Source organism: Magnetospirillum moscoviense, assembly GCF_001650635.1.
Classification (GTDB): domain Bacteria; phylum Pseudomonadota; class Alphaproteobacteria; order Rhodospirillales; family Magnetospirillaceae; genus Magnetospirillum; species Magnetospirillum moscoviense.
In genome coordinates this window covers 1-57,671 of record NZ_LWQU01000054.1, presented here as the reverse complement: position 1 = coordinate 57,671, position 57,671 = coordinate 1, and the positions used below count along the sequence as shown (strand labels likewise).

The window sequence follows — 57,671 nt, the reverse complement described above, 5'->3', positions numbered from 1 at the left end:
GCGGCGCCGCCATTCCGGGCGGACCGAGCTGGTGCCGGGCCGGGCCATTTCCAATGGCGGGCGAACGTAAACCGAAATCACGTCCAGATACGGCTTGGCCGGGATCAGGCTGGCCGCCACCTGGGCGATCAGGCTGACCGCCGTGACCGGACGGGCGATCGACGCGTCGGCGCCCAAGAGGATCCGCCCCTGCGCGGTGCGGAAACACGGACCCAGCACGTCGTTGGCGGCGCGGATGATCTGCGCCAACCCGGCCCGGGCCTCGGGCGATTCCGCCGAATAGGGCAGCGGCCCGACATCGCCGACCAGCCGCAGACGGCCGCCATGCTCGCCTTCGTCGTAGCGGGCGGCGAAACTGATATTGGCGTAAAGGAAGGTGAACTGGATGACCCCACCAGGATTGATGGGCAGGGATTCGAGGGCCTCGACATCCAGCGGCAGATACATTCCGCCGATCACGACATGCTTGATTTCCGACATGGGCGTCACGGCTGTTTCACGAAGCCACGACAGTAACACGACGGCCGGTCGGAAAAAAACCGCGAACTCGGGCGCGATCCGAGTTAAGGTGCGCGCGCCAGCCTGCTGGCGCGCGCACCATGAAATACGTGACAGGGACGAGGTTCTTCGTGCAACCCAAAACCATATCGATGGCCAGCTACATCCTGGTTCGGATCCACAAGGAGGGTTGGCCCTTCGTCGCCCTGTTCGCCCTGGCCGCGGTGCTGTTGGGCCTGCTGTGGGGACCGCTGGGCTGGCTGGGCGGCGCCGCCACCTTGTGGTGCGCCTATTTCTTCCGTGATCCCGACCGCGTCACCCCCACCCGCCCCGGCCTGGTGATCAGCCCGGCCGACGGCGTGGTCTGCGCCGTCGATCAGGTGCAGGCCCCGCCGGAACTGGAGATGGGCGACGAGCCGCGCACCCGCGTCTGCGTCTTCATGAGCGTGTTCGACGTTCACATCAACCGCTCGCCCGTCGCCGGCCGCGTCGTCAAGCTGGCCTATCACGCCGGCAAGTTCGTCAACGCTGCGCTGGACAAGGCGGCGCTGGAAAACGAGCGCATGGCGCTGCGCGTCGATATGGAGGATGGCCGCCCGGTCGCCTTCGTGCAGATCGCCGGCCTGGTGGCCCGTCGCATCAAGTGCGACGTCTCGGAAGGCTTCACCTTGAAGGCCGGCGAGCGCTTCGGACTGATCCGCTTCGGCTCGCGCGTCGATGTCTATCTGCCGCCGGGCACCCATTCCCTGGTGGCCCCGGGCCAACGCTGCATCGCCGGCGAGACGGTGCTGGCCGACCTCGACTCGGTCGAGCCTGACCGGGCCGGCGAGGTCCGCTGATGTTCGCCTCGCGCCAGCCAGGCCGCCGCAAGCGCGCCCACCGGCTGCGCCCGCCGCGGATTCCCGGCCTGTCGATCAACCGGTTGATCCCCAATATCCTGACCCTGTTGGCGCTGTGCGCCGGCCTGACCTCGATCCGCTTCGGCCTGAACGAGCAATGGCCGCAGGCGGTGACCTCGATCCTTTTGGCGGGCATCCTTGACGGGCTTGACGGCCGCGTCGCCCGCCTGCTGCAGGGAACCTCGAAATTCGGCGCCGAGCTGGATTCCTTGTCGGACTTCGTCAGCTTCGGGGTCGCCCCGGCCATCCTGCTTTATCTGTGGACCATGCAGACCGCCGGCGGCCTGGGCTGGGCCATCGTGTTGCTGTACATCGTCTGCTGCGGCCTGCGCCTGGCCCGCTTCAACACCATGATCGGCCAGGCCGACCTGCCGCCCTATGCCTATAACTTCTTCACCGGCATCCCGGCACCGGCCGCCGCCGGGCTGGTGATGGTGCCGATGGTCGCCAGCTTCGAGTTCGGGCCGGCCCTGTTCGCCGGCCCGTCGGTGGCGACCGTGTTCCTGGCCGGCGTCTCGTTCTTGATGGTCAGCACCATCCCGACCTTCTCGTTCAAGAAGGTCCGCGTTCCCAATGCCTGGGTGCTGCCGATGCTGATCGTGGTCGGCGCGCTGGCGGCCTTCCTGGTCACCGAGCCGTGGCTGACCCTGACGGTGATCGGAATCGGCTATATCGGCCTGATTCCGCTCAGCATCCGCGCCTTCCATCGCCTGAAGCGCGAGGCCGAAAAAGTGGCCGAGGCCGCCGCCGAACCCCCCGATGACCAACCGACATCGAATTCCTAATCGGCGACTCGCAACAGCGTTGCCAAAATGCCACGGTAAGCCGTGAAACAGTCCGCTGGTTCGTTTGCCCGCTTGCTTGCGCTCCTGACCTCAGGTAGAACGCCTGCAATAGTTTTGAATCAGCCCCGTTCTTTTAAAGGAAGGCTATAGTCCATGCGCACCATGAAGTCGCTTCTCGTCGCCGGCGTGCTGGCCGCTCTGCCGGTCGCCGCCAACGCCCAGTGGTATGTCGGCGCTGACGCCGGCACCAACTACATGCAGGACCCGGGTTCGTCGACCGGCGCCGATTCCGATTGGGGTTGGGTTGGTCTGGCTCAGGTCGGCTACAATTTCGGCGGCCCGAAGGTCGAATTCGAAGGCGGCTACCGCGCCAACGACTCGATCGACTCGTGGAGCACCATGATCAATGGCATCTACGAGTTCATGCCGAACAGCAAGTGGCACCCCTTCCTGGGCGCCGGTATCGGCTGGGCCTGGCTGGACGGTGACTTCACCGGCAACAACGCCCGCAACTCGGACAATTCCTTCGCCTACCAGGGCATCGCCGGTGTCGCCTACGACGTCGACGCCAACTGGGCCCTGAAGGCGCAGTATCGCTACTTCGCTTCGCTGGACGCCGATGTCGGCACCGCCAATGCCGGCGAATCCGACTACGACAACCACTCGATCCTGGTCGGCTTCACCTACAAGTTCGCCAAGCCGGCCCCGGTCGTCGCTCCGGCCCCGGCTCCGGCCCCGGTCGCTGCCCCAGCTCCGGCCCCGGTCGCCAAGCCGGCCCCGGCTCCGCTGAAGAACTTCATCGTGTTCTTCGACTTCAACAAGGCCGACATCACCCCCGAAGCTTCGAAGGTGATCACCCAGGCCGCCGCCGCCACCAAGGCCGGCAACGCCACCAAGGTCGATCTGACCGGTCACGCCGACCGCTCGGGCTCGGACAAGTACAACCAGGCCCTGTCCCTGAAGCGCGGCAACGCGGTCAAGGACGCCCTGGTCAAGCAGGGTATCCCGGCCAACCAGATCTCGGTCGTCGCCAAGGGCGAGAGCGCTCCGCTGGTCAGCACCGCCGACGGCGTGCGCGAGCCGCAGAACCGCCGCGTCGAGATCGTCCTGCCCTAATCGGCAGAAACGGTTCGCATGAAATTACCCCCGGCTTCGGCCGGGGGTTTTTTTCTGTCTGAACAATGGTGGACTATGGCCGCATGGGTCCCATTCCAGCCTATATCGTGGCGGCCTTCGCCGAGATCGCCGGCTGCTTCGCCTTCTGGGCCTGGCTGCGGCTGGGAAAGCCGGTCTGGTGGCTGGCCCCGGGTTTGGCCAGCCTAGCCCTATTCGCCTGGGTTCTGACCCGGGTCGAGGCTGATTTCGCCGGGCGCGCCTTTGCCGCCTATGGCGGCGTCTATATCTTGGCGTCGCTGGCGTGGATGTGGGCGATCGAAGGGGCGCGCCCGGATCGCTGGGACGCCCTTGGCGCGGCGATCTGCATCGCCGGGGCCATGGTCATCGTCTGGGGGCCGCGCGGTGGGGCGTAGTGTGGTGATTCCGAAGTTCGCATCAGAATGCGGACATCGGAATCACCACACAATTCAAAAAGTTGGTGGCCTGCTTTTCTCCGTAATTCGCTATGCGAATTTCGGGGGCAGGACACTAGCGCGGCGTTACACCCTGCGGGAGGGGCGCCCGTCAGCTCTTGCCGTCGGTCTTCTTCTTCTCGACCTTCTTGTCGGGACCGGCCGCCTTGGCCTTCTGCGGCGCCACCTCGGCCTTGGCCTGCTGCACCGGCTTGGCTTTTTCCGGAGCCGAGCACGACACCGCCGCCACCGGCTTGGCCACCGTATCGGCGGCCCAGGTGCCCAATTCCGTCGGCTTCATCGACAAGGCCTTGTCGAACATCTCGCCGATCTCGCCGCAATAATCCTCGACATGGAGCGCCCGCATCGAGGCGTCGTTGGACAGGCCGGTCATGTACCGGTCCAACCCCCGCTCGCCCGTGCCCTGACGAGAAAACATCGCCCGCAATTCCTTGGCGTTGGAATTGATGTTGGCGTTGAAGCGGTTGACGAAGGTTGAATACTTGTCGCGCATCCCCATTTGCGGGTCTTGGCACTTCAGGGCGCCGACCATCAGTTCGACCTGCACCTGACGCAGCTGCATCGCGCGGATTTCCTGCGCCGAATAGCATTGCGGCTTGGCCAGGGCCGGAGCGACGAGGACGGCGGACATCGCAACCGCAAGCGCGGCGCTGGTGGTGATACGGCGCAAAGGCAGCCCCCCCTGTGGTACTGGTTTTTTGAAGCCCGCGCAGTGTCGCTTATTCCGCAGCCGGGTTGCAAGACAATGGCGCAATTACGCACAGCCTGGTGAGAAATTCCGTCGCCACCCGGTCCCACGAGAAGGTCTGCGCATAGGCCCGGCAGCGTTCTGGCGATATGGTCAGGGCCTCCAGGGCCGCGGTCTTCAGGTCTTCCTTCATCACGCCCACCGGGGCGTTCCCCAGCACATCCTGCGGCCCCGGCACCGGAAAGGCGGCCACCGGCACGCCCGAGGCCAGGGCTTCCAGCATCACCAGGCCAAATGTGTCGGTGCGAGACGGAAAGACGAAGCAATCGGCGGCGGCGAAATAGCGCGACAATTCCTGGTCGCCATTGGCGATGCGCCAGTCGATGTCGGGGAAACGGCGCATCAGGCCGGCGCGGGCCGGCCCGTCGCCCACCACCATCTTTGTGCCGGGCAGGTCCAGGCCCAGGAAGGCCGGCAGGTTCTTTTCCACCGCCACCCGGCCGACATAAAGGAACAGCGGGCGCGCCACCTTGACGAAGTCCTTGGGCTGGGGGCGGAAGCGGCAGGCATCGACCCCATGCGCCCACGGCACCGCGTTGGCAAAGCCCCATTCGCCCAGTTCGCGCCGCACCGAATCCGACGGGCACAGCACCGCCCGCGACGGGGCGTGGAACCGCCGGATCAGGGCATAGGGCCAAGACAGCGGCACCCCAGTGCGGGCGCGGACATAATGGGGGAACTTGGTGTGATAGGCGGTGGTGAAGGGATATCCGCCAGCCAGGCACCAACGCCGGGCCGCCCAGCCCAGCGGTCCCTCGGTGGCGATGTGGATGGCGTCGGGGGCGATCTGGTGCAGCAGGCGCCCAAGCTTGCGCGACGGAAACAGCGCCAGGGGGATTTCCGGATAGCTGGGACAGGGGACCTGGACGAACAGGCCGGGATGGATGATGTCGATCCGGTGGCCATGGCTGGTAAGGGTCGCCGCCAGACTTTCCAGCACGCGCACCACGCCGTTGCGCTGCGGCGCCCAAGCGTCGGAAACGATACAGATCCGCATGACCCTTGCCCGGATGGTTGAACCAGGACATGGCTAGGCCGAGTGGGCGGCAATCGCCAGTGACGTTTAGGTGACGATCGCTTGCCCAAACTGTTGACAGACCGGGGTGTTAAGAGGATATTCGCGCCTTTCCTTTTCAACGCGCCGGCCCAGATCGTCAGTTGAGACGAAGGGTTTCGGCTTTGCTGTTGGGGAGAGGGACCTTGATACCAGTCGTCATGCCGACCTACGCACGCGCCGATATCGCCTTCGAACGGGGCGAGGGAGCTTGGCTGTGGGCGACCGACGGCCGACGTTACCTGGATTTCGGCGCCGGCGTCGCCGTCAACGCGCTGGGCCATTGCCATCCCCGGCTGGTCAAGGCGCTGACCGATCAGGCGGCCGCCCTGTGGCATTGCTCGAACCTGTACCGGGTGCCGGGCCAGGAACGGGTGGCGGCCAAGCTGGTGGCCAAGACCTTCGCCGACACCGTGTTCTTCTGCAACTCGGGCGCCGAGGCCAACGAGTGCGCCATCAAGATGGCGCGCAAGCATTATCACGATGCCGGCCAGCCCGAACGCAACCAGATCATCTGCGCCACCGGCGCCTTCCATGGCCGCACGCTGGCGACCATCGCCGCCGGCGGCCAGGAAAAGCACCTGAAGGGCTTCGACCCGGCCATGCCCGGCTTCGTGCATGTCCCCTTCGGCAACCTGAATGCGCTCAGGGCGGCGATCACCGGCCAGACCTGCGCCATCCTGGTCGAGCCGGTCCAGGGCGAGGGTGGCGTGGTGCCGGGCGACCCCGATTATCTGCGCCGCCTGCGCGCCACCGCCGACGAGTTCGGCCTGCTGCTGATCTTCGACGAGGTGCAGACCGGCATGGGTCGCACCGGCCGGCTGTTCGCCTACGAACATGTGGGCGTCGCCCCCGACATCATGGCCTTGGCCAAGGGTTTGGGCGGCGGCTTCCCGGTCGGGGCCTGCCTGGCCACCGAGAAGGCCGCCTCGGGCATGACCGCCGGCACCCACGGCTCGACCTTCGGCGGCAACCCGCTGGCGATGGCGGTGGCCGAAACCGTGCTGGACGTCATGGCCGAGCCGGGCTTCCTGACCCGGGTCGAGGCGATGGGCGCCACCTTGCGCGCCGGCCTGGACCGGGTGTGCGCCAGCCACCCGACCGTGATCGAGACCGTGCGCGGCCTGGGCCTGATGCTGGGCCTCAAGGCGCGGATCCCCAACACCGATCTGGTCGCCAAGCTGATGGCCAACGGCCTGATCACCATTCCCGCCGGCGACAACGTCGTGCGCCTGCTGCCGCCCCTGATCATCGGCGAGGCCGAGACCCTCGAGGCGCTTTCCATCCTTGACCGCACCCTTTCCGAGGTGAAGCCATGACCGTGACCCCTGGCCGGCCGCGCGCCGGACAGACCCGGCATTTCCTGGATCTGGACCGCTTCGACACCGAGACCCTGCGCCGCATCCTTGATCTGGGTGCCGCCTACAAGCGGGGCGAGAAGACCTTCGGCAAGGACAAGCCGCTGGCCGGCCGCCTGTTGGCGATGATCTTCGAGAAGCCGTCGACCCGCACTCGCGTGTCGTTCGAGGCCGGCATGAAGCAACTGGGCGGCGACGTCATCGTGCTGGCCCGCGGCGATTCGCAATTGGGCCGGGGCGAGACCGTCGCCGACACCGCCCGCGTGCTGTCGCGCTATGTCGATGCCATCATGATCCGCACCGACGATGCCCAGAAGCTGCACGATCTGGCCCAGTACGCCACCGTGCCGGTGATCAACGGCCTGACCGACGACACCCATCCCTGCCAGGTGATGGCCGACATCATGACCTTCGAGGAGCATCGCGGCTCGCTGGACGGCAAGGTGGTGGCGTGGGTCGGCGACGGCAACAACGTCGCCGCCAGCTGGATTCAGGCCTCGGCCCATTTCGGCTTCGAGATCCGCCTGGCCTGCCCGCCGGAGCTGACCCCCAATGGGGACGTCGTCGCCTGGGCCCGGGACAATGGCGGCAACGTCGTGCTGGGCGCCGATCCCAAGGCCGCCGCCCAGGGCGCGCATCTGGTGCTGACCGACACCTGGGTCAGCATGGGCTGCACCGACGGCAACCGTCACCAATTACTGGCGCCTTACCAGGTCAACGAGGCGCTGATGGCCCAGGCCGCCCCCGACGCCCTGTTCATGCATTGCCTGCCGGCCCATCGCGGCGAGGAAGTCACCGACCCGGTGATGGACGGCCCGCAATCGGTGGTGTGGGACGAGGCCGAGAACCGGCTGCACGTCCAGAAGGGCATCATGTCCTGGTGCCTTCTGTGACCGATCTGATCCTGCCGTTCGCGGTAGGGGCGGGCGCGGTTCGCGGCCGCCTGGTCCGGCTGGGCACAGCCATCGACAAGGCCCTGGAGGGCCACCATTATCCCGACCGGGTCGCCGCCTTGCTGGCCGAGACCCTGGCTTTGGCCGCCATCCTGGCCGGCTCGCTGAAATATGACGGGCTGTTCACCCTGCAGGCCCAGGGCGACGGCCCGGTGTCGCTGGTGGTGGCCGACGTCACCAGCACCGGCGACCTGCGCGGCTATGCCCGCTTCGATCCCGAGCGACTGGACAGCGCCCCCGACTCCAGCATCGGCGCCCTGCTGGGCAAGGGCTATCTGGCCTTCACCGTCGATCAGGGCCTGAAGATCGAGCGCTATCAGGGCATCGTCGAACTGTCGGGCGCCAGCCTGGCCGACTGCGCCAAGGAATATTTCACCCAGTCCGAGCAGTTGGACACCGAGGTCCGGGTCGAGACCCGGCCCGGCACCGACGGAAAGGGCTGGCTGGCCGCCGTTCTGATGATCCAGCGCATGCCCGGCGACCAGCCCGGCGCGCCGATCCTGACCGCCGACGATTCGCGTGAGGCGTGGCGCACCGCCACCATCTTGATGAAAAGCCTGACCCGCGCCGAACTGCTGGACGAGGCGCTGCCCCCGGCCCAACTGGTCCATCGCCTGTTCCATGCCGAAGGCCTGCAGGTGTGGGAATCCAAGGAACTGCACGCCCGCTGCCGCTGCTCGGAAGCGGCGGTGGCGCGCATGCTGCGCTCGATCCCCCGGGTCGAAATCGAATCCCTGAAGGACGAGTCCGGCAAGGTGGTGATCACCTGCGAATTCTGCCGCACCGACTATGCCTTCGGCGACGGCGAGCTGGAACAGGCCTACATGCCGCCGACCAAAGGCAAGACGCCTTAAAATCATCATCGCCAAGCCGGCCAAGCTTTGCCAGAATGGCGCATTCACCACCCTAGCCGGGAATGTTCCAGCATGTTCGTCCGTGGCTCGCGCCTGATGATCGCCGCCCTCGCCCTGTTCGCGCTGTCGGCTTGCGAAACCAAGCCGACCGTCCAGAAGCTGCCGGAGATCAGCTTTGCCGACAAACGGCCGATCACGCTGAATGTCGGCCAACTGGAAATCGTTCCGGAATATCAAAGCCCGGGCAAGCGCCCCAATGTCGAGCATCTCATGCCGATCAGTCCCGAGGCGGCTACCGTGCGCTGGGCGCAAGACCGCATCCGGCCGATGGGCCGCACCGGGGCTGCGCGCGTTTTGATCAAGGACGCCCGCGTGGTCGAGGTCGCCTTGAAGACCGACAAGAGCTTCACCGGCATGTTCAAGGAAGAGCAGGCCGAACGTTACGACGCCGTGCTGGATGTCGCCATCCAGATTCTTGACGACCGCCACTTCCCCATCGCCGACGTGCTGGCCCGCGCCACCCGCTCGCGCACCGTGCCGGAAGGGGTCAGCCTCAACGAACGCGACCGCGTGATGCTTGAAGTCACCGACGCCCTGATCCGCGACATCGATTCCCAGATGGAAGGGCTGATCAAGTCCTATCTCAGCCGCTGGGTCGCCGAGTAGGTGCTGACCGTCTACCACAGCGGCCAAGCCCGCCTGAGCCGTGGCGGGCCGGAAGTCCTGACCGCCGAGCAAGGGGCGGACGACGCCCTGTGGATCGACCTGCTGGCCCCCACCCCCGAGGAAGAGGCCGCCGTCGAGCGGCTGACCGGCATCGAGGTGCCGACCCGCGAGGAAATGGCCGAGATCGAGGTGTCCAGCCGTATCTCGCGCCAGGGCGAGGTGATCTATCTGACCACCCCGGTCCTGACCAATTCCACCGGCTTCAACCCGGAAAACATCTCGCTGACCTTCGTGCTGATGCCCAAGCGGTTGATCACCGTGCGTTACGCCACACCCCAGGCGGTGGCCGGCTTCATGGGCCGACTGGAACGCGCCAAACCCGGCCCGGCCGGGGCCGGCGACCTGATGCTGCAGATCATGGAAGCCCTGGTCGATCGCATGGCCGACGTGCTGGAACGGATCGCGCTGGAACTGGACGGCTTCTCGCACCGCATCTTCCACCAGCCGACCCCGGTGCGCAGCCGCCGCCGCTCGTCGGCGCGCGAGTTGGAAGTGATGCTCAGGACCATCGGCCGCGGCGGCGATTTGCAGTCGAAGTCCCGCGACACCATCCTGGGCCTGCGCCGGGTTGTGTCGTATCTGGCCTCGGCCAGCGACGTGCTGGGCGGCAAGGACGCCACCACCCGGGTCAAGACCATCGCCCGCGACCTGCAATCCCTGTCGGAATATTCCGACTTCCTGAACGGCAAGATCGGCTTTTTGCTGGATGCGACGCTGGGGATGATCTCGATCCAGCAGAACCACATCATCAAGCTGTTCTCGGTGGTGGCGGTGCTGTTCCTGCCGCCGACCCTGGTGGCCAGCATCTACGGCATGAACTTCCATTTCATGCCGGAACTGGACAAGCCCTGGGGCTATCCCCTCGCCCTGGCCCTGATGGTGGCGGCGGCCGTCCTGCCCTATTGGATCTTCAAACGGAAGGGCTGGTTGTAGCCCCCTTGATCCATTCCGCCATGGCCGGCAGGGCCATCACCGCGTCGGCATAGGCCGCCGGCACCGGCTCGAGCGGCAGATAATAGGTCTTGAAGCGGGTGACCACCGGCGCATACATCGCGTCGGCCACCGAGAAACGGCCGAACAGGAACGGCCCACTGAGCCCGAAACGGGTGCGGCAATCGGTCCACATGGCGTTGATCCGGGCGACTTCCGGGGCCAGTTCGGGGGCGATCTCGGCCATCGGAAGATCGGACAGCACGTCCATCGAACACAAATTGCGCAGGTTCTGGAAGCCGGAATGCATCTCGGCCGACACCGCGCGCGCCACCGCCCGGGCGGCCCGGTCCTCGGGCCACAAGGACGGCACTTGCTCGGCCAGATATTCGCAGATGGCCAGGCTGTCCCACACCGCCAGGTCACCATCGATCAGGCACGGCACCTTGCCCGATGGCGAGTGCTGCATGATGTTGGCCTTGGTGTCGGGCTGGCGCAGGGCGATCACCACTTCGTCGAAAGCGATGCCGGCCATCTTGGCCGCCAGCCACGGCCGCAGCGACCACGAGGAAAATTGCTTGGTGCCGATGATCAGGGTCGGGCGCGCGCTCATGGGTCTGCCTTTTTTCGAACGACGAACGCACAATCTGACCAGCGGCCCTTTCCAAGCGCAACCGTTTTCGCCATCTTCCAGGACACCACCTGCCGAACGGGACACAAAGCCTTGCCGCTGACCGACCATTTGACCGACGACGCTGCCGGATCGGTGCCGATCCGCCTGATCCGCAAGTCCGAGCTGGCCGTCTGGCTGGGCCTGCAGCCGCAGTTTGTTCGATCCTGGGTCGAAACGACCGCGTTCCAGGCCGAGCCCGGCTCGATCAGCCTGGTCCCCGGTGCCGACGGCAAGCTGTCGATGGTGCTGGCGACCCTTGGCGAGGACGAGGATCCGTGGGTCGGCGCGGCCCTGGCGGCACGCCTGCCGGTCGGCCTTTACCGCCTGGCCGAGCCGGCCGAGCCCAAGGCCGCCCGCTGGCTGGCCCTGTCGTGGGTCCTGGCCACCTATGTCTTCGGCCGCTACAAGACCAAGCCCGACCGCACCTGGCCGCGCCTGGTATGGCCCGAAGGCTGCGACCGCGCCTTGGTGGAATCCATGGCCGACGCCACCGCCCTGGTGCGCGACCTGATCAACGTCCCGGCCGCCGACATGGGGCCGGCCGACCTGGCGGCGGCGGCGGAATCCCTGGCCTCGCGCTTCGGGGCCGGGGTGCGGGTGATCGTCGGCGACGGGCTGCTGGTCGAGAATTATCCGGCCATCCACGCGGTGGGCAAGGCCGCCGCCCATCCGCGCCAGCCGCGCCTGATCGATCTGGTGTGGGGCGACGACAAGGCGCCGCGCCTGACCCTGGTCGGCAAGGGGGTGTGCTTCGACACCGGCGGCCTGGACCTCAAGGCCGCCGGCAACATGAAGCTGATGAAGAAGGACATGGGCGGCGCCGCCCATGTGCTGGGCCTGGCCTCGATGGTGATGGCGGCGCGCCTGCCGGTGCGGCTGCGCGTCCTGATCCCGGCGGTCGAGAATGCCATCGGCGGCGATGCCATGCGGCCGCTGGACGTGCTTTCCACCCGCAAGGGGCTGACGGTCGAAGTCGGCAACACCGACGCCGAGGGCCGGCTGATCCTGGCCGACGCCTTGGCCGAGGCCTCGCGCGAGAAGCCGGAATTGCTGATCGACATCGCCACCCTGACCGGCGCCGCCCGCACCGCGCTGGGCACCGACATCGCCACGATGTTTTCCAACAACGATCTGCTGGCCGCCGATCTGATGCGGGCCGGCGAGGACGAGCACGACCCCATCTGGCGCCTGCCGCTCCACAAGCCCTATCGCCGCATGCTCGACAGCAAGGTGGCCGACCTGTCCAACGTCTCGGACGGTCCCCATGCCGGGGCCATCACCGCCGCCCTGTTCTTGCAGGAATTCGTAGGCTCGGGCATCCCCTGGGCCCATTTCGACATCATGGCGTGGAACGGGGCCAGCCGGCCGGGACGGCCCGACGGCGGCGAGGCGATGGCCATTCGCGCCATCTTCGCGGTGATCCTGGCCCGCTTTGGAACGATTGTTTAACCAAATTCCCGCATCAATCCTCACGAGGGCCATTGTCGGCGCGGGTTTCCTCGGGTAGAAGTTTCGTCGGCGGAATGAACAGGCAGGGTCATGGGCTTCCAGTTGAAGGCAGTACAGGCGCTTGATCTGTGGCGAGGCGCGATCGTCGAGAGCGTGCGCCGCGACGGCCCCGATCTTTCGGCGCGCCAGATGGCCCTGCTGCTGACCGTTTATCTGACGCCGCCGCCGCACACCGTGCGGGGCCTGGCCATCACCTTGAACGTTTCGAAGCCGGCCATCACCCGCGCGCTCGATCGGCTCTCGGAATTGGGGCTGATCAAGCGTAAGATCGACGAGACGGATCGCCGCTCGGTCTTGGTGCAGCGCACCGTCAAGGGCTCGGTCTATCTGCGCGAGTTCGGCGACATGATCGTCACCGCCGCCGCGACCGCCGGTGACGAAGAAGCCCAGACCTGAGCGCCATAACGGGCGGGCCATCATGACCTTCCGCCAACCGGTCCTGTTCCTGTCGCACGGCTCGCCCTTGGTGTTGATCGAGGACAGCCCGCACCGGACCTTTCTGCAGCAATTGGGGCAAAGCCTGACCCGGCCCGACATCATCGTGTCGGTCACCGCCCATTGGACCACGCCCGAGGTGCGGGTCTCGACCGCCGCCAAGCCGGCGACGCTGCGGGATTTCTTCGGCTTTCCCAAGGAATTGTACGACATCGCCTATTCGGCCCCCGGCCACCCGCCGATGGCCGCCCGCGCCGCCGCCTTGCTGCGCACCGCCGGCCTGACCGTCCAGACCGAGGACCGCCCCCATCTCGATCACGGCACCTGGTGCCCGTTGGCACTGATGTGGCCCGAGGCCGAAATTCCGGTCATCGAGATCTCGGTGCAGCCGGGCCGCGACGCCTATCACCACTTAGCCGTCGGCCGCGCGCTGGCCCCCTTGCGCGACCAGGGTGCGCTGATCATCGGCAGCGGCGGCATCACCCATAATCTCAGCGATTACAGCACCATGCCGCTGGACATGCCGTTCGGCTATGCCGACCTGTTCGCCGAGTGGGTGGGCGAACGCATCAAGGCCGGCGATCTGGCCGCCATGGCCGATTGGGGCAAGGCCCCCTTCGCCGACCGCTGCCACCCGACCGACGAGCATTTCCTGCCGCTTCCGGTGGCAATGGCGGCCGGCGGCGGACGCGGACGGCGGCTGTTCGCCGAATCCGACGGCCCGGTGCTGCGGCTGGATTGCTTCCAGTGGGATTGACCAACTTCTTCGTGGACGGCGGGCGCGAAAAGCGCTAAAGCGCACATACCGCCCTTTCGGGCGGGTGCGACCCTACCGCGGTGAGGAGGCGAACCACCTTGCGGGACCATCTGCTGCAACTGGCCGAGCAGGAGAGCAAACTGCGCCATCGGCTGGCGCTGTCGGGCGAATTGCTCGAAGGCTATCACCCGGAAATCCGGGCCATCCACGAAGCCAACGCCCGCGAGCTTGAACTGGCCATCGACGACGAGGGCTGGCCCACCGCCGACGAGATCGGTGACGACGCCCTGGAAGCCGCCTTCCTGATCGCCTTGAACGCCATGTCGCGGCCGTCCTTTCAGCGCCGCTGCCTGACCCATATGAAGATGGCCGCCAACCGGGGCGAGATTCCGGCCCGCCACGCCGCCATGCTGGAAGACCGCATCCGCGTGCTGGAAGGCCGCCCGCAGATCTATGGCACCCAGCTCGACTGGGACGAGGACGGCCACCTGGCCCCCCTGCCCATCGATGCCGAGGAAAGCGTCGACCAGCGCCGCGCCAAGGTCGGACTGCCGCCGCTGGCCCAGGCTCTGGCCCAGGCCGAGGCCGAGGCCGCCGCCAGCCAGGAACATCCCGCCGCCGAGTGGCTGCATCGCCAGCACGCCCTGGCCGACTTCGCCCACGAGGTGGGGTGGAGATAAATCGCCACATCCAGTACACTAGGTTTCCATGAGCAAGACCCACGCCCCCCGCCCCGTCGTCCTGTGCATCCTGGATGGCTGGGGCCATCGCGACGATCCCACCGACAACGCCATCGCCCTGGCCGATACGCCCACCTGGGACCGCCTGATGGCCACCTGCCCGCGCGCCCTGCTGGCGACGTCGGGGCTGCAGGTCGGCCTGCCCGAAGGCCAGATGGGCAATTCGGAAGTGGGCCACATGAACCTGGGGGCCGGACGGGTGGTGATGCAGGACCTGCCGCGCATCGATGCCGCCATCGCCGACGGCTCGGCGGTGGCCAATCCGGTGTTCCAGGCCGCCGTGGCCGCCGTCAAGGCCAAGGGCGGCGCCTTTCACCTGATGGGGCTGATGAGCCCCGGCGGCGTCCATTCGCACCAGGATCATCTGGCCGGCCTGGCCAAGGCCATCGCTGGCCAGGGCGTCCCGGTCAAGGTGCACGCCTTCCTGGATGGCCGCGACACGCCGCCTTCCTCGGCCAAGGATTTCATGGCCAGGTTCCTGGCCGATATCGCCGGCCACGACGTCTGCGTCGCCACTGTGGCCGGGCGTTACTACGCCATGGACCGCGACAAGCGCTGGGACCGCGTGCAACTGGCCTTCGACACCATGATGCTGGGCCGGGCCCCCAACGCCGCCGACCCGCTGGCGGCGATCCAGGCTTCCTATGATGCCGGCAAGACCGACGAATTCATGCTGCCGGTGACCATCGGCAGCTTTGGCGGCATGAAGGATGGCGACGGCCTGCTGATGGGCAATTTCCGCGCCGACCGCGCCCGCGAGATCCTGCACGCCCTGGTCGATCCTGCTTTCGACGGCTTCGCCCGCGAGCGGCTGGCAAGCTTCGCCGCCCGCCTGGGCCTGACCGAATATTCCAAGGATCTGAACGCGTTCCTGGCCTGCCTGTTCCCGGCCGAGACGCTGACCAACCTGCTGGGCGAGGTGGCGTCCAACGCCGGCCTGACCCAGCTGCGCATCGCCGAGACCGAGAAGTACGCCCACGTCACCTTCTTCTTCAATGGCGGGCGCGAGCAGGTCTATCCCGGCGAGGACCGCATCCTGGTGCCCAGCCCCAAGGTCGCCACCTACGACCTGCAGCCGGAAATGAGCGCGCCCGAGGTCGCCGACCGCATGGCCGAGGCGATCGGATCGGGCAAGTACGACCTGATCGTCGCCAATTTCGCCAATGGCGACATGGTCGGCCATACCGGCATCCTGGCGGCGGCGATGCAGGCGGCCCAGACCGTCGATGCCTGCCTGGCCAAGCTGGAAACGGCCATCAAGGCGGCCGGCGGCACCATGCTGGTCACCGCCGACCACGGCAACGCCGAGCAGATGACCGACCCCTTGACCCACCAGCCCCACACCGCCCACACCACCGGGCCGGTGGACGCGCTGCTGGTCAACCCGCCCCCAGGCGTGGGCGGGCTGAAGGACGGTCGCCTGGCCGACGTGGCGCCGACGCTGCTGGCCCTGCTGGGCCTGCCCCAGCCGGCCGACATGACCGGGACGTCCCTGCTTGGCGGCTAGGCTCGCCCTTGCCATCCTGATCCTGCTGGCGGGCGGGGCAAGCCCCGTGCTTGCCCAGTCCAGCCCCGATCCCATCGCCGCCGACCGCCGCCTGCGCGAGCTGGAAGACCAGTTGCGCAAAAGCCGGACCGAGCATGACGAGATCAAGAAGAAGGCCCGCGAAATCTCGGAAGAGCTGGGCCGCATCCGCTCGGACATGGTCGCCGCCGCCCGCGCCGCCCAGGAAAGCGAGGAATTGCTGTCCGAGCTGGAAAGCCAGCTGGAAGAACTGAAGGTCACCGAGATCGACCGCGCCGGCGCCCTGCAGCGCCGAGCTAGCCAGATGACCGGCGTGCTGACCGCGCTGCAGCGCCTGGCCTGGCGCCCCACCGACGCCCTGATCGCCCAGCCGCAAAGCCCGGCCGACACCGTGCGGTCGGCCATCTTGCTGCGCGCAGCGGTGCCGCAGATCGAACGCTCGGTCCAGGACCTCAAGGGCGAGATCGACATGCTGGGCCGATTGCGGGCCGACATCCACGACCAGAAGGCCCGCATCGGCAACACCGCCATCCGCCTGGACGGCGAGCACAAGCGCCTGAAGAGCCTGTGGGAGAGAAAAAGCGCCATCCAGTTCGTCGCCCTGGCCGAGACCGAGGCGTCGGAAGCGCGCATGCGCAAATTGGCCGGCGAGGCCGAGGATCTGCGCGAATTGCTGATCCGCCTGGAAGAGGAACGCCAGCGCCGTCTGGCCGAGGCCGCCGCCAAGGTCGCCGCCGAAAAGGCCGCGCGCGAGGCCGAGATCGCCGCGCAAAAGGCCGCCCGCGAGGCGGAAATCGCCGCACAGAAGGCCGCCCGCGAGGCCGAGGCCGCCGCCCGGCGCGCCGAAAAGGAACGCCAGGAACGCGAAATGGCCGCAGCGAGGGCCGCCCGCGAGGCGGAGATCCGTGCCCAGGCCGAGGCGCGCGCCGCCGAACTGGCCGCCCACAAGGCGGTGGCCGCCGCCGAAGCCGCCGCCCGCGAGGCCGCCGCCGCCCGCCCGCAGACCATGCCGTCCTTCGGCGCCGCCCAAGGCAAGATGCCGTTTCCGGCGCGCGGTACGGTGGTCGGCCGCTTCGGCCAGCCCAACGAGGTCGGCGTGATTTCCAAGGGCCTGACCATCGGCACCCGCCAGGGCGCCCAGGTCATCGCCCCCCATGACGGCCAAGTCGCTTTTTCCGGTCCGTTCCGCGGCTATGGGCTGCTCTTGATCATCGAACACGGCGAGGGCTATCATACGCTCCTTGCGGGGATGGCCCGAATCGACGCAACCGTCGGCCAGCGTCTGGCTGCGGGTGAGCCCGTCGGCGTCATGGGGCAGGACGAGGCCAGACCCGCTTTATATGTCGAGCTGCGCCGCCAGGGGCAGCCGGTCAACCCGTTGCCTTGGCTCACGGCACAAAAGAATAAGGGTAGCGGATGATTCGCAAAGTGCTTCTGGCCGCCGGCACCACTGCCTGGCTGGCGACGTCGTCCCTGGTCCCGGCCCATGCCGCCGAGCGCAAGGAAACCTATCGGCTGATGGAATTGTTCGCCGAGGTGTTCGAAAAGGTCCGCTCGGACTATGTCGAGCCGGTCAAGGACGAGGATCTGGTCGAGGCGGCCCTGAACGGCATGCTGTCGTCGCTGGACCCGCATTCCAGCTATCTGAACGCCAAGAACGCCCGCGACATGGAAGTCAGCACCAAGGGCGAGTTCGGCGGTCTGGGCATCGAAGTCACCATGGAAAGCGGCTGGGTCAAGGTGGTGTCGCCCATCGACGACACCCCGGCCTATCGGGCCGGCCTGCAGCCGGGCGACTTCATCACCCATCTCGACGGCGAGCCGGTGCAGGGCCTGACCCTGTCGGAAGCGGTCGATCGCATGCGCGGCCTGGTCAATACCGACATCAAGCTGACGGTGCGCCGCGCCTCGGTCGAGCCGTTCGACGTCAAGCTGACCCGCGCCGTCATCAAGATCCAGACGGTGCGGTCCCATGCCGAGGGCAATATCGGCTATGTCCGCATCACCCAATTCTCGCAGACCACCGATGCCGATCTCAGGAAGCACGTCGGCCAGCTGAAGAAGGACATCGGCAAGGGGCTGTCGGGCTTCGTCATCGACCTGCGCAACAATCCGGGCGGCCTGTTGGATCAGGCCATCGCGGTGTCCGACGACTTCCTGGACAAGGGCGAGATCGTCTCGACCCGCTCGCGCCGGGCCGAGGACACACAGCGCTTCAATGCCAAGCAGGGCGACATCGTCGATGGCCTGCCGCTTGTGCTGCTGGTCAATGACGGTTCGGCCTCGGCCTCGGAAATCGTCGCCGGCGCCTTGCAGGATCATCGCCGTGCCCTGGTGCTGGGCACCCGCTCGTTCGGCAAGGGCTCGGTGCAGACGCTGATCCCGTTGCCCGGCCATGGCTCGATGCGCCTGACCACCGCGCGCTATTACACGCCGTCGGGCCGCTCGATCCAGGCGGTCGGCATCGAACCCGACATCAAGGTCCTGCAGTCCAAGGTCGAGCCGATCAACGTGCCCGAACGCGAGCGCCGGTCCGAGGCCAACCTCAGGAACGCCCTGCAGAACCCGGCCAAGAACGGCAAGGAAGCCCCCGATGCCAAACCGGCCGAGGGTGCCGCCAAGCCGGCGCCGCAGCCCGAACCCGAGAAGGAAAAGGAAAAGGGCGGGGCGCCTGCGGTGATCAAGATGGGCGACCCGGCCCAGGATTACCAGTTGGCCCGCGCCCTGGATCTGATCCGCGGCCTGTCGCTCTATCGTCCACAGGGCAACTGATCGCTCCATGGACACCCTGGACGAGGACCAGATCGACCGCTTTATCGCGGCTCGCCCGGTCGGAATCGACGAGGCGCCGCCCAGCCGGCCCATTCGCTGGCGCCGGCTGGTCATGGTCCTTCTCATCCTGGTCCTGGGTGGCGGCTTGGGAACCGTCGGTTACTTCGTCTCGAACATGGATACCAGGGACGTCATCGCCGCCCTGGACGTCGCCGACCGGCCGCAATTGTCGATTCAATTGCCCGGTCGCGACGGCCCCGGCCCTGACGGCAAACCACCCGAACCGGCGCCCAGCGGCCCGACCAATCCCGGCGGCCTTCTGACCCCGCCGGGCGGGATCGCGGCACTTCCGCCCCCCGAGCCGCCCGCAGCGCCCGCCCTCACACCGCCGCCGCCGCCAGTGCCCGCGCCGCCCGTCGCCCCGGTGGTCGAGCTGCCGGCGGTGCCGCCGCCGGTCGTGGCCCCGCCCCCTGCCCCCGTCAACGGCACCAACGGTAAGGCCAACGGCCATGCCGCGCCGCCTGCCCCGCCACCGCCGGTGGTCGCCGCCCCGGCGCCGCCGTTGGCCAGCCTGACCCCTGCCGCGCCGACGCCCCGCCCGGCCGACCAATTGCCGACCTTCGCCTCGTTGCCGGTGCCGGCGGCCAAGCCGGTAGCGCTGCCGCCCGCGCCGGTCGAGACCTTGCTGCGCCAAAGCCCCAACGGGCCGCTGCCGGTGATCGGCCAGGACGGCAAGCAGGCCTGGAAGGTTTATGCGCGGCCGTGGGACGCGGCCTCCGACAAGATCCGCATGGCGGTGATGGTGGTCGGCCTGGGCATGGACAAGGAAGGCACCGACGCCGCCATCACCAAGACCCCGGCCGACATGACCCTGGTGTTCAGCCCCTATGCGTCGGGCCTGGACAAGCTGATCAAGCGCGCCCGCGATGCCGGCCACGAGGTGATGGTGGCCCTGCCGGTCGAGATGTCGGGCTTTCCGGCCCGCGACCCCGGCCCACTGGGTCTGATGGTCACCACGCCGCCGGAAGAAATCATCGCCCGGCTGGAAAAGGTGCTGGCCCGCGCGCCGGGCGCGGTGGGCGTGTGGGCCGCCGACGGCCCGTTCACCCGGTCCAAGCAGATCGGTCTGGTGCTGACCGCCTTGAAGGATCGTGGCCTGCTTTATGTCGGCGACGGCGGCAATGGCGAGCCCAAGCCGCCGATGGCGGCCTTGGCCGGCCAGCTGGATGCCGAGCCATACCGCAACGCCATCGAGGCCCGCCAGATCCAGGCCAGCGAAGCGGCCAAGGAAATGGGCCGGGCGGTAGTGGCCATCAACGCCCGCCCGGTCAGCTTCGACCGCCTGCTCGGCTGGATGGACAAGTTCCCCGACCACAACATCGTCCTGGCTCCGGTCAGCTCGGTGGTCAAACCATAAGAGGACGGCCCCATGAGCAAACCCTTGCCGTTGCACAAGCGCCCCTATCGCCTGGGTGTCGGCCTGGTGCTGTTCAACGCCGAAGGCCTGGTCTTCACCGCCAGGCGCATCGACACCAAGGAACCGGCCTGGCAATTCCCGCAAGGCGGCATCGACGAGGACGAGGAACCGCTGGCGGCGGCGTTGCGCGAGATGAAGGAAGAAATCGGCACCGACAAGGCCGAAGTGATCGCCGAAAGCCGCGACTGGATATCCTATGACCTGCCGCCCGATCTGGCCGACAAGGTGTGGAAGGGTCGCTTTCGCGGCCAGAGGCAGAAATGGTACGCCCTGAAATTCCTGGGCGCGGATTCCGACATCGACATCGACACCGAGCATCCGGAATTTTCCGAATGGCGGTGGATGAAGCTGGCCGAGGTGCCGGCCCTGATCGTGCCGTTCAAGCGCTCGCTTTATGATCAGGTGGTGGCCGAGTTCGCCGGGATCGGAGTTTAACCCACCACCACCCGCTGGCGGCCCAGGCCGGCGACCTCGACCTCCATCACCGCGCCGGGATAAAGGTAACGGCCGGTGGCCAGTCCCACCCCGGCCGGGGTGCCGGTCACGATGACGTCGCCGGCTTCCAGAACCATGAAACGCGACAGATAGGCGACCAGGGCGCGCACCGGAAACACCATGTCGGCGGTGGTGCCGTTCTGCTTGCGCCGACCATCAACGTGGGTCGACAGCGAAAGCGCCTGCGGGTCCGCCACCTCGTCTTTGGTCACCAGCCACGGACCCAAGGGGCAAAAGCCGGGACCGGATTTGCCCTTGATCCATTGGCCGCCGCGCTCGATCTGCCAGTCGCGCGCCGAGACGTCGTTGGCGGTGCAGTAACCGGCGACGTGATCCAGGGCCTGATCCTCGGATACCTGCCAGGCGGCATTGCCGATCACCACCCCCAGTTCGACTTCCCAATCCAGCTTCTCGGTTCCGGGCGGGATCGCCAGGGGATCGTACGGCCCGGCCAGCGAGCTGCGGTGCTTCGAGAACACCACCGGTTCGGCCGGCAGGGCCAGGCCGGTTTCGGCGGCATGGTCACGGTAATTGAGGCCGATGGCGATGATCGATCCGATGCCGTCCAGCGGCACCCCCAGGCGGGGCTCGCCTGGGACCAGGGGCAGGCTGGCCGGATCAAGGGCGGCCAGACGGGACAGCCGGTCGGCGGCCAGCATGTCGGGGGTCAGGTCGGTGCAATGGCCGGACAGGTCGCGCAGATTTCCCTTGGCGTCGATCAGGCCGGGCCGCTCGGCGCCTCGTGCCCCCCACCGCGCCAGCTTCATGCTTCCAGCCTTTTCTTCAGGGCGACCGGCAGATCGCCCTTGGCCAGGAAGTCCGCCATCTCATCGACGGTCATCGGCCGCGCCAGCAGGAAACCCTGGCCGCGACTGCAGCCCGAACGGATGACGAAATCCAGTTGCTCGGCGGTTTCGATCCCGGGCGCCGTGGCTGCCATGTGCAGCCCGCGCGCCAAGGCGACGATGGCCGACACGATCTCGGCATCGTCGCCGACCGAGGCGGCACTGCGGACATAGGCCTGCGCCACCTTGACCGAGCTGGCCCCCAGACCGCGCAGGAAGGCGAACGAGGAATAGCCCGAACCGAATTCATCGATCGACAGCCCGAGATTCAGGGCGGCGATGCGCTGGAACAGGGCCTGGACCTCGGGGCCGCGATCGACCACCTGGGTTTCCGGCACTTCCAGCACCAAGGCCTGCGGCGGCAGCGCCGAATCTTCCAGCGCCAGGGCGACCCCGGCCAGCAACTGGCCCTCGCGCAATTGCCGTCCCGACAGGTTGATATGCAGTTCCATGTCGGGATAGCCGGCCTTGCGCCAGGCCACGGCATGGCCGCAGGCCAGTGTCAGCGCCCATGCGCCGATGTCCAGCACCAGGCCGGTTTCCTCGGCCAGCGGCAGGAACTGGGCGGGAACCAGAGTACCCACTTCCGGGTGACGCCAGCGCAACAGCGCCTCGACCGCCGCCACCCGGCCGCTGGCCAAGTCGAAGATCGGCTGATAGACCAGTTCGAACTCGTCGCGCTCCATGGCGTGGCGCAGCGAGGCTTCCAGGGCCAGGCGCTCGAAGGCCTGGGCGTTGACCTGCAGGGAATGGAACTGGCAACGGTTGCGGCCCATATGCTTGGCCCGGTACATCGCCTCGTCGGCCAGCTTGATCAGGCCTTGCGCGTCGGCGGCATCCGATGGGTAAAGGGCGACGCCGATCGACGAACTGATCTGCGCCCCTTCGCCACCCAGGTCGAACGGCTCGACCAGACGGTGCAGGATCTTGTGGGCGACGATGGCGGCGTCGCGCGGCTCGTCGATGTCTTCCAAGATCACCGTGAACTCGTCGCCGGCCAAGCGCGCCACCGTGTCACCCTGGCGGGTGCAGCCGGTCAACCGCTCGGCCACCTGCTGCAGCAGCATGTCGCCGGCCAGGTGGCCCATGCTGTCGTTGACCTGCTTGAAGCGGTCGAGATCGATGAACAGCAAGGCGACCAGCGCCTGGTTGCGCTGGGCGCGCGCCATCGCCCGGCCCAGGCGTTCCTGGAACAGGGTGCGGTTGGGCAGGCGGGTCAGCGGATCGTGGTTGGCGGCATAGGACAACCGCTCCTCGACCTGCTTTCGGGTGGTGATGTCGCTGATCACCGCGACGTAATTGGTCAACACGCCTTCCGAATCGCGCACGGCGGCGATGTTTTCCCAACTGGCGAACATCTCGCCATCCTTGCGACGATCCCAGATCTCGCCCTGCCAGCGGCCCTGATTGGTCAGGTCGGACCACATCTTCTCGTAGAAGGCCAGGTCGTGACGGCCCGAAGCCAAAATCCGGGGGTTCTTGCCGATCACCTCGGCGGCCTGATAGCCGGTGATGTCGCTGAAGGCGGCGTTGACATGGATGACCAGGCTGTCGGAATCGGTGACGAACAGGCCTTCGCCGGAATTCTCGAACACCGTGGCGGCAAGCCGCATATGGTCTTCCAGGCGCTTCTTCTCGGTGATGTCCTCGATCACCGCGATCGAGAAATCAAGCTGCCCCGAGGTCAGCTTGACCGCCGTCACCGTCAGGCGCACCCAGACGTGGCGGCCATCCTTGGCGACATAGCGCTTGGTGAAGTGATAACGGTCGCGGGTGCCTTCGACCAGTTCGCGGTAAAGCTCGCGGCTGGCGGCGCGGTCGTCGGGATGGGTGATGTCGACCGCCGAAAAGGTGCGCAGCTCGGCCTCGTCATAGCCGAGCATTTCGCAAAAGGCGGGGTTGGCGCTGTTGATCTGGCCGTCCGGCGTGCTGGTCACCACCCCGATGCCGGCACTTTCGAACACCGCACGAAAGCGCGCTTCCGAGGATCTCAGCGCCAATTCGCCGCGAAAGCGCTCCATGGCATAGCCGATCGAGCGGCGAACCAGATCGCCATCGCCCTGGCCCTTGACCAGGTAATCCTGCGCGCCCTGGCGCAGGGCTTCCAGGGCCAGGGCCTCGTTGTCGGTGCCGGTCAGCACCACCACCGGAATCAGCGGGAAGGCGCCGCGCAGCCGGGCCAGGGTGTCCAACCCGAAGGAATCGGGAAGCGACAGGTCCAGCAGGACCACATCGACCGGCCGGGCCGCCAGGGATTCCAGCGCACCGGCCAAGGTCTCGGCCTTGAAGACCAGAAACGGCCGCGACGGATCCTCGATCAGGAAAAGTTCGACAAGGCGGGCATCACCGGGATTGTCTTCGACAACCAGGACCGTCCTCGACGGGGTGCGGTCGCCCATCTTTGGGCTTACCGGGGCGGCAAAGTCACCACCGAGCACCAATATTCCTCGATGGAGCGCACGACGGAAATGAACCGGTCGAGATCCACCGGCTTGGTGATATAGCAATTGGCGTGAAGATCGTAGGAACGCCCAACATCCTGCTCGGCCTGCGAGGTGGTCAGGACCACCACCGGAATCCGGCGCAATTCAGGGTCGGCCTTCATTTCGGCCAGCACCTGGCGGCCGTCCTTGCGGGGCAGATTCAGATCCAGCAGCACCAGATGCGGGCGCGGCGCGTCACCGAACGAGCCCTCGCGGCGCAGATAGGTCATGGCCTCGACACCGTCGACCACCACCTTGAGACGGCTCGCCATCCGCCCCTCCTTCAGGGCTTCCTGGGCCAAGCGGGCGTCGCCGGGATTGTCCTCGACCAGCAGGATCTCGAATGTCTCGGGTGAGTTACGCAGGGTCACGAAGCGGCTCCTGATTTGCCCGATCGGGTGGGCTCGCGGATTCCCACTATAAAACGGAGAGACCAGCTTGCAAACCGCCTTTAATCATTTCGTATGGATAAGCGTCAGACTATTTCACGCCCCTCGTGACAATAGCGCCCCAATCGGGCCAGGTCGGCGATGGTAACCATCTGGCCATCAACGCCAACGCCTTGCCCTTTCAGGTGCGCGAAGGCGCGCGACAGGGTTTCCGGCCGCACGCCGACGCGGGCGGCGATTAGGCCTTTGTTATGGGGCAGGCGCAGGGTGACCGAGCCGCGCCGACGTTGGGTCAGGCCCATCAGGTAAAGGGCCAGACGCTGGCTGGCCGATTTCAGCTTGAGGTCCTTGACCTCTTGGATCAGCAGCCGGAAATGCCGCGACAGCGACGCCAGCATGGCCAAGGCCAGATCGGGATTGGCCCTGAGCCGGGTCAGCAGCGCATCGCGCGGTATTTCCATCAGCCGGCACGGCGCCAGGGCCATGGCGCTCATCAGATAGGGCTTGCCGGTCAGCAGCGCGGCGGCGATGAAGGATTCGCCTGAATCCAGAATCTCCAGCATGGTCTGCTCGCCGCCGCCCTCGACCCCGGCCATCAACGCCACCTGCCCCTCGAGCAGGACATGCAGCACCTTGGCGGCGTCGCCCTGGCGAAACAGCGTGGCGCCGCGCGGAACCCGGGAAACCTGCGACTGACCGGCGATATCGACCAGCGCCTCGGGCGTCAGGCCAGCAAACAACGGCACCCGCGCCATGATCTGCAAATCATCGCCATGGATGCGCCTGGCCTCGCCAGATGGCGTCGTCGAGATTTCCATGGTTAACCCCCGGAAGTCGTGCGTTTCAACCATTGTCGGCACCCCCCGCATCGGGTGGTGTGACGGCGGTCAAGAGGCCTGCCGCTCATTGGGACGAGGCGATGGTGCAAAGGGGGCAATTCGAGGGTGGTGGCCGGGTCCGATATTTTGAGGGGGGATGATCGGACCCGGCCGGTCCCGGCGCGTTCGGCAGAGCGCATAGGATAGAAGGCAATGTGGGGATTTCCCGACTACTTTACTTTGACTTCCGTCAATCGAAGTAAAGAATCCCAGAAGCGCGACAATTCTTGATCATCGTCAAGACGGCGGGGATTGACCTGGGGCCCACTCGGTTTAAATTAGTTCTAACGCATAAACAAGCGAGACGGATATGACCGCCACCGATGCCGAAGGTTACCTTGTCGACCCCGCCGACTGGACCGAGGATTTCGCCCGCTTGGCCGCCCAAGCCGAAGCCATCGAATTGACCGAGGATCATTGGCGGGTGATCGCCTTCATGCGGGCCTGGCTGGAGGAAAAGCAGGTCGCCCCCGACGTCCGCCACGTCATGAAGCACCTGACCGACGCGACCGGCGCCGGCCGCAACCGCCTGTTCGAGCTGTTTCCCTATGGCTATGTCCAGCAGGCCTGCAAGATCGCCGGCATGAAGCGCCCGCGCGCCTGGAGCACCGGGTAAGCGTTCATTGTGCTTGGCTGCGAGTGGATGGTCCGTTAGAACCACCCCACCCATTCGGAGCGCCCCATGACCTACTCGTCCCTTTTGCCGGCCCTCGAGGCGGTGGCCCGCCAGGCCGGTGACGCCATCCTGGCCATCTACGCCCAGGATTTCGCCGTCGAGATGAAAGGGACCAACGACCCGGTCACCGCAGCCGACCGCGAGGCCGAGGCGGTGATCTTGCCGGTATTGCGCACCCTGACCCCGGATATCCCCATCGTCGCCGAGGAAGAGGCCGCGGCCGGCCGCATCCCCACCGTCGGCCGACGCTTCTGGCTGGTCGATCCGCTGGACGGCACCAAGGAATTCGTCAAGAAGAACGGCGAGTTCACCGTCAATATCGGCCTGGTCGAAGATGGCCGCGCAGTGGCCGGGGTGGTGTTCGCCCCGGTGCTGAACCGGCTGTGGTCGGGCGCCGATGGCGCCGCATCGGTGGTCGATAAGGACGGCATCCGCCAGCCGGCACGCTGCCGCCCCTTGCCGGCCAGCGGCGCCGTCGTGCTGGATTCGCGCTCGCACCGGGCTCCGGACCGACTGAACGCCTTCCTGTCCACGCTGGCCCAGCCGGTCATGCACAATGCCGGCTCGTCCCTGAAATTCTGCCTGGTCGCCGAAGGCTCGGCCGACTTCTATCCGCGTTTCGGCCCGACCAGCGAGTGGGATACCGCCGCCGCCCACGCCGTGCTGGCCGCCGCCGGCGGGGAGGTGGTCAATTTCGACGATCAAAGCCCGCTGGTCTATGGCAAGCCGGGCTTCAGGAACGGCGATTTCCTGGCGCGCGCCAAGGGCTGAAGCTGACCTCTCCCCATCGGCGGGCAAAGCGGTTATGGTGACCGCCATGAACCCGGTTCCGCTTCCCGCCCTGATCGAGCCGGCCTGCGCGCTGTCCCTGGCCGAGGCCGGGCGCCTGCTGCGCGAGGGCCGCCTGGTGGCCTTTCCCACCGAGACCGTCTATGGCCTGGGCGCCGACGCCACCTGCGACCGCGCCGTCGCCGCCATCTTCGAGGCCAAGGGACGCCCCAGTTTCAACCCGCTGATCGTCCATGTCGCCGATGCCGCCGAAGCCGAGGCGCTGGTCGAACTTGACGACCGCGCCCGCCTGCTGACGGCCCGCTTCTGGCCCGGGCCGCTGACCCTGGTGCTGCCCCGCCGGGCCGGCTCGCCCGTTTCCCTGCTGGCCAGCGCCGGCCTGGACACCATCGCCGTACGCATGCCCGACCATCCGGTGGCCCTGGATCTGATCCGCGCCGCCGGCCGGCCGCTGGCGGCGCCGTCGGCCAACCGCTCGGGTGCGGTCAGCCCGACGCTGGCCCTGCATGTGGTCGATTCACTGGGGGCTCGGGTGGCGCTGGTGCTGGATGGCGGACCATGCCGGGTCGGCGTCGAATCGACCGTGCTGGACCTGTCGACCGCCACCGCCTGCCTGTTGCGCCCGGGCGGCATCGCCGCCGAGGAGATCGAGGCGGCGCTGGGCTCGCCGCTGGCGCGTGCCGCCATCGACCCCCATGCCCCCAAAAGCCCGGGCATGCTGGAAAGCCATTACGCCCCCGGCCTGCCGGTGCGCCTGAACGCCACGACGGCCGAACAGGACGAAGCGTTGCTGGGCTTCGGCGATATCGTGGGGACCTTGACCCTGTCGGCGGCCGGCGACCTGCAAGAGGCGGCGGCCAACCTGTTCGCCATGCTGCGCCTGCTGGATGGCGGTCCCCATCGGGCCATCGCGGTCGCCCCGATCCCGGAACACGGGCTGGGCCTGGCCATCAACGACCGGCTGCGCCGCGCCGCCGCGCCACGAGGCCAACCATGAGCCTGCTGGATCAATTGGCCGCCATCGTCGGCCCGGGTAACCTGCTGAATACGGCCGCCGACATGGCCCCCTATCTGGTCGAGGAACGGGGCCTTTACCACGGCAGCGCCGTCGCCGTGGCCCGCCCCGGCACCACCGCCGAGGTGGCCGAACTGGTCAAGGCCTGCGTCCAGGACAGCATCGCCATCGTGCCCCAGGGCGGCAATACCGGCCTGTGTGGCGGAGCGGTGCCGTCGGACGGCGCCTTGGTGATCTCGACCGAGCGGCTGAACCGCATTCGCGCCGTCGATCCGGTCGATTTCACCCTGACCGCCGAGGCCGGCTGCGTGCTGGCATCCGTGCAGGACGCCGCCGCCGAGGTCGGCTGCCTGTTCCCGCTGTCGCTGGGCGCCGAGGGCTCGTGCCGGATCGGCGGCAACCTGTCGACCAATGCCGGCGGCGTCGGCGTGCTGCGCTATGGCAACACCCGCGACCTGGTCCTGGGCCTCGAGGTGGTGCTGCCCGACGGCCAGGTGTGGAACGGCTTGCGCGCGCTCAGAAAGGACAATACCGGCTACGACCTCAAGCATCTGTTCGTCGGGGCCGAGGGCACGCTGGGCATCATCACCGCCTGCGTGGTCAAGCTGTTCCCGGCCCCGCGCGAAACCGCCACCGCCCTGGTCGCCCTGCCCGACCCGGCGGCCGCCCTGGCCATCCTGGGCGCCGCCCGGCGCGCCTCGGGCGATGCGGTGACCGCCTGCGAACTGGTGCCCAGGATCGGCCTGGAGATCGGCATCGCCCACGTCCCCGGCGTGCGCGATCCGTTCGACGCCCCCCATCCGTGGGTCCTGCTGGTCGAGCTGTCGTCATCCAGGCCCGGCGGACTGAAGGACGCCCTGGAATCGGTGCTGACCGAGGCCCTGGAGAGCGGCACCGCCCATGACGCGGTGCTGGCCCAATCGGAAGATCAGCGGCGCGCCCTGTGGAAGATCCGCGAGGGCGTGCCCGAGGCCCAGAAGAAGGAAGGCGGGTCCATCAAGCACGACGTGGCGGTCGCCACCAGCCGGGTGCCCGAGATGATCGCCCGCTGCACCCCGGCGGTCGAAGCGGCCCTGCCGGGCGTGCGGGTGGTCGCCTTCGGCCATATCGGCGACGGCAACATCCATTTCAACCTGAGCCAGCCGGTCGGCGCCGACAAGGCGTGGTTCATCGCCCACTGGGAGCGCATGAATCGCATCGTTCACGACATCGTCGCCGACATGGGCGGATCGGTGTCGGCCGAACATGGCATCGGCATGCTGAAGCGGCACGAAATGGCCCGCTACAAGTCGGCGACCGAACTGGAGCTGATGCGCCGGATCAAGAACGCCATTGATCCCGACGGCCGCTTGAATCCCGGCAAAATCCTCCCTTAGTAATCTCATACCGAAGATGAATGCCATCTACGCCTTGACCGGGCCGGTGCGTATCTGCGCTAAATAGGTATTCCGGTACCAATTTAAGCAAATACTAAAGTGAGACCACACAGGAGGCCATCTATGTCCAAAGCTTTTCTGCGTATCGCCACCCTGGCGGTCGGCGCCCTGATCGTCCAGCCGGCCCTGGCCCAGGAGCATGGCACCGCCGACGAAGCGGTCGCGCTGGTCAAGAAGGCCGTCGCGCACTACAAGTCCGCCGGCCGCGAAAAGGCCTGCGCCGCCTTCGCCGATCCCAACGGCGGCTTCCAGGTGAAGGACCTTTACGTGTTTGTCCAGGACACGGCCGGGGTGGTGCAGTGCCACGGCAAGAACCCCGCCTTTGCCGGGAAGGACATGTCCGGGCTCAAGGATTCCGACGGCAAGACATTCATCGCCGAAATGAACCAAGTGGTGAAGGGCAAGGGCTCGGGCTGGGTCGATTACAAATGGACCAACACCCAGACCAAGAAGATCGAACCGAAATCCAGCTATGTCGAAACGGCGGGCGGCGACGCATATGTCGGCGCCGGCATCTACAAGCCCTAAGGTACTCGGTCAGGAGCCGCCCCTCATGCTCGCAAACCGCCTCGCCAACACGCGCATCGCCGTCAAGGTGTTGTTCGCGCCCCTGATCCTGTTCGCCAGCATGCTGGTCCTGGCCGTCATCTTCCAGGTCGGCCTGACCCGCGAAACGGCGGCCCTGACCGAATTGCACGACGTCTCGTTCGCCAACAACCGCTTCGTCTCGAAGATCGAGACGGTCAGCACCCGCGTCCAGTCCAACACCTACCGCCTGTTGGGCTGGACCAATGCCGGCATCGACAAGGCCAAGATCAAGACGCTGGAAGAGCGGATCAGGGCCGACATCGCCATGCTGGGCACCGAGACCCGCGACTTCGCCGCCAAGATGGCCGAAGGCGACGAAGCCACCATGATGAAGGCGGTGGCGATGGCGGTGCAGGAGTACGGCCGCTCGGCGAGCGAGGTGGTCGAGATGGCCGCCATCGACGCCACCACCGGCCTGATCCTGATGACCTCGACCGAACAGACCTTCGACCGCCTGCAAGGCGGCATCCGCCGGCTGGCCGAGGTGACCGACGCCAAGACTGGCGAGGTCTATGCCATGGCGCAAGACACCGCGGCCGCGGCACAGGTCCAATTCTACGGCACCTTCGGCCTCTTCGCGCTGTTGGGCATCGCCGTCGTCATCGTCACCGGCCGACTGATCGCCCGGCCGGTACACGAGATGACCTCGGTGATGGAACGCCTGTCGCGCGGCGACACCTCGGTGGCGGTGCCGTCGCTGGGCCAGACCGACGAAATCGGCGAGATGGCCCAGGCCGTCGCCGTGTTTCGCGACAATATCGAGCGGACCAATCTGCTGGAGCAGGAAAAGCAGGCGGCGGCCACCGCCAGCGCCGCGCGCGCCCAGCGGCGCGAGAAGTTGACCGAAGGCTTCAACGAGGCGATGGAGCACGTCCTGGAGACGGTGATGGAAACCGTGCGCCAGGTCCATACCAACTCGGACGGCCTGCAAAACACCGCCAGCCGGGCCAGCGAACAGGGCGCCGCCGTCGCCCAGGCGGCGGAACAGGCCGCCGCCAACGTCGAGACCGTCGCCGTCGCCGCCGAGCAATTGGGCTCGTCGGTCCAGGAAATCGCCCGGCAGATCACCACCACCGTCGAAGCCACCGCGGAAGCGGTGGAAGGGGCCAAGAACGCCAATGCCACCATGTCCAGCCTGGACGAAAGTGCGAGGCGCATCGGCGAGGTGGTCAGCCTGATCAACACCATCGCCAGCCAGACCAACCTGTTAGCGCTGAATGCCACCATCGAGGCGGCCCGTGCCGGCGAGGCCGGCAAAGGCTTTGCCGTCGTCGCCAACGAGGTGAAAAGCCTGGCCAATCAGACCTCGAAGGCAACGCAGGAGATTTCCGCCCAGATCAGCGCCGTTCAGTCGGCCACCCACGATGCGGTGTCCATCATCCGCGCCGTCGGCGACACCATCGACAAGGTCAGCGGCATCGTCGCCTCGATCGCGTCGGCGGTCGAGGAACAGTCGGCTGCCACCCAGGAAATCGTGCGCAGCGTTCAGCAGGCCTCGGACGGAACCGGCGAAATCACCCGCAACATCGCCGACGTGTCGCGGGCGGCGGGGGAAACCGGCTCGATGGCCCAGACCATGTTCCTCGCCGCCAACGATCTGCTGAGCGAGGCCGAAACCTTGCGGACCGAAGTGGGGGCCTTCCTGACCGGCATGCGACAGTAACGATAGCCCCTTGATTGCCGCGCACCGCAGCGTTACTTAAGTATGTGCGGTTGGGTTGCGGTGGCCGCGGCAATCGGCGGAGAGTGTTCCATGGTGCGCTTGGTCCATCACCAGCTGACCATGGCCATGGTTGCGGCCGTTACCATGGCACTGGCCTATGGCGGCGCCATCGTGGTCTCGGACTATACCGTTCGTCGCGACACCCTGCACAGCCAGATCGAGCAAATCGCCCAGGACCACCAAAAGGCCGCCGAGGATTTCATCGCCGGCTATCGGTTGGTCCTGACCGCCATCGCCGAAACCGATTGCGTCAAGAATCGGGATGGAACGTCCTGCGGGGCCTTGTTCGCACGGCTGAACCAGCGTTTCCCCGCCGCGGTCAACTTCGCCGCCACCGATTCCGTCGGGGCATTCATCGCCAGCGGCAGGCCCTTCTCGGGCAGCAAAGCCCCGAATGTCTCGCAAGCGCCGTTCTTCAACAACTTGGCCGTCAAGGGAAGCCTGTTCGAGGTCATGGACCCGCACACCGGCCCGGTCAGCGGCCAGATGGTGACCGGACTGGCGGTCCCGCTGCGCGACACATCCGGCAAGTTTTCCGGCATACTGGGCCTGTCGCTGGAATTTGCCGAACTTGACGATCGGTGGCGGCTATTGCCCGGGCCGAAGGACATGCCGGCCCTGGTGTTCGATCGCGCCGGCCGCCTGATCCATTCCTACCCGGCCGCTGCGGCCGTTCCGGCATTGCCGCGCGACGCCGGCCCGGCTTTCGTGGAAAGTCTGAGCAGCGGGTCGGGACTTGCCACCCTGGCCGGCCGCCAGTGGCAGTATCACCGCGAAACCATCGCCAGCGCCGGCTGGACGGTGGTGGCGATGCATCCCGCGCCCTACGGCATCCTGGAATATCTGCGCGACACGCCGCTATTGTTCCAATTGTTGCCGCCGGCGGTGGTCCTGGCGATGGTCGGCTTGTGGCTGGCCGCGCGCGAGTTCCGTCATCTGGTCGGCCTTGAGCACGCGGTCGAATCGCGTACCCGGGAACTGAGCGAGGCCAACCTGCGCCTGGCTCGCTCGGCCCAGGAATTAGAGACGCTGACCTGGGTCGCCTCGCATGATCTGCGCGAGCCGTCGCGGGCGGTGGCCACCTATGTTTCGATGCTGGAACGCCGCTATGGCGGGCAGTTGGACGATGACGGCCGCGCCTTCATCGGCTTTGCCCGCGACGGTGCCAAGCGGATGAACGAACTGGTGCTGGCGTTGCTGGATTACATCCGCATTTCACGAATAGACGACCCGCTGGGGCAGATCCGGCCGGAACAGACGATCAATCGCATCGTCGAGGATCTGGCCCCCCTGGTCGAACGGCTTCACGCCGAAATCACCATCGACCACACCTTGCCGGAGCTCAACATCCGCGACGGCCATCTCGACATCTTGTTCAGGCAGATGATCGAGAACGCGCTGCGCCACCACCATCCCGACCGCCGCCCCTCGATCCACATCGGCTGCGACGGAACCGGCCCCGACGCCGAGTTCTGGGTCTGCGACAACGGCAAGGGCATCGCCCCCGAATACCGCGAGAAGGTCTTCACCATGTTTCAGCGTCTGGACCCGCTGTCGGTGCCCGAGGGCACCGGCATCGGCCTGACCTTGTGCAGTCGGGTGATCGATCATTATGGCGGCCGCGTGCACATCTCGGACTCGCCGCAGGGTGGGTGCTGCTTCCGCTTCACCTTGCCGCTGGCGGCACGAAAGCAAACCGTCATATAGCCCCGCCGGATTCGTTCCCGCGCCCCTTCTGATTCCCTTTGGCCGCCGGGCGAAGGCCTGTCTATAATCCGCCGCCATGACGGGGATCACGCGATACATACTGCGGCAGCTCGGGGTGGGGATGATCTTCGTCTCCCTGGCCCTGTCGTGTGTGCTGTGGCTGACCCAGTCGCTACGCTTCATCGAATTGATCGTCACCAAGGGCATTTCGGCGGCGACCTTCCTGAAGTTGACCATGATGCTGATGCCCACCTTCCTGGTGGTGATCCTGCCGATTTCCCTTTTCGCAGTGGCGCTTTTCACCTACAACAAGCTCAATTCCGACCGCGAATTGGTGGTGTTGCGCTCGGCCGGGGTGTCCAATTGGGCTTTGGCACAGCCGACCTTGCTGTTGGCGGCAATGACGACCGCTGTCGGCCTGGCTTTGTCGCTGTGGATCATCCCCGCCTCGGTCCAGCACTTCCGCGAATTGCAATGGTCGATCCGCAACGACATTACCAACGTGTTGCTGCAGGAAGGGGCGTTCAACAAGTTCGGGGACGGCCTGACCGTTTATGTCGGGGCGCGCAGCCCCGATGGCGAGCTTTTGGGGATCTTGGTGCACGACAAGCGTAATCCCGACAAGCCGATGACCATGATGGCCGAACGCGGCGCCCTGGTCTTCACCGCGACCGGCCCACGCGTGCTGATGGTCAATGGCAACAGGCAAAGCCTGCCGCGTGGAACCGGACAATTGTCGGTGCTGCATTTCGATTCCTACACCGTCGATCTGGCCACGGCGACCGGCAAGGGCGGCGACCGCTACCGCGACGCCCGCGAGCGCTCGATCGCCGAATTGCTGACGGTCAACGAGTCCGAGCTGGGCCGGTCCGAGTACCGCCGCGCCAAGGTCGAGCTGCACCAGCGTTTTTCCTCGCCGTTCTACAATCTGGGCTTCGCGGTGATCGCCCTGGCCTGCCTGCTGGGCGCCGGCTTCGACCGCCGCGGCCAGACACCGGCGATCCTGACCGCGGTCGGCTTGATGATCGCCGCCCAGGCCATGGCCTTGGGCGTGGCCAATCTGGCGACCTCGTCTCTGGCCTTCATTCCCTTGCTTTACGTCGCCGCCGCCATTCCCATCGCTGGCGGCCTGTGGTTCATCCAACACCCGACGGGCCGGCCCCGTCGGCGCAGGATCGGCGGTTTCGCCGGTCTTGCCGGTTGATCCGCGAGGCCTTGCCGATGCGCCGTCTTGCCTTGATCGCCGTCCTGACCACGCCGCTGACCGTGACAGCCGTCCCAGCCTTGGCCGTCGGCGCCGGCGAGATCGGCGGCTGGGGCGACGCCTGGGGCGAAGACCAGGCGCCCAACCCGGCACCGCCGTCCCGCCCCCGTGCGACCATCCCGACCGCCCAACCGGCCGCTCCGGTCGCCACCCCGTCGCCAGCCCCGTCGCCAGCCCCGGTTCAACCCGGCGGATGGGGGCAGGCCTGGGGCGAGGAGTCCGGTCCCGCCCCTGCTCCGGCCCGTTCCCGCGCAGCGATTCCGGCAGCCAGACCGGTCGCGCCGACCGCGCCCATGGTGCCGGCCCCGATCGCCGCACCCGCACCGGCCCAGCCTGGCGGCTGGGGCCAGGCCTGGGGGGACGACGCGGTTCCGGAACCGCCACAGCCGCGCCGGGCGACGATGCCGGCGACGGCGCCGACATTTCCGACGGCATCGACACCGGTCGTCGCCGCGCCAAGAATGCCGGCCGCGTCGGCTTCGGACATTCGCGGATGGGGCGACGCCTGGAACGATGACACCCCGGCCGAACCCGGGCAGACCAACCGCCCGGTGATGCGTCCGGCCTCGGCTCAGCCGGCCGCCGCCGAGCCCGAGACCGCCGCCAAGGCGCCGCGGCCAATGCCGCCGGCGACGCAGGACAGCGTCGATGGCGACGAGGCCGAGGAGCCGGTCCGCCTGACCGCCGACCAGATCATCCATGACCGCGAATTGGGCATCGTCACCGCCAAGGGCCGGGTCGAGGTGGGGCAGACCGGCCGGACCCTGATCGCCGATACCTTAAGCTACAACCTGAAGCACGACGTGATGACGGCGTCCGGCAACGTCACCCTGGTCGAACCGACCGGCGACACCATGTTCGCCGAATATTTCGAGATGACCGGGGACCTGAAGGATGGCGTCGGCAAGGAATTGCGCGTGCTGTTGTCCGATCGCTCGCGCATGGCGGCGGCCAGCGGCATCCGCTCGGGCGGCAACCGCACCGACTTCGACAAGGCGGTCTACACCGCCTGCGAGCCGTGCCGGAACAAGCCCGACCGCCGCCCGCTGTGGGAAGCCAAGGCGGTCCGCATCACCCACGACCAGGAAGCCCAGGTCATCGAATATCGTGACGCCTGGCTGGAATTGGCCGGCATCCCGGTCGCCTACACCCCCTATCTGTCGCACCCGGATCCGACGGTGAAGCGCAAAAGCGGCCTGCTGGCTCCGACCATGGGCTTGTCATCAACCCTGGGCGCCAACATCACCGTCCCCTATTTCTGGGCGGTCGCCGACAATCAGGACGTCACGTTCTCGCCGCGTTTCCTGTTCCCCAGTGCGACGGCGACCAGGGTCAACACGCCCGCGACGCTGGACGACGCCCAAGACAGCCTGCTGCAGCGCGTCGTGCTGGCCGCCAACCACCGCTGGACCGGCTATTCCGGCGAAACCAAGACCTCCGGGTCGTTCACCCAGGATCGCCACACCGCCGAGACCCGAGGCCATATCGAGGCCGAAGGCCGGTTCGACCTCGACAACACATGGAGGGCCGGTTATCAGCTGCAGCGGACGTCGGACGGCACCTACAACAACCTTTACGGCTACCCGATCAACAGCAACCGTCCGTGGCTGACTACTCGCCCCTATCTGGAAGGTTTGGGGCGCCGCAACTACGCCATGGTCGAGGCGATGGCGTTCCAGGGGCTGCGCCCAACCGACGACGACGACACTTCGCCGATGGTCCTGCCCCACGCGGTGTTCAGCCACCAGTCGCACCCCAATTCGCGAGGCGCCTATTGGACTGTCGATAGCGACATGCTGGCCTACAACAGGCTGGATGGCGTTTCCGCCCGGCGCCTGTCGTCCAATGTCGCCTGGAACCGCCCGTTCCGGGGCAAGCAAGGCGACCTGACCGACGTGTCGGTGTCGCTACGAGGCGACGGCTATCATTCCGACCATCTGAACGAGAACCGGGGCTCGGCGACCGCGGGGCGTGTCGTCCCGCAGGTGGCGGCGAACTGGCGCTACCCCTTTGTCCGCGACAGCGCCACGATGCCGCAGATCATCGAACCGATGGTGATGGTCGCGGCCAGCCCCAACGGCAACAATCCGCGCTCGATTCCCAACGAGGATTCGCTGGACAGCGAGTTGGACGACGTCAACATCCTGCGTGCCAACCGCAAGACCGGGCTGGACCGGGTCGAGGGCGGTCTGCGCGGCGGCTACGGGCTGCGCTGGAGCGCCCATCCGCGCCGGCTGGGCTATGTCGCCGCCCAGGTCGCGCAAGGCTGGCGGGCGCACGCCGACTCGACCTACTCGGAGCGGTCCGGTTTCGGCGACAACCTTTCCGACTATGTCGCCCGCTTCGATTATGCGCCGACCGGCAACATCTCATTCCTCAATCGCGTTCGGTTGGACAAGGACACCGCCGAGGTGCGCCGCAACGAAACGCGGTTCAGCATCGGCAGCCCGATTTTGCGGGCCGATGTCAGCTACTACCGCTTCGACACTTCCGAAAGCGAGAACCTGATATTCCCGTCCAGACAGGTGGTGTCCTACACCCTGAGCTCGCAAATGACCCGGCATTGGGCGGCGCAGGCCAGCTCGGCCTCGAACCTGTCCGACAATGGCGGCCCGCTCGGATGGACGACCAGGTTGATCTATTCAGACGAGTGCTTCGCCTTCGTCACCAATTTCCGCCGATCCTACATTCATGACCGCGACATCCTGGCCGGCTATGAATTGACCTTCAACGTCGTCTTCAGGACTTTGGGCGACGTGCCGTTCAACGTATTTTGATGATCGGACCGTCGCAATCGACGGTGCGCCAAGGTAAGGGTGACCCATGTTCCGCCGCTTGATCCTGTCCTTGACATTGTTGGCGCCGCTGGCCTTTGCCGCCTCGGCCGGCGCGCAAGACTTCGACCGCGTCGCCGCCGTGGTGAACGACGAGGCGATCTCGCTTCACGATGTCATCGCCCGGGTCAGGCTGTCGCTGGTTTCGGCCAACATCCCCGACAATGTCGACAACCGCCGCCGCGTCGTGCCGCAGGTCGTGCGCAAGATGATCGACGAACGCCTGCAGATGCAGGAAGCCAGTCGCCTGAAGATATCGATCACCGCCGGCGACATCGACACCGGCATCGGCATGATCGAGCAGCAAAACCGCATGCCCAAGGGCACATTGATACCCAACCTGACGCGGCAGGGGATCGAGGCCAGCACCATCCGCGAACAGATTCGCGCCGACCTGACCTGGATGCGGCTGATGACCCGGGCGATCCAGCCGCAGATCCGCATCGGCGAGGAAGAAATCACCGACCGGTTCGAGATCATGCGCGCCCGCCAGGGGCAGCCGGAATCGCTGCTGGCCGAAATCTACCTGCCGGTCGATTCCGCCGCCGCCGAGGACGAGGCCAAGCGACTGGGCGAAGGTCTGGTTGATCAGTTGCGCGCCGGCACCCCTTTCGCGGTCCTGGCAAGGCAATTCTCGCGCGCGCCGACCGCCGCCAATGGCGGCACCATGGGGTGGATGAACGAGACCGGCCTGGACGACGAAGTGGCCGCCATCGCCGCCAAGCTGACCAAGGGACAGGTGTCGCCCTTGACCCGCACCTCCAGCGGCTTTCACATCATCGCCCTGATCGACCAACGGATCGCCGGCCAGTTCGTCGATCCCGAGGCCAGCACCGTCACCTATTCGCGTATGATCCTGCCGATGCCGCAGGGGCCGGGCGCGCCGCCGCGCCAGCAATTGCTGGCCCAAGCCGCCAAGGTCTCGGCCGGAACCAAGAGCTGCGCCGAGTTCGACACCAACGCCCACCGGATCGGCGCCCTCAAGGTCGAACGGATCGGTCCGTCCACCTTGTCGGCGCTGAACGCCGAAACCCGCCAGATCCTGATGCCGGTCACGGTCAACCAGGTTTCCCAGCCCAACCTGACGACCGACGGCATCCAGGTGATGATGGTCTGTTCGCGCGACGAGGCGACCAAGGTCGCCGGCCTGACCCGCGATCAGGTCCGCCGGACCATCGAGGACGAGCGCCTGGACATGCTGTCGCGCCGCTATCTGCGCGATCTGCGCCGCCAGGCCTTCATCGACGTCCGCCTGTGATGATCGCCCCGCTGGCCGTGACCATGGGCGAGCCCGCCGGCATCGGCGGCGACATCGCCCTGAAGGCCTGGCTGCGGCGAAGCGAGGGTTTGCCCCCCTTCTTCATGATCGACCAGCCCGACCGTCTGCGGGCGCTGGCGGCCCGGCTGGGCCTGGACTGCCCGATCGTCACCATCGCCGACCCGGCCCAGGCCGCCGCCATCTTCCCCAAGGCCCTGCCGGTGCTGGCGCTTGACCTGCCGGTCATGGTCGCCCCCGGACATCCCGATCCGGCCAATGCCGGCGCCGTCGCCCGCGCCATCAGTTGGGCGGTCGAATTGTGCACCAAGGGCCAGGCGTCGGCACTGGTCACCAACCCGATTCACAAGGCGGTGATGACCCGGGGTGGCTTCACCTTTCCCGGCCACACCGAATATCTGGCCCATCTGGCCGGTCTGGACGGCCACGAGGTGATGATGCTGGCCTGCCCCGGCTTGCGGGTGGTGCCGGTGACCATCCATGTCGCCCTGACCGAGGCGATCCGCATGCTGAACCGCGAACTGATCGTCTCGGTCGGCACCCAGACCGCCCGCGCGCTCCGGGTCGATTTCGGCCTGGCCCGCCCGCGTCTGGCGGTTGCCGGGCTCAACCCCCACGCCGGCGAGGATGGCACAATGGGGCGCGAGGACATCGACATCGTCGCCCCGGCCATCGCCGACCTGCGGGCCGCCGGCATCGACGCGTTCGGGCCGTTGCCATCCGACACCTTGTTCCACGCCCGCGCCCGCCAGACCTATGACGCGGTGCTGTGCATGTATCACGACCAGGCGCTGATCCCCATCAAGACCATCGATTTCGACGGCGGCGTCAACATCACCCTGGGCTTGCCGTTCGTGCGCACCTCGCCCGATCACGGCACCGCTTTCGCGCTGGCCGGAACCGGCCAGGCGGTCGAGACCAGCCTGATGGCGGCCATCCGGACCGCCGCCGATATCGCGGCCAACCGGGCCGTTGCCTTGTCATGACCGACCGGCTTCCTCCGTTGCGCGAGGTGATCGCCGCCCATGGGCTGGCGGCGCGCAAGTCGCTGGGGCAGCACTTCCTGCTCGACCTCAATCTGACCGGTCGCATCGCGCGGGCGGCCGGCGACCTGGCCTTGGGCACCACCATCGAGATCGGCCCCGGTCCCGGCGGCCTGACCCGCGCGCTGCTGGACGCCGGGACCCGTCGCCTGATCGTCATCGAGCGCGACGACCGCGCTATCGCCATTCAGTCCGAGATCGCCGAGGCCTATCCCGGGCAGTTGGAGATCATCGCCGGCGACGCGCTGGAAATCGACGCCGCCAGCCTGGGCGAGGCGCCACGGCGTATCGTCGCCAATCTGCCCTACAACATCTCGACTGTGCTGCTGCTGCAATGGCTGCGTCAGGCCCGCGCCTTCGAAAGCCTGACCTTGATGTTCCAGAAAGAGGTGGTGGACCGCCTGGCGGCGGCTCCGCGTTCGCCCGATTACGGCCGCCTGTCGGTGATCACCCAGTGGCTGTGCGAGGTCCGGCCCTTGTTCAACATCGACCGGCGCGCCTTCACGCCGCCGCCCAACGTGATATCGACGGTGGTCCAATTGATTCCACGCCCGGAACCGTTGGCCCCGGCCCGGCTGGAGGTCCTGGAACGGGTCACCGCCGCCGCCTTCGGACAACGCCGCAAAATGCTGCGGTCCAGCCTGAAAGCACTGGGCGACGCCGAGGCGATCTTGGCCGCTGCGGCAATCCCCCCGACGCGCCGGGCCGAAGAATTGAGCGTCGCCGAGTTCTGCACAATCGCGCAAGTTGTTGGGTCATAAACTTTCCGGTAACCGACCCTGGGCTAATAGTCCATAGGGAGTAAGGGGACCAATGGGCTATCATTTGGCAATGCGCGGAAAGCCCGACCGAACCGGGAACTTGCCGCCTGCCGATATCGTCGGCATGCCGGCAGACCATTTGACGGAACTCCTTGACCAGGTTCTGGCCGAGGACGAGCCGGCGCGCCCGCGCCCGTCATCCAGCGGATTGCTTGCGGTCGCCGAGGCGGCTGCGCAAAACCTGCCCGACAAGTTTCCCGACGACGATTCCCTCCCGTCTGTGCCCGACATCGATTCCGACCTGTTGCCACAATTGCGGATCGCCCACGCGGTCCTGTCCAATCCCGATCTGATCGACGGCACGGGCGCCAACGCCGGCACCATCCTGGTCGAAGCCCCCCAATGGAACCGCCCAGCGCCTCCGCCGGCACGTTTCGCCCGCCGCAAGAAGGCGACTCAGGCCGAGCCGGCTCCGACGGCAGAGCTATCGCCACCACCACCACCGCCGCCGCTCGCCATCAATCTGGCGCAGGAAGCAGAGGCGGCCCTCGTGCTGGCCGAGGTCGGAAGCCGGCCCCTGACCGCCCCCGGGGGGTGGACGGCCGCGACCGACGGCCCCGGCACGCTCGACTTCCCCGACGCGCCCCCGACCGAATACCCGGTGTCCCTGGAAGCCGCGCTTGAATCCGTCGCCCCGGAGGCCGCAGCCTTCATCCCGGCGGCCAAGCCCGCCGATATGGACCTGCTGGCGCCGGGAAGCGACTTACGCCCCGAAGGCCGCAGCGTGCACCCGGTCCGGCGCCCACCGCCGACCCGACCCGGCCAGTCCGGCCCCGACCTCGACTTGTTGACGAATGTGGCGGCGGGGGAGACGGGTGCCGCAGGACAGAGCGACGCGGAAACGCCACCGTCGCTGTCGACGACCTTGGTCACGCCGCCTCGGCCCGCTTTGGCCAGCCCCCCGCGCAAGCCGCTGCGGCGCCCCCCGGCGGTGGAACCGGTTTCCGCCGAGCCCGTCGAGGCGCCCCCGCCGCCACCCCCGGCCCCGCCCACCACGATCGAGATGGTGGCCTCGCCGGTGCGAACACGCAAAAGGACCGTCGCGGCGAAGCCGGCCGCTGGTCGGCCGCCTGCACCATCGCTGTCCCAGGCGACACCGTCGCCGCCGGTCGAACCGCCCGCCCCCAGCCCGGCGGTGGCGGAGGCCGCGCCGCCTTTGGAACCGGCGAAGGCACCTGCGCCGCCACCGTCCATCAAGGCCAGCCTGAAGCCGTCCAAGCGCCCCCACGCGCCCAAAGCCGCCGCGGCGAAGCCGGCACAATCCCCGCCCCCAGTTCCGGCAGCAGCACCGGTGCCGGTCGTCGTCGCGCCGCCGCCTGCGGCATTGGCGCCTGCCGTCGCCCTGCAGGACAAGCCCGAGCCGCCCCCCGCGCGGGTGGTCGAGGCACCCGTTCCGCTGCCTGTTATCCCAGCGGCAGCGCCGCCGGTTGTCGAGCCGGCTGCGCCGCCGGTTGTCGAGCCGGCTGCGCCGCCAGTGGTCGAGGCGGCTGCGCCGCCAGTGGTCGAGCCCGCTCCGCAACCGGCGGCACAAGCCCCGCAACCAGCACCGGAACCCGCCGCGCCCGAAGTGGCGCTCGATCCAGCCGCGCCCGAAGCGGCGCCCGAACCGGTCGCCTCCCCTTCGGATCAGCCGGAATCGGGCCTGGCCGCCTGGGCCGAGGCGATCATCGCCGCCAACCGCGACGCGTTCGGCGCCCCCATCCCCCGCGTGGGATCAGGCGAGTTGCCGCCCAATCAGGAAGGGCTCGAGGCGTTGCTGGCCGATCCGCCGCCCGCCACCGACTTCGCCGCGCTGGACCTGCTGACCGCCACCTGGGGCAAGGCGACGGCGGGATCGGATCGACGCGCCCTGTTGGCCACCGCCTACAATCTCTGCCGCAATTTCGGGCTGCCCGGCAAACTGCCGATGGCGTCGTCGCGGGCATGGCGGATGCTGGATGCCCGCCTGTTTCGCGCCGACATCTCGAACCAGCTCAGCCGGATCGCCAATTTCATCGCCGATTGGCAGAAGACCCAGAAGACCTTCCTGATTCTCGAACATGGCGAGATCGAGCTGATCGAGTTCCTGTTCGAGTCGCTGGACCCGGCCACCGACCTTGACCAGATGGCGTCGGTGATGAATTTCAAGGTGCTGTCGAACCGACGCATGGGCCTGATCCGGCGCATTCCCTCGCGCCTGCGCAAAGAGGTCAACGCGATGTTGCCGGCCGGGCACCAGCAGGCCTTGCTGATGCTGGCCCATTACAAGGCCCTGCTGGAACGTCTGGCCGACCCCAACGGATTCGCCCCCATCGTCGAGACGGCCTCGAAGATGCTGGAGGAGATCGACAAGCTGATGAAGATTGCCGCAGCGGCAGCCGCGCCGCAATTGCCGCCGGGCCAGCCCCCCGGCGGGGGCCAGGCCCTGGGACGGATCGGTTAGGCCGTTCCCCGTGCAAAAGTACGCTGAGCGAAGCGAAGGACTTTTGCACGGACGCCTATAACGCCAACACCCGGCCGGAATGGATGGCCTTGGCCATGCCCATCAGCATGTCGACCACATCCTCGAAATCGCCCATGCGGTCGGTGTTGATGTTGATGTCGAAGGCGCTGGAATCCGACAGACGCGAGTGGAAGACCTCCCACACGAACTTGCCGCGCTGATGGTCGATTTCCTTGGCCTTGGCCAATTGCTCGGAGAACGAGCCGTGCCCCGAGGCGGCCATGCGGCGCGCGCACACTTCGGGCGAGCCGGTGATCCGGACCCTGAGCGCGCAGGCGTCGGTCAAAATGACGTGGGCGCCGCGCCCGACCAGGATGCCGCCCATGCGGCCCAGGCTCATCACCACCTTGATCAAGGTGTCGCGATAAGCGTCGGGGCCGACATCCTTGCCCGAGAACAGGCGGTACAGCCACATGTCCTTGGCCTTGCCGAACCCTTCGTCCAGCAGTTTGACGATGGCCGGATCGTCGTTCAAACGGACGGCGATTTCCTTCAAGACCGTCTCGTCATACAGGGGAATGCTCAGGCGCTGAGCCAGACGGGTAGCGATGATGTCGCCGCCCGACCCATAGTCGCGCGAGATGGTGACGACCGGTTGCTTCGGTTTGCGGGTGGTCGGTTCCTCGTGGGTGACCGTCGCCACCTCGGCCATGGCCGATATAACAGAGAGGATATTGGACATATTCGCCTCCCTCACCTGACAAGCCCATCATACGCCTGGGCCTGGGGTGCAGGAAGCGGCATCAACGCAGGGCGGCCATACCGTTGTTCGGGAAAAAGTCCCTCGGCTTCGCCTCGGTGACCTTTCCCCCGAGATTTAGACTCCTTCGCCGGTATCGTCGATCTCGGCCACCCGCAGCAGGTTGGTGGTGCCCGAACAGCCGAACGGCACGCCGGCGGTGATGACGATGCTGTCGCCCGGGCCGGCGAAGCCGTCCTTCTGCACCGCCTTGGCGGCACGTTCCAGCATCTCGCCGACATTGCGCACTTCCGGCCCCAGCACGCAATGCGCGCCCCACACCAAAGCCATCTGGCGGGCCACCTCGATGTTGGGGGTCAGGGACACGATCGGCTGTTCCGGCCGTTCACGGGCGGCGCGCAGCGTGGTCGAGCCCGACGCGGTATAGGTGATGATGCAGGCGGCCCCCAGGGTGTGGGCGACCTGACGGGCGGCGGCCGAGATGGCGTCGCGGGTGGTGGCGTTGGGCAGCGAGCGCGAGGCGTCGGTGATCAGGCGGTAATGGTCGTCCTTTTCCACCTGGACGATGATCCGGTGCATCATGGTCACGGCGTCGATGGGGTAATCGCCCGCCGCCGTTTCCCCCGACAGCATCACGGCGTCGGCGCCGTCATAGACGGCGGTGGCGACGTCGGACGCCTCGGCCCGGGTCGGGGTGGGGGCGTGGACCATGCTGTCCAGCATCTGGGTGGCGACCACCACCGGCTTGCCGGCGCAGCGACCGGCCTTGACGATCTTCTTTTGCAGGATCGGCACGGTCTCGGCCGGGCATTCGACGCCCAGATCGCCGCGCGCCACCATCACCGCGTCGGACAGGTCGATGATCTCGGCCAGGTGCTCGATCGCCGACGGCTTTTCCAGCTTCGACAGCAGGCGGACCCGATTGCCGACCTTGCGGTTGATCAGCTTGCGCGCTTCCAGGACGTCGGACGGGCGCTGCACGAACGACAGCGCGATCCAGTCGGCGCCCATGTCGACGGCGAAGTCCAGATCCAGCTTGTCCTTATCGGTCAAGGGCGAGATCGGCAAGATGACATTGGGGACGTTGACGCCCTTGTGGTTGGACAGGTCGCCGCCCACCAGCACCCGCATCTCGGCGAAATCCGAACCGTGATGTTCGACCCGCATGCGCAAGCGGCCGTCGTCCAGCAGCAGGTCGGTGCCGACGGTCAGGGCGGCGAAAACTTCCGGGTGCGGCAACGACACCCGCTCCTGGGTGCCCAGTTCGGACGACAGGTCGAAGCGGAAGGCGTCGCCGTTTTCCAGCCGGATCTTGCCATCGGCGAAATTGCCGACGCGCAGCTTCGGCCCCTGCAGGTCGGCCAGCACCCCGATCGGGCGCCCGCGTTCCTTTTCCAGCGCGCGGATGGCGTTGTAGCGTTCCTGGTGATCGGCGTGGCTGCCGTGGCTGAAATTCAGCCGAAAGACATCGGCGCCGGCGATGAACAGCCCCTCGATGGCCTGCGGGGTCGAACTGGCCGGCCCCAGGGTGGCAATGATTTTGGCGTTTCGTGACCTGCGCATGACGATATCCGTAGTCGTTTCAGGGCCATCTTGTTGTCGCGCGGCACCATAGCAGAGCCGGCGCCCCCGGCAAACCGCCCCGGTATGACGGTTTTCCCCCATCCCCCACGGGGTGGGTCAGCGTTCGGGGTGCCGGCACCAGGTCTCGCGCGTGGCCAGGGCGGCCACCAGCGCCACCGCCTGACAGGCCGGCAGGGTCGCCAACGCCATCTCCCAGGCGGCGGCGCCATAGACGCGGCTGCCGGCGATCACCATTCCTTCCCACCTAAGGTCGAGCAGCCAGCCGATCAAGGGCTGGAAGATGGCGCCCGAACTCATCGAGGCGGTGTTGATCACCCCCAAGGCGGCCCCCGAGGCCCACACCGGCACGTTCTCGCGCCCCGTGGCAAAGGACAGCACGAAGCCCGACGAGGCCATGCCCAACAGACACAGCAGCCCTTGGCGGACCAGCATCGGCAGCCCCGGCAGGTACAGGGCGGCGATGGTGAAGACCAGCGACAGGCCAGCGGCCGCCACCAGGGCCGGCTTGCGACGGCCCATGCGGTCGGAAATCCAGCCGGTCAGCGGCGAGCCGATCCCCCACGACACCAGCATCGCCGAGGTGGTGAAGGCGGCCTCGGCCCGGCTGGTGCCATGCACCTGCATCAGGAACGGCACGCCCCACAGGCCGGCGAAGGACAGCATCGGCGCGGCCATGGTCAGCGAATAAAGCCCCAGCAGCCAAGTCTGGCCCAAGGCCAGCACCCGGCGCAGACCGTCAAGCAGCGACGGCGCCCCGGCGGCAGAGCGCCGGCCGTTGGGACCGTCGCGCACGAACAGGGCCAGCACCAATGCCAGCAGTCCGGCGACCACCGCCGCCCCCCACATGGTGCCGCGCCACCCCACCGAAGCGACCGCCGCCGCCAGGGGCGCCTGGGCGCCGACGGCACCGGCCATGCCCATGGCCAGGGTCAGGCCGGTGATCATGGCGAAACGGTCGGCGGGGAACCACAGCGAGGCCAGCTTCAGGGCGCCGACCCAGGTGACGGCGGCGCCGACCCCGACCAGGCCGCGCCCGAGATAGGCGGCGGTCACACTGTCGGCGCTGGCGAACAGGGCGCTGCCGACGCATGAAAAGGCGGCGAACACCGCCAGCATCCGCCGGGGTCCGAAGCGGTCCAACAGCAGGCCGATGGGAATCTGCATCGGCGCGTAGGTGTAGAAATAAAGGCCCGACAGCATGCCGGCGATGGCGGCGCCGACCTGGAACTCGGCCATCATCTGGTCGACCATCACCGCGGGCGCCACCCGCTGGAAGAAGCCATAGCAGTAATAGCCGGCACCCAGGGCCCACATCGCCCAGGGCAACGCGCGAGGCGCGGTCACGACGGATCGCTGCCTTTGCGGACCTGTTCGTCGCGATAGGCGGCGACCACCCAATCCAGATGGGTCCGCATCGCCGCATTCGCCCGTTCGCTGTCGCCGGCCAGAATGGCGTCATGGACGGCGCGGTGATGGGTCAGGATGGTCTGGTCGTCGGCCTGGGTCGGGAACATCTCGTAACGATGGACGTCCAGCATCTTTTGCAAGATGCCGCGGAAGGTCCCCATCACATGCATCAGCACCGCCGAGCCCGCGGCCTTGGCGATGGCCAGGTGGAAGCGGATGTCGTTCTCGGTCTTGTGCTTACCGGCGGCGATGTCGGCTTCCATCTTGTCCATGATCGCCGACAGCTCGGCCCGCTGCGCCGCCGTGGCGTTGCTGGCGGCGCGGCCGGCGCCCCACACCTCGATGATGCAGCGCAGTTCGGCCAGGTCGGCCAGGTTCTGGTGGTTGACCCGGATCAACTCGGCCAGGCTGGGGTCCATGCTGGCGGCGTTCGACACCACCCGGGTCCCGCCACCTTGGACGGCGGCCAGAAAGCCCTGGGTCTTCAACCCCTGCAGGGCGGCGCGCACCGACACGCGCGACACCTCCATCTCCTCGGCCAACTGGCGCTCGCCCGGCAGGCGTTGGCCGGGCGCCCACTCGCCCGAGGCGATGCGGGCCAGGATCTGATCGGCGACACGATCCGAGATACGGACGCGGGCCTCGGCGGTGGCAGCATTGGTTCTGGTCATACCATTGATGGTGCCGACGCAGGCGCCCGACTGTCAAGCCCGCAGGGACCTTCGGGCCAGATGAATGCCGAACAGGACCACCAGGCCGCCGGTCAGTTCCATCGCCCCCAGCCGTTCGCCGAACAAGATCCAGGCGACGGCGGCGGCGACCACCGGCTGGACCAGCAGGACCACCGCCCCCAGGGTCGAGGGCACATGGGCCAGCCCCCAGGCGATCAATCCCTGCCCGGCCACCTGGCCCAGAAGTGCCAGCCCGACCACCACCGCCCACCCGCGCGCCGTCTCGGGCCAGATGGACTCGCCCAGCGCCAGGGCGGCGGCGAAAGCCACCACCGAGCCGGCCGCCCCGCCGGCCAGCATGACCAGCGGCATCGACAGCCTGGCCCGCAGGCGCCCGACGCTCAGGATATAGGCGCCATAGAAGGCCCCCGACAGCAGGGACAGCCCGTCACCGGCGACGCGGTCGAGCGAGAGGCGAAAACTCGAGCCGACCAGCAAGGCGGCGCCGGCCATCGCCACCACCAGGGCTGCCAGGAAGCGGCGGTTGGGGGCCTGGCCCCAGACCAGCCAGGCGCCGATCGCCACGAAGACCGGCGCGGTATTGGAAAACAAGGTGGCATTGGCGATGGTGGTCAGCCAGATCCCCAGGTGCCACACCGTCAGGTCGGCGGCGAAGAAGAATCCCGACGCCGCCATGCCACCCCAGGCCGTGGCCTCGCCCGGCAGGGGCCGGCGTTGCCACGCCACCACCAGGGCGAACACCGGCAGCGACCACAGCAGGCGATGAAAGCCGGTGGCGACCGGTCCGATCTCGGACAGCCGCACCAGAATCGGCGCGAAGCCGATGCAGCCAGCCCCAAAGATCAGCGCGGCGAAGCCCAACCGGGACGATGTGGTTTCCATGGTTTCGCTGATAGCACGAACGCCCTTGGCCCGGCAGTCCAATAACGAACCGACAGGGCTGGAATGCAAAGGCTGCCGGCCTGAAATCCGGCGATCGGAGTACCATATGGGATAGACGGCCATCTTCCGAGGGAGGATGCCATGCGCCGCTTATTTCAAGCTTTGATCGCCGCCCTGATCGCCTTGACGGCTGCCGGTCCGGCCATCGCCCAAGACGATATCGGCACCAACGCCAACCCGTCGGTCGCCGCCAAGGGCGGCTGGTGGGAAATCGACAATTCCGGCACCAACGGCCGACCGGCCTTCGGCGCGGAATTCGCCATCGACAATCTGGGCTTCGCCCCCACCTACGGCAAACTGCACCACATGTTCTCGTGGAACCATTCCGACCAGGACGGGCTGGAACTGAACAGCGCCGAGTGGAATGTCCATTGGATGGTGGAAGCCAGGCCCAATCTGTGGATCGGACTGGGTCCCGGCCTGGGCTGGGTGTGGGCCGACGGCAAAAATCTCGACGATACGCTGGGCCTGCAATTGGGCGGTTCGGCCCATTCCTATGTCGGCAACGCGATCTTCGGGATCGAGACCCGCTATCAATGGACCGAGGCCGACAGCCTGGACAACTGGCTGACCATGGTCAGTGTGGGTTATCGCTTCTAAAGCCAAGCGGATTGATGCGGCTTTATCGGCACCAGTCCGCTTGACTGGCGTCAATTATCGCAGCTGCGTTGTCGGATATTAACGGCGAACCACAACGAAACGAGGTCCGCCATGCCCAAGACCGACACCTACCGCAAGCATCACGACGATTTGCGCGCCATCGCCGCCCGGCTGGAAACCCACCTGGACGCTGCGGCCATCGCCGACAATCCCGCCGCCGTCGCGACGGTGGTGCGCGAATTGTTCGGCAAATTCTCGGTCCACCTGGCCATCGAGGACAACACCCTTTACCCCAGTTGCCTGGCCCACGCCGACCTGAAGGTGCGCGACACCGCGCGGCGCTTCCAGGCCGAGATGGGCGATCTGGGCCAGGATTTCGACACCTACAAGAAGGCGTGGCCCGGCCCGCTGGCCATCGCCCGCGACCCCGTGGGCTTCGTCACCGCCAGCCGCGACATGCTGACCCGGTTGAAGGCGCGGGTCGCCCGCGAAGAGGCCGAATTTTACGCCCTGGTCGACAAGGCCGCCTGATCCCCTTGCCTTATGGGGGCGAAGATGGTGTCATCCGCCCCCCATGAGACAGCTTGCCGCCCTTGCCCTGATCGCCCTGTGGCTGACGCCCGCCCGCGCCGCCGAGCAGCATTCGCCCGCCACCCTGGTCATCGACGCGGGCAGCGGACGGGTGCTGCTTGAGGACCGGGCCGGCCAGCCCCGTCACCCGGCGTCGCTGACCAAGCTGATGACCGTCTATGTCGCCTTCACCGAGCTTGCCGCCGGAAGAGTATCGCCCGACACCCGTCTGACGGTTTCGGACGCCGCCGCCGCCCAGGGCGGCTCGGTGCTGGGACTGAAGGCCGGCCAGACGCTGACCCTGGCCGAGGCGCTGCGCGCCGTGGTGGTCCGTTCCGCCAACGACGCGGCGGTGGCGGTGGCCGAGCATCTGGCCGGGTCCGAACCGGCTTTCGCCACCCGCATGACCCGCGAGGCGGCCCGCCTGGGCATGAACGCCACCCGCTTCGCCAACGCCACCGGCCTGACCGCCGCCGGCCACCTGACCACCGCCCGCGACATGGCCCTGCTGGCCCTGGCTTTGAAGCGCGATTTCCCCGACCGCTGGTCGCTGTTTTCCGCCCGCGAGGTCGAATGGCGCAAGAACCGCCTGCCCACACTCAACGGCTTCCTGACCGCCTATCAAGGCGCCGAGGGCATGAAGACCGGCTTCACCTGTCCGGCCGGCTATAACCTGACCGCCGCCGCCAGCCGGGGCGGTCGCCAGGCCATCGCCGTGGTGATGGGCGCGGCCAGCAAGGAACAGCGCCTGGCCCTGGCCGCCCGGCTGATGGACCGCGCCTTCAATGGCGCGACGGAAGGCACGGCGCTGGTGCAATTGGCCAACCTGCCGGGACCGGCCCCCGATTTGTCGTCGGATTCCTGCCGGGGCGGCGTGCCGGGCGACAGCTTTGCCCTGCCCAAGGCGCCGGCCGGCTGGGCCATCGAGGTGGCGTTCGGACGCGACCGCGCCACGGTGGCTCGTGAATTGGCGCGCGAGGCCAAGGCCCTGCGGGCGGAACTGGCCGGCGGCACCCCGATCGTGACGGTTCGTCCGTTCGATGGCGGCTTGCGCTATCGCGGCCTGATCACCGGGCTGAAAGAGGAAAAGGCCGTCCCCGCCTGCCTGCGCCTGCGCCAGCACGGCGAGGAACGCTGCCTGACCCTGTCGCCCACCGCCGTCGAAGGCGCCATCGACACCGAGCGCCGTTGGCGGATGTACGCGGCGCGCTAAATCATGCCCCTCGCCGGGCGCCGCCTCCGGCGGCTTGGCTGCGGCCGCAATGGCCGCCGCGCGGGGCGTGATTTGGCCAAATCACCCCCGCGTTAGACCCTTACTCGAAGGCACAGCCCGGCTTGACGCCGAACTTCTTCAGGATCATCGCCAGCGGGCAGAAGCCGGTGAAGGCCGCCTGCAGCAGGTTGGCGCCGACGAAGGCCACCATCAGCAGCCAATAGACCGAATGAACCTGGCTCAAACCCAGGCTGATCAGGATGACGGTGCCGGCAAAAGCGAAGACGACGCGATCGATGCTCATGGTTTATCCTTATTTGCCAAATGGGTCGTGTATTGCTTGAAAATTAGCGCAAGCTAATATATATGTCAAGGGAACCCTTCGCGAAAGAGTCCGCCATGCCCGCCCTCGCCCGTCTTTCCGCCCTGGTGCTGCTGTGCGCCGCAAGCCCCGTCCTGGCCGGCGAGGCGACCATCGAGGTTCGGCCCCTGGACGATGTCAAGGCGGTGTTCGCCACCGTCGAAAGCGTCGATGAGGTGCTGGCCCGCGCCCGCATCGGCGGAACGGTGTCGGCCCTGCTGGTGGACGAGGGAACGCAGGTCAAGGCCGGCGAGCGCATCGCCGCCGTGGGCGACCCCAAGCTGGCTTTGACCACCGCCGGCATCGCCGCCAAGCTGAAGGCGTCCGAGGCCGAGCGCGACCTGGCCGCCATCGAGCATCGCCGGGCCCAGGACCTGTTAGCCAAGGGGGCCGCCACCAAGGCCCGAGTCGAGGACGCCGCGACGCGCCTGGAAGTGGCCAACCGGGCCATCGCCGCCATCCGCGCCGAGGTCCAGGTCTCGGCCGAGCGTTCGGGCGAGGGCGCGGTGCTGGCGCCCAAGGCCGGCCGGGTCTTGAAGGTCCACGTCACCGAGGGCAGCGTCGTGCTGCCCGGCGAGACCATCGCCACCATCGCCGCCGAGAATTACGTGCTGCGTCTGGCCCTGCCGGAACGCCACGCCCGCTTCATCAAGCAAGGCGATTCCGTCGAGGTCGGCGCCCGCGCCCTGGGCGCCGCCGACGCCGCCCTGCGCCCCGGCACCGTGCGCCAGGTCTATCCCCGCATCGAGGACGGAAGGGTCTTCGCCGATGTCGCCGTCGAGGGGTTGGACAGCTTCTTCGTCGGTGAACGGGTGCCGGTCCACATTTCCACCGGCAAGCGCCCGGCCATCATCGTGCCGCGTGAAGCGATCAGCCGGCGCATGGGCGTCGATCTGGTCACCGTCAAGGGTGTCGGCGCCGTCGCCGTGCAATTGGGTGCCCCCACCGCCGACGGGATCGAGGTGATGAGCGGCCTGAAATCCGGCGATGTGGTGACGTGGTGAGCGCCATGAAGCTGGGCCTGTCGGGGCAGCTTGCCCGCGCCTTCATCCGCTCGCCGATGACGCCCCTGCTGCTGCTGGCGGCGCTGGCGGTCGGCCTGATCGCCCTGACCGCGCTGCCGCGTGAGGAAGAGCCGCAGATCAGCGTGCCGATGGTCGACATCATCATCGAGGCCGGCGGCCTGAAGGCCGCCGACGCCGCCGAGCTGGTCACCAAGCCGCTGGAGACCATCGTCAAGGGCATCGACGCCGTCGAGCATGTCTATTCCCAGACCTGGGACGACCGCGTGGTGGTGACCACCCGCTTCAAGGTCGGCACCTCGGAAGATGCCGCCATCTTGCGGGTGCACGAACAGGTGCGCGCCAATCTGACCGGCCTGCCCACCGGCATCCGCGAGCCGCTGATCGTCGGCCGCGGCATCAACGACGTCGCCATCATCGTCCTGACCTTGTCGGCCAAGCCCGAGGCGGCCGACCGCTGGGACGATTCCGCCCTGTTCCGCATCGCCGAGGAATTGCGCTCGGAACTGGTCAAGGTCGAGGATGTCGGCCTGACCTATGTGGTCGGCGGCCGCAAGGACCAGATCCGGATCGAGCCCGACCCCGAGGCCTTGGCCCTTTACGGCATCACCTTGAACCAGCTGGTCACCAAGATCGAGGCAGCCAACCGCTCGTTCGTGGCAGGAGCCGTGCGCGAGGCCGGTCGCTTCCTGCCGGTGGTCGGCGGCCAGACCCTGAAGGGCGTGCCGGAAATCGCCAATTTGCTGCTGCTGGCCCGTGACGGCCGCCCGGTCTATGTCAAGGACGTCGCCCGCGTGGTGATCGGCCCCGAACACCGCGAGCAGCGCGCCTGGCACCTGGAAAGGGCGGCCGACGGCACGCTGACCCGGGTGCCGGCGGTCAGCCTGGCCATCGCCAAGCGGGCCGGGGCCAACGCCGTGCTGGTGGCCGACCAGATCACCGAACGCCTGACCGCCATCCAGGGCCGGGTGGTGCCGGCCGAGATCGCCATCAAGACCACCCGCAATTACGGCGAGACCGCGTCGGACAAGGCCGACGAGCTGCTGTTCCATCTGGGCCTGGCCACGCTTTCCATCGTCGTGCTGATCACCTGGGCCTTGGGCTGGCGCGAGGGACTGGTGGTCGCCCTGGTGGTCCCCTCGACCATCCTGCTGACCCTGTTCGCCTCGTGGCTGTTGGGCTACACCATCAACCGGGTGTCGCTGTTCGCCCTGATCTTCTCGATCGGCATCCTGGTGGACGACGCCATCGTGGTGGTGGAAAACATCGTCCGCCATTGGGGCCTGAAACCGGGCGCCGACCGTGCCGACACCGCCATCGCCGCCGTCGCCGAGGTCGGCAACCCCACCATCGTCGCCACGCTGACCATCATCGCCGCCCTGTTGCCGATGATGTTCGTCTCGGGCCTGATGGGGCCGTACATGAGCCCGATCCCGGCCAACGCCTCGTCGGCGATGATGTTCTCGTTCTTCGTCGCCGTCATCATCACGCCGTGGCTGTTGCTGAAGATCGCTGGCCGCGCCAGCGCGCCCACCCATCACGGCCATGCCGACCGGCTGGAAGGCTTCTATCGCCGCCTGGCCCGGCCGCTGCTGAACGGCCGCTCGCCGTCCAAGAAGCTGCTGGCCGGGGTCACCATCGCCACCGTGCTGGCCATGACCATGTTCCCGCTGAAGGCGGTGACGGTGAAGCTTTTGCCGTTCGACAACAAAAGCGAGCTGCAGGTGGTGATCGACCTGCCCGAGGGCGCCACCTTCGAGGACACCGACCGCGCCCTGCTGGCCGCAGCAGGACGCCTGGCATCCCTGCCCGAGCTGGTGTCGATCCAGTCCTATGCCGGCACCGCCGCGCCGTTCAACTTCAACGGCCTGGTCCGCCATTCCTTCCTGCGGGCCAGCCCCGAGCTGGGCGACCTGCAACTGAACCTGACCAGCCGCCACGACCGCGACCGGGCCAGCCACGCCATCGCGCTGGATGTCCGCGCCCGCCTGCAGGGCCTGGACGTCCCCGAAGGCACCTCGGTCAAGGTGGTCGAGGTCCCGCCCGGCCCGCCGGTTCTCGCCACCTTGCTGGCCGAGATCTACGGCCCCGATGCCGAGACCCGGCGCGCCGCCGCCGCCAAGGTCCGCGACGCCTTTCGCCAGGTCGATTTCGTCGTCGATGTCGATGATTCGCTGGCGGCGCCGTGGCTGCGCCTGCACGTCTCGATCGATCAGGAACGGCTGGAATTCTTCGGGGTCGAACAGCAGGCGGTCTATGACACCATCCAGGCCCTGATGGGCGGCATCCGTGTCGGCTATTCCCATCGCGGCGAAGGGGCGGTGCCCAAGGACATCGTCATCGCCCTGGCCCCGGGCGACAAGCATCCCGGCGAATTGCTGGCCAACACCCCGGTCCCTGCCCGCAAGGGCACTGTCGAACTGGGCGACGTGGTCGAGGTCAGCTATGAAGCCGCCAGCCCGCCGATCTTCCGCCGTGACGGCCGCTTCGCCGAAATGGTCACCGCCGAGCTGGCCGGCCGCACCGAGGCGCCGATCTACGGCATGTTCGCCGTCGAGGACAAACTGGCAGGCGACATCACCATCAAATATCACGGCCAGCCGGCCGACGAATCGAAGCCGACCCTGCTGTGGGACGGCGAATGGGAAATCACCTATGTCACCTTCCGCGACATGGGGGCCGCCTTCGGGGTGGCGATCCTAGGGATCTATCTGCTGGTGGTCGCCCAATTCGGCAGCTTCCGCCTGCCGCTGGTGATCCTGGTGCCGGTGCCCCTGACCCTGATCGGCATCGTCATCGGCCACATGCTGTTCGGTGCGCCCTTCACCGCCACCTCGATGATCGGCTTCATCGCCCTGGCCGGCATCATCGTGCGCAACTCGATCCTGCTGGTCGATTTCATCCGTCACCGGCTGGCCGAGGGCGCCTCGATCCGCCAGGCGGTGCTGGATTCCGGGGCCACCCGCTTCAAGCCCATCGCCCTGACCGCCGCCGCCGCCATGATCGGAGCCGCCTTCATCCTGGCCGATCCGATCTTCCAGGGTCTGGCCATCAGTCTGGTGTTCGGCCTGGCCTCGTCAACCGCGCTGACATTGCTGGTCATACCGGCCCTTTATGTTTGGTTGCGCGACGACGGCCGGGCTCTACCGCCGGCCTGATCGGACGGGAATTAACCGGGGTGAATGCCTTGTAAATGTTGCATCCCATCGGGTCATCACCGTATGCTCCCGGCGATGAGCACAGTCGCCGGCACCCGCGGCGATCCCGGAGCAAATGACTGCATGATCCAGCCCCATGGTGACGGGGTGCCCCTGTCCGTACCGGAACAGTCCGACGACTGGGTCCATCAGATTGTCCACGGCACGCCGGTCCCGACCTTCGTCATCGATGCCAATCACCGCGTCACCCACTGGAACCCCGCCTGCGAGGCGGTGACCGGGTGTCCGGCCTCGGCGGTCATCGGCACCGACCGGTCGTGGGCGCCGTTCTACGCCAAGCAACGCCCGGTGATGGCCGACCTGATCGTCGATGGCATCCTGGCCGAGCAGGTCGATACCTATTACGGCGGCAAGTGCCGTCGCTCGGTGACCGTCCCCGGCGCCTGGGAGGCCGAGGATTTCTTCGCCCATTTCCCCGGCGGCGGCAAATGGCTGTCCTTCACGGCGGCGCCCCTGACGGATTGCGACGGCACCGTGGTCGGCGCCATCGAGACCTTGCGCGACATCACCGCCGAGAAGCGGGCCGCACAGGCCCTGCGCGAAAGCGAACACCGCCTGGCCGCCATCGTCGAGGGCAGCCCGGTGCCGATGTTCGTCATCGACGAGGACCACAAGGTCACCCATTGGAACAAGGCCTGCGAGGCGATCATCGGCCTGTCCAAGGAACAGATGGTCGGCACCAGCGACCAGTGGCGGCCGTTCTATCCCGAGGCCCGGCCGGTGATGGCCGATCTGGTGGTCGCTTCCGACACCGAATCCAAGGTCGCCACCCATTACGACGGCAAGTACAAGCCGTCGGAGCTGATCGACGGCGCCTGGGAAGCCATCGACCATTTCCCCTATTGCCGTGGCGGCGCCCGCTGGCTTTACTTCACCGCCGCCCCCTTGCGCGGGTTGGACGGGCGCGTGGTCGGCGCCGTCGAGACGCTGCAAGACATCAGCGCCCAGAAGAATTATGAGCGGCAGCTGGAACACCAGGCCACCCACGATTCCCTGACCGGCCTGGCCAACCGCTTCCTGTTCGAGGACCGCCTGACCCAGGCCCTGGCGCAGTCCAGGCGCACCGAAACCCTGATCGGCCTGCTGTTCATCGATCTCGACCATTTCAAGGTGATCAACGACACGCTGGGCCATGCGGCCGGCGACAAGGTGGTGCAGACCACGGCCCAGCGCATCGCCAAGGCGGTGCGGGCCGGCGATACCGTCGCCCGTCTGGGCGGCGACGAATTCGCCATCTTGCTGGTCGCCCCCGAATCGGAAAACGTCGTCGCCGACATCATCGGGCGCCTGATCGTCGATGTCAGCGCGCCCATCGAGGTCGATGGCCAGGAGCTGGTGGTCGGCTGCAGCATCGGCGCGGCGCTGTCGCCCCGCGACGGCACCTCGGGCCAGGACCTGCTGATGCATGCCGACGCCGCGATGTACCGGGCCAAGGAATCCGGGCGCTCGACCTTCCAGTTCTTCACCCGCGAGATGAACGACCAGGCCTGCGAGCGCATGACCGTCGAACGCGACCTGCGCCGCGCCCTGGAGAACGACGAGTTCGAACTGTTCTTCCAGCCGCAGGTCAATTTATTCACCGACACCATCATCGGCGCCGAAGGCCTGTTGCGCTGGCACCACCCGACCTTGGGCATGGTGTCGCCGGACCGCTTCATCCCGGTCGCCGAGGAAACCGGTCTGGTGCTGCCGTTGGGCCGCTGGGTCATCGACCAGGCCTGCCGCCTGGGCCGGGACTGGACCGCCGACGGACGGCGCCTGCGCATCTCGGTCAATTTGTCGGCCCGCCAGTTCCACGACCCCGGCCTGGTCCGGCAGGTGCAAGCGGCGATGGCCCGCTGGGGCACCGATTCCCTGGCCTTCGACCTGGAACTGACCGAAAGCACGGTGATGAAGGACACCGCCGCCGCCGCCGCCATCCTGAGCCGGCTGAAGGACCAGGGCGTCCGGCTGTCGATGGACGATTTCGGCACCGGCTATTCCAGCCTGGGCCAATTGCGCGCCTTCCCCTTCGACATGATCAAGATCGACCGGTCCTTCATCATGGACCTGCATTCCGGCCACGGCGCCGAGGCGGTGGTGCGCGCCATCATCGGCCTGGCGGAATCCTTGAACCTGGCGGTGATCGCCGAAGGGGTCGAGACCGAGCGCCAGCGCGACTTCCTGCGGGCCGAGGGTTGCATCGAGGCCCAGGGATTCCTCTACAGCAAGGCGGTACCGGCCGCCGAATTCGGCCGGTTGCTGAACCGTTCCCCATGAAAAAGTCCCTCGGCTTCGCCTCGGTGTACTTTTCCCCGATTTTGTTTGGAAACCCCGTGCTCAAGCAAGCTTTCCGC

The 57,671-nt window shown here is 67.3% G+C and carries 51 protein-coding genes (1 of these 51 running past the window's edge); 37 read left to right on the top strand and 14 right to left on the bottom strand.

Annotated features, from left to right (window positions below; translation table 11 throughout):
• Positions 1-480, bottom strand: partial view of a hypothetical protein gene (locus A6A05_RS03050; protein WP_068497349.1) — the 5' portion only. 9 nt of this gene lie to the left of the window's left edge; the window shows 480 of its 489 coding nt (coding positions 1-480); its start codon is at positions 478-480; its stop codon lies off the left edge, out of view.
• A gap of 170 nt (positions 481-650) precedes the next feature.
• Between A6A05_RS03050 and A6A05_RS03045 the strand changes: the two genes are divergently transcribed.
• The 4 genes from A6A05_RS03045 to A6A05_RS03030 all read left to right on the top strand — a co-directional run bounded on the left by A6A05_RS03045 (position 651) and on the right by A6A05_RS03030 (position 3,711).
• Positions 651-1,337, top strand: a complete 687-nt coding sequence (locus A6A05_RS03045) for a phosphatidylserine decarboxylase (RefSeq protein ID WP_068497347.1) — start codon at positions 651-653, stop codon at positions 1,335-1,337.
• Entirely contained in the window at positions 1,337-2,182 is an 846-nt protein-coding gene (gene pssA / locus A6A05_RS03040; RefSeq protein WP_068497345.1) for a CDP-diacylglycerol--serine O-phosphatidyltransferase, read from the top strand. The genes A6A05_RS03045 and pssA overlap by 1 nt, the downstream gene beginning before the upstream one ends.
• A gap of 153 nt (positions 2,183-2,335) precedes the next feature.
• Positions 2,336-3,298: an OmpA family protein gene (locus tag A6A05_RS03035; protein WP_068497343.1), complete on the top strand. Its 963-nt coding sequence runs from the start codon at positions 2,336-2,338 to the stop codon at positions 3,296-3,298.
• 83 nt (positions 3,299-3,381) lie between these two features.
• The gene (locus A6A05_RS03030) at positions 3,382-3,711 is read left to right on the top strand and encodes a YnfA family protein (RefSeq protein ID WP_068497370.1); all 330 of its coding nucleotides are present in this window, start codon (positions 3,382-3,384) and stop codon (positions 3,709-3,711) included.
• 151 nt (positions 3,712-3,862) lie between these two features.
• Here the strand turns inward: A6A05_RS03030 and A6A05_RS03025 are convergent, their stop codons facing one another.
• The gene (locus A6A05_RS03025) at positions 3,863-4,402 is read right to left on the bottom strand and encodes a hypothetical protein (protein ID WP_068497341.1); all 540 of its coding nucleotides are present in this window, start codon (positions 4,400-4,402) and stop codon (positions 3,863-3,865) included.
• 88 nt (positions 4,403-4,490) lie between these two features.
• On the bottom strand, positions 4,491-5,516 hold the full coding sequence (locus A6A05_RS03020; protein ID WP_068497339.1) for a glycosyltransferase family 4 protein: 1,026 nt from the start codon (positions 5,514-5,516) through the stop codon (positions 4,491-4,493).
• Between the two features lie 218 nt (positions 5,517-5,734).
• On the opposite strand from A6A05_RS03020, the gene A6A05_RS03015 reads away from it, so the two are divergent.
• The 5 genes from A6A05_RS03015 (at position 5,735) to A6A05_RS02995 (ending at position 10,397) form a co-directional block, all read left to right on the top strand.
• On the top strand, positions 5,735-6,892 hold the full coding sequence (locus tag A6A05_RS03015; RefSeq protein WP_082910654.1) for an aspartate aminotransferase family protein: 1,158 nt from the start codon (positions 5,735-5,737) through the stop codon (positions 6,890-6,892).
• Complete coding sequence (argF, locus tag A6A05_RS03010; protein WP_068497336.1) at positions 6,889-7,824, top strand: ornithine carbamoyltransferase; 936 nt, start codon at positions 6,889-6,891, stop codon at positions 7,822-7,824. Before A6A05_RS03015 ends, argF begins: the two co-directional genes overlap by 4 nt.
• The gene (gene hslO / locus A6A05_RS03005; RefSeq protein WP_068497334.1) at positions 7,821-8,738 is read left to right on the top strand and encodes an Hsp33 family molecular chaperone HslO; all 918 of its coding nucleotides are present in this window, start codon (positions 7,821-7,823) and stop codon (positions 8,736-8,738) included. The genes argF and hslO overlap by 4 nt, the downstream gene beginning before the upstream one ends.
• A gap of 72 nt (positions 8,739-8,810) precedes the next feature.
• A complete protein-coding gene (locus A6A05_RS03000) occupies positions 8,811-9,404 on the top strand; it encodes a hypothetical protein (RefSeq protein WP_068497332.1) in 594 nt (197 codons plus the stop codon).
• On the top strand, positions 9,405-10,397 hold the full coding sequence (locus A6A05_RS02995) for a magnesium transporter CorA family protein (protein ID WP_068497330.1): 993 nt from the start codon (positions 9,405-9,407) through the stop codon (positions 10,395-10,397).
• Here A6A05_RS02995 and A6A05_RS02990 read toward each other — a convergent pair.
• Complete coding sequence (locus tag A6A05_RS02990) at positions 10,375-11,007, bottom strand: glutathione S-transferase family protein (protein WP_068497328.1); 633 nt, start codon at positions 11,005-11,007, stop codon at positions 10,375-10,377. The genes A6A05_RS02995 and A6A05_RS02990 overlap by 23 nt on opposite strands.
• 117 nt (positions 11,008-11,124) lie before the next feature.
• Here A6A05_RS02990 and A6A05_RS02985 point away from each other — a divergent pair, with 117 nt between their 5' ends.
• From A6A05_RS02985 to A6A05_RS02945, 9 genes are all read left to right on the top strand, one after another.
• Complete coding sequence (locus tag A6A05_RS02985; protein ID WP_068497368.1) at positions 11,125-12,516, top strand: leucyl aminopeptidase family protein; 1,392 nt, start codon at positions 11,125-11,127, stop codon at positions 12,514-12,516.
• A 90-nt stretch (positions 12,517-12,606) separates the two neighbouring features.
• The gene (locus A6A05_RS02980; RefSeq protein WP_068497325.1) at positions 12,607-12,972 is read left to right on the top strand and encodes a MarR family transcriptional regulator; all 366 of its coding nucleotides are present in this window, start codon (positions 12,607-12,609) and stop codon (positions 12,970-12,972) included.
• Positions 12,973-12,994: 22 nt separating this feature from the next.
• The gene (locus A6A05_RS02975) at positions 12,995-13,768 is read left to right on the top strand and encodes a DODA-type extradiol aromatic ring-opening family dioxygenase (protein ID WP_068497322.1); all 774 of its coding nucleotides are present in this window, start codon (positions 12,995-12,997) and stop codon (positions 13,766-13,768) included.
• Between the two features lie 98 nt (positions 13,769-13,866).
• Positions 13,867-14,448, top strand: coding sequence for a DUF6624 domain-containing protein (locus tag A6A05_RS02970; RefSeq protein ID WP_068497320.1), 582 nt, complete (start codon positions 13,867-13,869; stop codon positions 14,446-14,448).
• Between the two features lie 28 nt (positions 14,449-14,476).
• Positions 14,477-16,015, top strand: a complete 1,539-nt coding sequence (gpmI, locus tag A6A05_RS02965) for a 2,3-bisphosphoglycerate-independent phosphoglycerate mutase (RefSeq protein ID WP_068497319.1) — start codon at positions 14,477-14,479, stop codon at positions 16,013-16,015.
• Entirely contained in the window at positions 16,005-17,453 is a 1,449-nt protein-coding gene (locus A6A05_RS02960) for a murein hydrolase activator EnvC family protein (protein ID WP_245644170.1), read from the top strand. Before gpmI ends, A6A05_RS02960 begins: the two co-directional genes overlap by 11 nt.
• Positions 17,450-18,805 (top strand): S41 family peptidase, encoded by a 1,356-nt coding sequence (locus tag A6A05_RS02955; RefSeq protein ID WP_068497317.1) that lies wholly within the window; start codon positions 17,450-17,452, stop codon positions 18,803-18,805. Before A6A05_RS02960 ends, A6A05_RS02955 begins: the two co-directional genes overlap by 4 nt.
• Before the next feature lie 7 nt (positions 18,806-18,812).
• Positions 18,813-20,222 (top strand): divergent polysaccharide deacetylase family protein, encoded by a 1,410-nt coding sequence (locus A6A05_RS02950; protein ID WP_068497315.1) that lies wholly within the window; start codon positions 18,813-18,815, stop codon positions 20,220-20,222.
• Positions 20,223-20,234: 12 nt separating this feature from the next.
• Complete coding sequence (locus A6A05_RS02945) at positions 20,235-20,717, top strand: RNA pyrophosphohydrolase (RefSeq protein ID WP_068497314.1); 483 nt, start codon at positions 20,235-20,237, stop codon at positions 20,715-20,717.
• Here the strand turns inward: A6A05_RS02945 and A6A05_RS02940 are convergent.
• The 4 genes from A6A05_RS02940 to A6A05_RS02925 form a co-directional block, all read right to left on the bottom strand.
• Positions 20,714-21,544, bottom strand: a complete 831-nt coding sequence (locus tag A6A05_RS02940; protein ID WP_068497312.1) for a fumarylacetoacetate hydrolase family protein — start codon at positions 21,542-21,544, stop codon at positions 20,714-20,716. The two genes, A6A05_RS02945 and A6A05_RS02940, sit on opposite strands and share 4 nt — an antisense overlap.
• Positions 21,541-24,021: an EAL domain-containing protein gene (locus tag A6A05_RS22055; protein WP_068497311.1), complete on the bottom strand. Its 2,481-nt coding sequence runs from the start codon at positions 24,019-24,021 to the stop codon at positions 21,541-21,543. Before A6A05_RS22055 ends, A6A05_RS02940 begins: the two co-directional genes overlap by 4 nt.
• Positions 24,022-24,029: 8 nt before the next feature.
• Positions 24,030-24,476 carry a response regulator gene (locus tag A6A05_RS02930; protein ID WP_068497308.1) on the bottom strand — a complete coding sequence of 149 codons (447 nt, stop codon included), beginning with the start codon at positions 24,474-24,476 and terminating at the stop codon, positions 24,030-24,032.
• A 104-nt stretch (positions 24,477-24,580) separates the two neighbouring features.
• Entirely contained in the window at positions 24,581-25,312 is a 732-nt protein-coding gene (locus A6A05_RS02925) for a cyclic nucleotide-binding domain-containing protein (RefSeq protein ID WP_068497306.1), read from the bottom strand.
• Between the two features lie 370 nt (positions 25,313-25,682).
• Here A6A05_RS02925 and A6A05_RS02920 point away from each other — a divergent pair, with 370 nt between their 5' ends.
• The 13 genes from A6A05_RS02920 (at position 25,683) to A6A05_RS02855 (ending at position 42,966) form a co-directional block, all read left to right on the top strand.
• Entirely contained in the window at positions 25,683-25,988 is a 306-nt protein-coding gene (locus A6A05_RS02920; protein ID WP_068497305.1) for a TusE/DsrC/DsvC family sulfur relay protein, read from the top strand.
• 66 nt (positions 25,989-26,054) lie between these two features.
• On the top strand, positions 26,055-26,819 hold the full coding sequence (gene cysQ / locus A6A05_RS02915; RefSeq protein ID WP_068497303.1) for a 3'(2'),5'-bisphosphate nucleotidase CysQ: 765 nt from the start codon (positions 26,055-26,057) through the stop codon (positions 26,817-26,819).
• Between the two features lie 46 nt (positions 26,820-26,865).
• Positions 26,866-27,834, top strand: coding sequence for an L-threonylcarbamoyladenylate synthase (locus A6A05_RS02910; RefSeq protein ID WP_068497365.1), 969 nt, complete (start codon positions 26,866-26,868; stop codon positions 27,832-27,834).
• Entirely contained in the window at positions 27,831-29,228 is a 1,398-nt protein-coding gene (locus A6A05_RS02905) for an FAD-binding oxidoreductase (RefSeq protein WP_068497301.1), read from the top strand. The genes A6A05_RS02910 and A6A05_RS02905 overlap by 4 nt, the downstream gene beginning before the upstream one ends.
• Before the next feature lie 123 nt (positions 29,229-29,351).
• Positions 29,352-29,816: a cache domain-containing protein gene (locus A6A05_RS02900; RefSeq protein ID WP_068497299.1), complete on the top strand. Its 465-nt coding sequence runs from the start codon at positions 29,352-29,354 to the stop codon at positions 29,814-29,816.
• 25 nt (positions 29,817-29,841) lie between these two features.
• Positions 29,842-31,539 (top strand): methyl-accepting chemotaxis protein, encoded by a 1,698-nt coding sequence (locus tag A6A05_RS02895; RefSeq protein WP_068497297.1) that lies wholly within the window; start codon positions 29,842-29,844, stop codon positions 31,537-31,539.
• Positions 31,540-31,629: 90 nt separating this feature from the next.
• On the top strand, positions 31,630-33,306 hold the full coding sequence (locus A6A05_RS02890) for a sensor histidine kinase (RefSeq protein WP_068497295.1): 1,677 nt from the start codon (positions 31,630-31,632) through the stop codon (positions 33,304-33,306).
• A 76-nt stretch (positions 33,307-33,382) separates the two neighbouring features.
• Complete coding sequence (lptF, locus tag A6A05_RS02885; protein ID WP_068497293.1) at positions 33,383-34,510, top strand: LPS export ABC transporter permease LptF; 1,128 nt, start codon at positions 33,383-33,385, stop codon at positions 34,508-34,510.
• 17 nt (positions 34,511-34,527) lie between these two features.
• Positions 34,528-37,347 (top strand): LPS assembly protein LptD, encoded by a 2,820-nt coding sequence (locus A6A05_RS02875; RefSeq protein WP_156520862.1) that lies wholly within the window; start codon positions 34,528-34,530, stop codon positions 37,345-37,347.
• Between the two features lie 46 nt (positions 37,348-37,393).
• On the top strand, positions 37,394-38,662 hold the full coding sequence (locus A6A05_RS02870) for a peptidylprolyl isomerase (RefSeq protein ID WP_068497288.1): 1,269 nt from the start codon (positions 37,394-37,396) through the stop codon (positions 38,660-38,662).
• Positions 38,662-39,666 carry a 4-hydroxythreonine-4-phosphate dehydrogenase PdxA gene (gene pdxA, locus A6A05_RS02865; RefSeq protein ID WP_068497286.1) on the top strand — a complete coding sequence of 335 codons (1,005 nt, stop codon included), beginning with the start codon at positions 38,662-38,664 and terminating at the stop codon, positions 39,664-39,666. Before A6A05_RS02870 ends, pdxA begins: the two co-directional genes overlap by 1 nt.
• Positions 39,663-40,484 (top strand): 16S rRNA (adenine(1518)-N(6)/adenine(1519)-N(6))-dimethyltransferase RsmA, encoded by an 822-nt coding sequence (gene rsmA, locus A6A05_RS02860; protein ID WP_068497283.1) that lies wholly within the window; start codon positions 39,663-39,665, stop codon positions 40,482-40,484. Before pdxA ends, rsmA begins: the two co-directional genes overlap by 4 nt.
• Positions 40,485-40,584: 100 nt before the next feature.
• The gene (locus A6A05_RS02855) at positions 40,585-42,966 is read left to right on the top strand and encodes a hypothetical protein (protein ID WP_156520861.1); all 2,382 of its coding nucleotides are present in this window, start codon (positions 40,585-40,587) and stop codon (positions 42,964-42,966) included.
• A 55-nt stretch (positions 42,967-43,021) separates the two neighbouring features.
• Here A6A05_RS02855 and A6A05_RS02850 read toward each other — a convergent pair whose 3' ends face one another.
• The 5 genes from A6A05_RS02850 to A6A05_RS02830 form a co-directional block, all read right to left on the bottom strand.
• The gene (locus A6A05_RS02850) at positions 43,022-43,708 is read right to left on the bottom strand and encodes a cytidylate kinase-like family protein (protein WP_068497280.1); all 687 of its coding nucleotides are present in this window, start codon (positions 43,706-43,708) and stop codon (positions 43,022-43,024) included.
• A gap of 135 nt (positions 43,709-43,843) precedes the next feature.
• Positions 43,844-45,289: a pyruvate kinase gene (pyk, locus tag A6A05_RS02845; protein WP_068497277.1), complete on the bottom strand. Its 1,446-nt coding sequence runs from the start codon at positions 45,287-45,289 to the stop codon at positions 43,844-43,846.
• 117 nt (positions 45,290-45,406) lie between these two features.
• Positions 45,407-46,654, bottom strand: coding sequence for an MFS transporter (locus A6A05_RS02840; protein ID WP_156520860.1), 1,248 nt, complete (start codon positions 46,652-46,654; stop codon positions 45,407-45,409).
• The gene (locus tag A6A05_RS02835; protein ID WP_068497272.1) at positions 46,651-47,388 is read right to left on the bottom strand and encodes a FadR/GntR family transcriptional regulator; all 738 of its coding nucleotides are present in this window, start codon (positions 47,386-47,388) and stop codon (positions 46,651-46,653) included. The genes A6A05_RS02840 and A6A05_RS02835 overlap by 4 nt, the downstream gene beginning before the upstream one ends.
• A 33-nt stretch (positions 47,389-47,421) precedes the next feature.
• Entirely contained in the window at positions 47,422-48,291 is an 870-nt protein-coding gene (locus A6A05_RS02830; protein WP_068497269.1) for a DMT family transporter, read from the bottom strand.
• A 141-nt stretch (positions 48,292-48,432) separates the two neighbouring features.
• Here A6A05_RS02830 and A6A05_RS02825 point away from each other — a divergent pair, with 141 nt between their 5' ends.
• The 3 genes from A6A05_RS02825 to A6A05_RS02815 all read left to right on the top strand — a co-directional run bounded on the left by A6A05_RS02825 (position 48,433) and on the right by A6A05_RS02815 (position 50,734).
• Positions 48,433-48,951 (top strand): hypothetical protein, encoded by a 519-nt coding sequence (locus A6A05_RS02825; protein WP_068497267.1) that lies wholly within the window; start codon positions 48,433-48,435, stop codon positions 48,949-48,951.
• Between the two features lie 111 nt (positions 48,952-49,062).
• Positions 49,063-49,482: a hemerythrin domain-containing protein gene (locus A6A05_RS02820; protein WP_068497265.1), complete on the top strand. Its 420-nt coding sequence runs from the start codon at positions 49,063-49,065 to the stop codon at positions 49,480-49,482.
• A gap of 43 nt (positions 49,483-49,525) precedes the next feature.
• On the top strand, positions 49,526-50,734 hold the full coding sequence (locus A6A05_RS02815) for a D-alanyl-D-alanine carboxypeptidase family protein (RefSeq protein WP_068497263.1): 1,209 nt from the start codon (positions 49,526-49,528) through the stop codon (positions 50,732-50,734).
• A gap of 100 nt (positions 50,735-50,834) precedes the next feature.
• Here A6A05_RS02815 and A6A05_RS02810 read toward each other — a convergent pair whose 3' ends face one another.
• Positions 50,835-51,038, bottom strand: a complete 204-nt coding sequence (locus A6A05_RS02810; RefSeq protein ID WP_068497261.1) for a YgaP family membrane protein — start codon at positions 51,036-51,038, stop codon at positions 50,835-50,837.
• A gap of 95 nt (positions 51,039-51,133) precedes the next feature.
• Here A6A05_RS02810 and A6A05_RS02805 point away from each other — a divergent pair, with 95 nt between their 5' ends.
• The 3 genes from A6A05_RS02805 (at position 51,134) to A6A05_RS02795 (ending at position 57,594) form a co-directional block, all read left to right on the top strand.
• Positions 51,134-52,099, top strand: a complete 966-nt coding sequence (locus A6A05_RS02805) for an efflux RND transporter periplasmic adaptor subunit (RefSeq protein ID WP_156520859.1) — start codon at positions 51,134-51,136, stop codon at positions 52,097-52,099.
• Between the two features lie 5 nt (positions 52,100-52,104).
• Positions 52,105-55,275, top strand: a complete 3,171-nt coding sequence (locus A6A05_RS02800; RefSeq protein WP_156520865.1) for an efflux RND transporter permease subunit — start codon at positions 52,105-52,107, stop codon at positions 55,273-55,275.
• A 123-nt stretch (positions 55,276-55,398) separates the two neighbouring features.
• A complete protein-coding gene (locus tag A6A05_RS02795; RefSeq protein WP_068497254.1) occupies positions 55,399-57,594 on the top strand; it encodes a sensor domain-containing protein in 2,196 nt (731 codons plus the stop codon).
• Positions 57,595-57,671 lie beyond the last annotated feature (77 nt).

Bases quoted from the DNA above. Each gene is read 5' to 3' on its own strand.
- A6A05_RS02990 (WP_068497328.1), bottom strand. From the start codon at position 11,007: ATGAGCGCGCGCCCGACCCTGATCATCGGCACCAAGCAATTTTCCTCG.
- A6A05_RS03015 (WP_082910654.1), top strand. From the start codon at position 5,735: ATGCCGACCTACGCACGCGCCGATATCGCCTTCGAACGGGGCGAGGGA.
- A6A05_RS03000 (WP_068497332.1), top strand. From the start codon at position 8,811: ATGTTCGTCCGTGGCTCGCGCCTGATGATCGCCGCCCTCGCCCTGTTC.
- cysQ (WP_068497303.1), top strand. From the start codon at position 26,055: ATGACCTACTCGTCCCTTTTGCCGGCCCTCGAGGCGGTGGCCCGCCAG.
- A6A05_RS02875 (WP_156520862.1), top strand. From the start codon at position 34,528: ATGCGCCGTCTTGCCTTGATCGCCGTCCTGACCACGCCGCTGACCGTG.
- A6A05_RS02850 (WP_068497280.1), bottom strand. From the start codon at position 43,708: ATGTCCAATATCCTCTCTGTTATATCGGCCATGGCCGAGGTGGCGACG.
- A6A05_RS02890 (WP_068497295.1), top strand. From the start codon at position 31,630: ATGGTGCGCTTGGTCCATCACCAGCTGACCATGGCCATGGTTGCGGCC.
- A6A05_RS02820 (WP_068497265.1), top strand. From the start codon at position 49,063: ATGCCCAAGACCGACACCTACCGCAAGCATCACGACGATTTGCGCGCC.
- A6A05_RS02835 (WP_068497272.1), bottom strand. From the start codon at position 47,388: ATGACCAGAACCAATGCTGCCACCGCCGAGGCCCGCGTCCGTATCTCG.
- rsmA (WP_068497283.1), top strand. From the start codon at position 39,663: ATGACCGACCGGCTTCCTCCGTTGCGCGAGGTGATCGCCGCCCATGGG.
- gpmI (WP_068497319.1), top strand. From the start codon at position 14,477: ATGAGCAAGACCCACGCCCCCCGCCCCGTCGTCCTGTGCATCCTGGAT.
- A6A05_RS02825 (WP_068497267.1), top strand. From the start codon at position 48,433: ATGCGCCGCTTATTTCAAGCTTTGATCGCCGCCCTGATCGCCTTGACG.
- argF (WP_068497336.1), top strand. From the start codon at position 6,889: ATGACCGTGACCCCTGGCCGGCCGCGCGCCGGACAGACCCGGCATTTC.
- pssA (WP_068497345.1), top strand. From the start codon at position 1,337: ATGTTCGCCTCGCGCCAGCCAGGCCGCCGCAAGCGCGCCCACCGGCTG.
- A6A05_RS02980 (WP_068497325.1), top strand. From the start codon at position 12,607: ATGGGCTTCCAGTTGAAGGCAGTACAGGCGCTTGATCTGTGGCGAGGC.
- A6A05_RS02950 (WP_068497315.1), top strand. From the start codon at position 18,813: ATGGACACCCTGGACGAGGACCAGATCGACCGCTTTATCGCGGCTCGC.
- A6A05_RS02870 (WP_068497288.1), top strand. From the start codon at position 37,394: ATGTTCCGCCGCTTGATCCTGTCCTTGACATTGTTGGCGCCGCTGGCC.
- A6A05_RS02895 (WP_068497297.1), top strand. From the start codon at position 29,842: ATGCTCGCAAACCGCCTCGCCAACACGCGCATCGCCGTCAAGGTGTTG.
- A6A05_RS02920 (WP_068497305.1), top strand. From the start codon at position 25,683: ATGACCGCCACCGATGCCGAAGGTTACCTTGTCGACCCCGCCGACTGG.
- A6A05_RS02810 (WP_068497261.1), bottom strand. From the start codon at position 51,038: ATGAGCATCGATCGCGTCGTCTTCGCTTTTGCCGGCACCGTCATCCTG.
- A6A05_RS03030 (WP_068497370.1), top strand. From the start codon at position 3,382: ATGGGTCCCATTCCAGCCTATATCGTGGCGGCCTTCGCCGAGATCGCC.
- A6A05_RS02800 (WP_156520865.1), top strand. From the start codon at position 52,105: ATGAAGCTGGGCCTGTCGGGGCAGCTTGCCCGCGCCTTCATCCGCTCG.
- A6A05_RS02945 (WP_068497314.1), top strand. From the start codon at position 20,235: ATGAGCAAACCCTTGCCGTTGCACAAGCGCCCCTATCGCCTGGGTGTC.
- A6A05_RS02805 (WP_156520859.1), top strand. From the start codon at position 51,134: ATGCCCGCCCTCGCCCGTCTTTCCGCCCTGGTGCTGCTGTGCGCCGCA.
- A6A05_RS03020 (WP_068497339.1), bottom strand. From the start codon at position 5,516: ATGCGGATCTGTATCGTTTCCGACGCTTGGGCGCCGCAGCGCAACGGC.
- A6A05_RS02900 (WP_068497299.1), top strand. From the start codon at position 29,352: ATGTCCAAAGCTTTTCTGCGTATCGCCACCCTGGCGGTCGGCGCCCTG.
- A6A05_RS02815 (WP_068497263.1), top strand. From the start codon at position 49,526: ATGAGACAGCTTGCCGCCCTTGCCCTGATCGCCCTGTGGCTGACGCCC.
- A6A05_RS02975 (WP_068497322.1), top strand. From the start codon at position 12,995: ATGACCTTCCGCCAACCGGTCCTGTTCCTGTCGCACGGCTCGCCCTTG.
- A6A05_RS02940 (WP_068497312.1), bottom strand. From the start codon at position 21,544: ATGAAGCTGGCGCGGTGGGGGGCACGAGGCGCCGAGCGGCCCGGCCTG.
- A6A05_RS02925 (WP_068497306.1), bottom strand. From the start codon at position 25,312: ATGGAAATCTCGACGACGCCATCTGGCGAGGCCAGGCGCATCCATGGC.
- A6A05_RS02910 (WP_068497365.1), top strand. From the start codon at position 26,866: ATGAACCCGGTTCCGCTTCCCGCCCTGATCGAGCCGGCCTGCGCGCTG.
- A6A05_RS02795 (WP_068497254.1), top strand. From the start codon at position 55,399: ATGATCCAGCCCCATGGTGACGGGGTGCCCCTGTCCGTACCGGAACAG.
- A6A05_RS22055 (WP_068497311.1), bottom strand. From the start codon at position 24,021: ATGGGCGACCGCACCCCGTCGAGGACGGTCCTGGTTGTCGAAGACAAT.
- A6A05_RS03045 (WP_068497347.1), top strand. From the start codon at position 651: ATGGCCAGCTACATCCTGGTTCGGATCCACAAGGAGGGTTGGCCCTTC.
- lptF (WP_068497293.1), top strand. From the start codon at position 33,383: ATGACGGGGATCACGCGATACATACTGCGGCAGCTCGGGGTGGGGATG.
- pdxA (WP_068497286.1), top strand. From the start codon at position 38,662: ATGATCGCCCCGCTGGCCGTGACCATGGGCGAGCCCGCCGGCATCGGC.
- A6A05_RS02905 (WP_068497301.1), top strand. From the start codon at position 27,831: ATGAGCCTGCTGGATCAATTGGCCGCCATCGTCGGCCCGGGTAACCTG.
- pyk (WP_068497277.1), bottom strand. From the start codon at position 45,289: ATGCGCAGGTCACGAAACGCCAAAATCATTGCCACCCTGGGGCCGGCC.
- A6A05_RS03025 (WP_068497341.1), bottom strand. From the start codon at position 4,402: ATGTCCGCCGTCCTCGTCGCTCCGGCCCTGGCCAAGCCGCAATGCTAT.
- A6A05_RS02830 (WP_068497269.1), bottom strand. From the start codon at position 48,291: ATGGAAACCACATCGTCCCGGTTGGGCTTCGCCGCGCTGATCTTTGGG.
- A6A05_RS03035 (WP_068497343.1), top strand. From the start codon at position 2,336: ATGCGCACCATGAAGTCGCTTCTCGTCGCCGGCGTGCTGGCCGCTCTG.
- A6A05_RS02955 (WP_068497317.1), top strand. From the start codon at position 17,450: ATGATTCGCAAAGTGCTTCTGGCCGCCGGCACCACTGCCTGGCTGGCG.